The organism is Clostridium sp. UBA6640, assembly GCF_002455975.1.
In the GTDB taxonomy this organism is placed as follows: Bacteria; Bacillota; Clostridia; order Clostridiales; family Clostridiaceae; genus Clostridium_J.
In genome coordinates, this window is record NZ_DKLM01000080.1 from 53,865 (window position 1) to 98,385 (window position 44,521).

Annotated in this window: 35 protein-coding genes and 1 other annotated feature; of the genes, 5 read left to right on the forward strand and 30 right to left on the reverse strand. The window is 29.5% G+C overall.

Features of this window, described 5'->3' with window-relative positions:
• The first annotated feature begins 245 nt into the window (after positions 1 to 245).
• A complete protein-coding gene (locus B2W91_RS08885; RefSeq protein ID WP_291580138.1) occupies positions 246 to 725 on the forward strand; it encodes an AAA family ATPase in 480 nt (159 codons plus the stop codon).
• Positions 726 to 773: 48 nt separating this feature from the next.
• Here the strand turns inward: B2W91_RS08885 and B2W91_RS08890 are convergent, their stop codons facing one another.
• The 7 genes from B2W91_RS08890 to B2W91_RS08920 all read right to left on the reverse strand — a co-directional run bounded on the left by B2W91_RS08890 (position 774) and on the right by B2W91_RS08920 (position 9,671).
• Complete coding sequence (locus tag B2W91_RS08890) at positions 774 to 2,249, reverse strand: NAD(P)/FAD-dependent oxidoreductase (RefSeq protein WP_291580139.1); 1,476 nt, start codon at positions 2,247 to 2,249, stop codon at positions 774 to 776.
• 16 nt (positions 2,250 to 2,265) lie between these two features.
• On the reverse strand, positions 2,266 to 2,613 hold the full coding sequence (locus B2W91_RS08895; protein ID WP_291580140.1) for a DUF1667 domain-containing protein: 348 nt from the start codon (positions 2,611 to 2,613) through the stop codon (positions 2,266 to 2,268).
• Positions 2,614 to 2,615: 2 nt separating this feature from the next.
• The gene (locus B2W91_RS08900) at positions 2,616 to 3,875 is read right to left on the reverse strand and encodes an NAD(P)/FAD-dependent oxidoreductase (RefSeq protein ID WP_291580141.1); all 1,260 of its coding nucleotides are present in this window, start codon (positions 3,873 to 3,875) and stop codon (positions 2,616 to 2,618) included.
• 14 nt (positions 3,876 to 3,889) lie between these two features.
• Positions 3,890 to 5,329: an NAD(P)/FAD-dependent oxidoreductase gene (locus tag B2W91_RS08905; protein WP_291580143.1), complete on the reverse strand. Its 1,440-nt coding sequence runs from the start codon at positions 5,327 to 5,329 to the stop codon at positions 3,890 to 3,892.
• A 281-nt stretch (positions 5,330 to 5,610) separates the two neighbouring features.
• Complete coding sequence (glpK, locus tag B2W91_RS08910; RefSeq protein ID WP_291580145.1) at positions 5,611 to 7,113, reverse strand: glycerol kinase GlpK; 1,503 nt, start codon at positions 7,111 to 7,113, stop codon at positions 5,611 to 5,613.
• A gap of 296 nt (positions 7,114 to 7,409) precedes the next feature.
• Complete coding sequence (locus tag B2W91_RS08915) at positions 7,410 to 7,976, reverse strand: glycerol-3-phosphate responsive antiterminator (protein ID WP_291580146.1); 567 nt, start codon at positions 7,974 to 7,976, stop codon at positions 7,410 to 7,412.
• Between the two features lie 159 nt (positions 7,977 to 8,135).
• Positions 8,136 to 9,671, reverse strand: a complete 1,536-nt coding sequence (locus B2W91_RS08920) for an FAD-dependent oxidoreductase (RefSeq protein ID WP_291580147.1) — start codon at positions 9,669 to 9,671, stop codon at positions 8,136 to 8,138.
• Positions 9,672 to 9,854: 183 nt separating this feature from the next.
• Here B2W91_RS08920 and B2W91_RS08925 point away from each other — a divergent pair, with 183 nt between their 5' ends.
• Positions 9,855 to 11,660: a glycerophosphodiester phosphodiesterase gene (locus B2W91_RS08925; RefSeq protein ID WP_291580148.1), complete on the forward strand. Its 1,806-nt coding sequence runs from the start codon at positions 9,855 to 9,857 to the stop codon at positions 11,658 to 11,660.
• Between the two features lie 122 nt (positions 11,661 to 11,782).
• Here B2W91_RS08925 and B2W91_RS08930 read toward each other — a convergent pair whose 3' ends face one another.
• From B2W91_RS08930 to lysS, 5 genes are all read right to left on the reverse strand, one after another.
• Positions 11,783 to 12,886: a VanZ family protein gene (locus B2W91_RS08930; RefSeq protein WP_291580149.1), complete on the reverse strand. Its 1,104-nt coding sequence runs from the start codon at positions 12,884 to 12,886 to the stop codon at positions 11,783 to 11,785.
• Between the two features lie 223 nt (positions 12,887 to 13,109).
• Positions 13,110 to 13,931 carry a MerR family transcriptional regulator gene (locus tag B2W91_RS08935; RefSeq protein WP_291580151.1) on the reverse strand — a complete coding sequence of 274 codons (822 nt, stop codon included), beginning with the start codon at positions 13,929 to 13,931 and terminating at the stop codon, positions 13,110 to 13,112.
• Positions 13,932 to 14,151: 220 nt separating this feature from the next.
• Positions 14,152 to 14,670, reverse strand: a complete 519-nt coding sequence (locus B2W91_RS08940) for a S4 domain-containing protein (protein ID WP_291580153.1) — start codon at positions 14,668 to 14,670, stop codon at positions 14,152 to 14,154.
• Positions 14,633 to 14,776 (reverse strand): hypothetical protein, encoded by a 144-nt coding sequence (locus B2W91_RS08945; protein WP_291580154.1) that lies wholly within the window; start codon positions 14,774 to 14,776, stop codon positions 14,633 to 14,635. Before B2W91_RS08945 ends, B2W91_RS08940 begins: the two co-directional genes overlap by 38 nt.
• A gap of 803 nt (positions 14,777 to 15,579) precedes the next feature.
• Positions 15,580 to 17,100 (reverse strand): lysine--tRNA ligase, encoded by a 1,521-nt coding sequence (gene lysS, locus B2W91_RS08950; protein ID WP_291580156.1) that lies wholly within the window; start codon positions 17,098 to 17,100, stop codon positions 15,580 to 15,582.
• A 138-nt stretch (positions 17,101 to 17,238) separates the two neighbouring features.
• Positions 17,239 to 17,506: a binding site (T-box leader), on the reverse strand.
• Between the two features lie 293 nt (positions 17,507 to 17,799).
• Here lysS and B2W91_RS08955 point away from each other — a divergent pair.
• Positions 17,800 to 19,158: a YjiH family protein gene (locus B2W91_RS08955; RefSeq protein ID WP_291580157.1), complete on the forward strand. Its 1,359-nt coding sequence runs from the start codon at positions 17,800 to 17,802 to the stop codon at positions 19,156 to 19,158.
• 65 nt (positions 19,159 to 19,223) lie between these two features.
• Here the strand turns inward: B2W91_RS08955 and B2W91_RS08960 are convergent, their stop codons facing one another.
• The 5 genes from B2W91_RS08960 to B2W91_RS08980 all read right to left on the reverse strand — a co-directional run bounded on the left by B2W91_RS08960 (position 19,224) and on the right by B2W91_RS08980 (position 25,180).
• Positions 19,224 to 20,090: a tRNA 2-thiocytidine biosynthesis TtcA family protein gene (locus B2W91_RS08960; protein WP_039634776.1), complete on the reverse strand. Its 867-nt coding sequence runs from the start codon at positions 20,088 to 20,090 to the stop codon at positions 19,224 to 19,226.
• An 893-nt stretch (positions 20,091 to 20,983) separates the two neighbouring features.
• A complete protein-coding gene (locus B2W91_RS08965) occupies positions 20,984 to 22,123 on the reverse strand; it encodes a DHHW family protein (protein WP_291580158.1) in 1,140 nt (379 codons plus the stop codon).
• 37 nt (positions 22,124 to 22,160) lie between these two features.
• A complete protein-coding gene (locus B2W91_RS08970; protein WP_291580160.1) occupies positions 22,161 to 23,567 on the reverse strand; it encodes an MBOAT family O-acyltransferase in 1,407 nt (468 codons plus the stop codon).
• Positions 23,568 to 23,611: 44 nt separating this feature from the next.
• Positions 23,612 to 24,106 (reverse strand): DUF4358 domain-containing protein, encoded by a 495-nt coding sequence (locus B2W91_RS08975; RefSeq protein ID WP_291580161.1) that lies wholly within the window; start codon positions 24,104 to 24,106, stop codon positions 23,612 to 23,614.
• Between the two features lie 186 nt (positions 24,107 to 24,292).
• Positions 24,293 to 25,180: a GDSL-type esterase/lipase family protein gene (locus B2W91_RS08980; protein ID WP_291580163.1), complete on the reverse strand. Its 888-nt coding sequence runs from the start codon at positions 25,178 to 25,180 to the stop codon at positions 24,293 to 24,295.
• An 864-nt stretch (positions 25,181 to 26,044) separates the two neighbouring features.
• Here B2W91_RS08980 and brnQ point away from each other — a divergent pair.
• Entirely contained in the window at positions 26,045 to 27,370 is a 1,326-nt protein-coding gene (gene brnQ, locus B2W91_RS08985; protein ID WP_291580165.1) for a branched-chain amino acid transport system II carrier protein, read from the forward strand.
• A gap of 164 nt (positions 27,371 to 27,534) precedes the next feature.
• Here the strand turns inward: brnQ and B2W91_RS08990 are convergent, their stop codons facing one another.
• The 9 genes from B2W91_RS08990 to B2W91_RS09030 all read right to left on the reverse strand — a co-directional run bounded on the left by B2W91_RS08990 (position 27,535) and on the right by B2W91_RS09030 (position 37,550).
• Positions 27,535 to 27,996: an 8-oxo-dGTP diphosphatase gene (locus B2W91_RS08990; protein ID WP_291580166.1), complete on the reverse strand. Its 462-nt coding sequence runs from the start codon at positions 27,994 to 27,996 to the stop codon at positions 27,535 to 27,537.
• Between the two features lie 73 nt (positions 27,997 to 28,069).
• The gene (locus tag B2W91_RS08995) at positions 28,070 to 28,927 is read right to left on the reverse strand and encodes a DegV family protein (protein WP_291580168.1); all 858 of its coding nucleotides are present in this window, start codon (positions 28,925 to 28,927) and stop codon (positions 28,070 to 28,072) included.
• 418 nt (positions 28,928 to 29,345) lie between these two features.
• The gene (locus tag B2W91_RS09000) at positions 29,346 to 30,140 is read right to left on the reverse strand and encodes an ABC transporter ATP-binding protein (protein ID WP_291580171.1); all 795 of its coding nucleotides are present in this window, start codon (positions 30,138 to 30,140) and stop codon (positions 29,346 to 29,348) included.
• Positions 30,124 to 31,008 carry an ABC transporter permease gene (locus B2W91_RS09005; RefSeq protein WP_291580173.1) on the reverse strand — a complete coding sequence of 295 codons (885 nt, stop codon included), beginning with the start codon at positions 31,006 to 31,008 and terminating at the stop codon, positions 30,124 to 30,126. The genes B2W91_RS09000 and B2W91_RS09005 overlap by 17 nt, the downstream gene beginning before the upstream one ends.
• The gene (locus tag B2W91_RS09010) at positions 31,009 to 32,010 is read right to left on the reverse strand and encodes an ABC transporter substrate-binding protein (RefSeq protein ID WP_291580174.1); all 1,002 of its coding nucleotides are present in this window, start codon (positions 32,008 to 32,010) and stop codon (positions 31,009 to 31,011) included.
• Positions 32,011 to 32,619: 609 nt separating this feature from the next.
• A complete protein-coding gene (locus B2W91_RS09015) occupies positions 32,620 to 33,036 on the reverse strand; it encodes a HutP family protein (RefSeq protein ID WP_291580176.1) in 417 nt (138 codons plus the stop codon).
• 176 nt (positions 33,037 to 33,212) lie between these two features.
• Positions 33,213 to 33,518, reverse strand: coding sequence for a hypothetical protein (locus B2W91_RS09020; RefSeq protein WP_291580178.1), 306 nt, complete (start codon positions 33,516 to 33,518; stop codon positions 33,213 to 33,215).
• 85 nt (positions 33,519 to 33,603) lie between these two features.
• Complete coding sequence (locus B2W91_RS09025) at positions 33,604 to 34,971, reverse strand: alpha/beta hydrolase family protein (RefSeq protein ID WP_291580179.1); 1,368 nt, start codon at positions 34,969 to 34,971, stop codon at positions 33,604 to 33,606.
• A 203-nt stretch (positions 34,972 to 35,174) separates the two neighbouring features.
• Positions 35,175 to 37,550, reverse strand: coding sequence for an HAD-IC family P-type ATPase (locus B2W91_RS09030; RefSeq protein WP_291580181.1), 2,376 nt, complete (start codon positions 37,548 to 37,550; stop codon positions 35,175 to 35,177).
• 517 nt (positions 37,551 to 38,067) lie between these two features.
• Between B2W91_RS09030 and B2W91_RS09035 the strand changes: the two genes are divergently transcribed.
• The gene (locus B2W91_RS09035; protein ID WP_291580182.1) at positions 38,068 to 38,919 is read left to right on the forward strand and encodes a GNAT family N-acetyltransferase; all 852 of its coding nucleotides are present in this window, start codon (positions 38,068 to 38,070) and stop codon (positions 38,917 to 38,919) included.
• A 137-nt stretch (positions 38,920 to 39,056) separates the two neighbouring features.
• On the opposite strand, the gene B2W91_RS09040 is transcribed toward B2W91_RS09035, so the two are convergent.
• The 4 genes from B2W91_RS09040 to B2W91_RS09055 all read right to left on the reverse strand — a co-directional run bounded on the left by B2W91_RS09040 (position 39,057) and on the right by B2W91_RS09055 (position 44,360).
• Entirely contained in the window at positions 39,057 to 39,980 is a 924-nt protein-coding gene (locus B2W91_RS09040) for a helix-turn-helix transcriptional regulator (protein ID WP_291580183.1), read from the reverse strand.
• A gap of 187 nt (positions 39,981 to 40,167) precedes the next feature.
• Positions 40,168 to 42,060, reverse strand: coding sequence for an ABC transporter ATP-binding protein (locus B2W91_RS09045; protein WP_291580184.1), 1,893 nt, complete (start codon positions 42,058 to 42,060; stop codon positions 40,168 to 40,170).
• Positions 42,057 to 43,784 carry an ABC transporter ATP-binding protein gene (locus tag B2W91_RS09050; RefSeq protein WP_291580185.1) on the reverse strand — a complete coding sequence of 576 codons (1,728 nt, stop codon included), beginning with the start codon at positions 43,782 to 43,784 and terminating at the stop codon, positions 42,057 to 42,059. Before B2W91_RS09050 ends, B2W91_RS09045 begins: the two co-directional genes overlap by 4 nt.
• A 123-nt stretch (positions 43,785 to 43,907) precedes the next feature.
• A complete protein-coding gene (locus B2W91_RS09055) occupies positions 43,908 to 44,360 on the reverse strand; it encodes a MarR family winged helix-turn-helix transcriptional regulator (RefSeq protein ID WP_291580186.1) in 453 nt (150 codons plus the stop codon).
• Positions 44,361 to 44,521: the final 161 nt, after the last annotated feature.

Consider the following 44,521-nt stretch of genomic DNA (forward strand, 5'->3'; position numbering starts at 1 on the left):
AAAAGAATAACTTTTAACTGGAACAAAGTAAAAAATAAAAATGTGTATCCTTTTAATGTAAAATCGTTAATGAACACTGACTTTATAGATACAGAACATAATGTAGTTTTTTAGTAGGGGAAAATGGATCTGGTAAATCAACATTATTAGAGGCTCTTGCTCATAAAATTGGATTTTCCATAAAAAGTGGAAGCCAAAATTCTATACTTGATAGTTCTTTAGACGATTTATCTTTGAGTTCTATCATGACTTTGTCATGGCTGCCTAAAATTAATAATGGCTTCTTTTTAAGAGCAGAAACTCTATTTAATTATGCTGAATATCTTGAAGATTTGGCAAATGATCTTTATGTAGATAGAAATGAAGTATATGCTGCTTATGGAAATAAAGAGCTTTATGCTCAATCCCATGGTGAGTCTTTTTTAAGTGTAATAACAAATAGATTCTCTAGAAAAGGGATTTATCTTTTAGATGAGCCTGAAGCTGCATTGTCACCTGAAAAACAAATAGCTTTTTTAAAAATACTTCACGATACTATAGATGAAACAAAATCTCAATTTATAATTGCTACCCACTCACCAATAATAATGTCTTATCCAAATGCAATTATATACGATTTTAATGGTGATTTTATAAAAAAGATAGACTATGAAGATACTGAACATTTTAAACTTACTAAAGATTTTTTAGATAATAGAGAAAGATATTTTAAATATTTATTTTAATATACAACTTAATAAATAAAAAAGCCGCGATGCTTCACGGCTTTTGTTTTATAAATTATTGTCTTTATTATTTTCTATACCTAGCTTCTCTAATATCTCTGACTTGCCTACTCTATTTACTCCACTATATTCAACATCTTCTTTGTCATCAATTTTAATATTATATTCTCTTTCGATTATTTCTTTTATTCTAGGTCTGCAAAAGGTTCCTTGGCACCAACCCATAGATGCTCTAGTTCTTCTTTTTACTCCATCAATGGTTGTAACCTTAATGCCTCTATGAAGTGAATCTATAATTTCGCCTTCTGTTATCTGCTCACATCTACAAATAATCTTTTCTGGACAAGAATCTATATCTATCTTATCTTTTATTTCCTTAAAAGGCACAAGATCTTTTTTAGTAATTATAGGCTTTCTATAAGCTATAAAATTATCTTTCTTCTTAAGAACACATCCTGCATTTTCTAATATTTCTTTAACCATTAGTGCTATAGCAGGTGCTGAAGTAAGACCTGGTGACTGAATTCCTGCCACATTTATAAATCCCTTTGTAGATGTTTCTTCAATTATAAAATCATCTGTATTACTTCTAGCTCTTATGCCTGTAAAGCTTCTTATAAATTTATTAATATCAATTTTATCTGTAGTATCTTTAGCAAGTTCCAATATTTTATTCATTCTTTCTATATGAGTAGAAGTATCATCTTTTTCTGAATCATCGGAAGCATCTGGTCCTATTAATAAATTACCATGATAAGTGCTTGTCGCCAAAACACCTTTGCCATAAGTGGTAGGCATTTGAAATACTACTGTATTAAGAACTTTTCCTGTATCTCTAGCAAATAGTAGATACTCGCCACTTCTAGGAAGAATTTTAAAATAATCCTCCCCTACCATAGAAGAAATTTCATCACTATAAAGCCCTGCTCCATTTATTACAAACCGTGAAGAAAAATTTCCATTGTTGGTCTTTATATTAAAAATATTGTCCTCTTTTTCTATAGATAAAACCATATTATTTAAGAATAACTCTACACCATTTGTTATAGCATTTTCAGCAAGTGCAATTGCCATCTCATAAGGAGAACAAACTCCTGCTCCTTCGCAATAAAGAGCATGTTTTACATTAGGATTAATATCAGGTTCAATTTTTAATATCTCTTCTTTATTTATAATGCTTAAATCATGGCAGCCGTTCATAATTCCATTTGCCATAAGACCTACTAGTGGTTTTATATCTTCTTCAAAGCTGATTACTAATGAGCCTGTTTTTCTAAATCCAAAATTCAATTCTTTATCAAGCTCTTCATACATCATTCTTCCCTTATAACAAAGCTGCCCTTTTAAAGTACTGTGTTTTTCTGCATAGCCTCCATGAACTATAGCACTATTTGCCTTTGTAGCACCCATAGAGACATCAACGTCTTTTTCTATTAGTGCAATAGAAAGATCATATTTAGAAAGTTCTCTTGCAATTGCTGTGCCTACAATTCCTGCCCCTATAATTGCTACATCATAAATCATACCCTTCTCTCCTAAGCTACATATTTCTTGTTGCTATTAAGTCTATTCCTGTTCCTAGTACATTTTCAATTATTACATCTCCAACTTTAATTGGTGAAGATACTTCAATATTATCTAAAAGTTTCATACAATCAAAGTTTAAATCTTTAGGTATTGCACCATTAGTTTTTACAGGAAGTCTATTATGAATTCCTCCCTTTATCTTAACAGTTGAAGTTACAACTCTTGTTGGAGAAGTTAATTCTTTAACCCCATATTCTGCGCCTCTTGGACATAAATTACCACTAACTTTATAATCATTGTCTACATCTATCTCTAGATGACACCCTCTTGGGCATACTATACATATTAACTCTTTAGTCATAATTAACTCTCCTTCTCCACAGAAATTATTATTTCATCTTTATTAACGCTTTCGAGAATAGTCTTAGGAATCATTATTTTTTCCATTTCTCCTGGTGCCATATGCTTTCTCTTAAAGCTTAAAAGTTCTTTATCATCAGCTTTTACCTTTATAGCCACATCTTGATAAACATTATTTACTCTCATAAATACATCTATTCCCTTATCAAGATTTTCTACTCTTACTTTTTGTGGTACTGTGTAATTTATAGCATTACCATTTTTAATATAAATATAGTCTTCGCTATTTTTAATTTCACCTTTTATATATTTTGCTGCATTACGTCCTGCCCTTTGGCTTTCAGCAGTAACAAAGTCAACTAAATCGTGTACGTGAACTACATTTCCACAAGCAAAAATACCTTCAACACTAGTTTCCATACTTTCATTTACTACAGGTCCACTAGTTCTTCTATCTATTTCAACGCTTGCCTTTTTAGATAATTCATTTTCTGGTATCAATCCTACTGATAAAAGAAGAGTATCGCATTTAAATTCTATTTCCGTTCCTTTAATAGGTACTCTATTTTCATCAACTTTTGAAATTACAACAGATTCAACTCTTCCATCACCTTTTATATTAGTTACAGTATGTGAAAGATATAATGGAATATTATAATCATTTAAGCATTGAACAATATTTCTATTTAACCCATTTGAGTAAGGCATTAATTCAACTACAGCATGAACCTTAGCTCCTTCAAGAGTCATTCTTCTCGCCATTATAAGTCCTATATCACCAGAACCTAATATAACAACATCTTTTCCTACCATATAGCCTTCCATATTAACGTATCTTTGAGCTGCTCCTGCTGTAAATACTCCCGCAGGTCTGTCTCCTGGAATTGCTATAGCTCCTCTTGTTCTTTCTCTGCATCCCATTGCAAAAATTATAGCCTTAGTATTAATTATCATATATCCATCTTCTGAATTTATAGCATGAATTTCTTTATTTGGTCTTACATCTAAAACCATTGTATCTAACTTAACATCAACAGTAGTTTTATTTAATAAATCTATAAATCTTTGAGCATATTCTGGACCTGTAAGTTCTTCTTTAAAAGTGTGAAGTCCAAAACCGTTATGAATACATTGTTCTAGTATTCCTCCAAGTTCTTTATCTCTTTCAATTATTAATATATTTTCTACTCCATTATTATGTGCTTCTAATGCTGCTGCAAGTCCAGCTGGACCTCCACCAATAACTACTAAATCGTAATTCATTTTTACGCCTCCTGCTATTTCTTTTTAGTTTCACCTGTTAAAATATAAGAATTATTTTTGTCTAGAACTATTTCTTCAAGATTTTTTCCAAGTTCTCTTGATAGAATTTCTTGAACTCTTGGGCCGCAGAATCCACCTTGACATCTTCCCATTCCAGGTCTGCATCTCTTCTTAACTCCATCTAGAGTAGTTGCCCCTACTGGTCTTCTTATACTATCTAATATTTCTCCTTCTGTTATGTTTTCACATCTACAAATGATTCTTCCATAGCTCGGATTTTCCTTGATTACTTCAGCTTTTCTCTCTGGTGAAAGCTCCATAAATACTACTTGCTTACGTTCTCTTATAAAGTTTTTATTTTCTTTAAGCTCTAATCCGCTATTTTTCAAAAGTTCAATAGCCTCTAAAGCTATTGCTGGTGCTGAAGATAATGCAGGAGACTTCATACCTGCTAAATCTATAAATCCTTTTGCATCTTCTGCTTCTTCAACAATAAAATCTGGTCTTTCAGAATAAGCTCTAAGCCCAGCAAAGGTTCTTATACTATCTCTAAAAGCAATGTTTTTAACAGATAGTGAAGCTTTTTCTTTAACGAAATTTAATTGCTCAGTTGTTGTTGAGAAATCTTCCCTGCTTATTGTACTTTCTGAATCTGGTCCTACAAGAAGATTTCCATGAACTGTAGGTGTAACAAGTACCCCCTTACCACGTTCATTTGGACATTGGAAGATTGTTTTATTTACTAATTCTCCTTGTGTTTTATCCATTACAAAATATTGTCCTTTTTTAGGGCTTATAGTATATGCAGGTTTAGCCACCATATTATGAACTTTATCTGCATAAATTCCTGCTGCATTTACTATATACTTTGTATAAATAGGCATATCTGAATCATTAACAACTATTTTATATCCATCTTCTGATTTTTCTATTGAGGTAACTTCAGCATCTAATTGAAGTTTTACACCGTTAACTACTGCATTTTCCATAAGAGCAATTGTGTATTCCCATGGTCCTACTATTCCACCTGTAGGTGCATGTAATGCCCCTGCTACTTCTGTGCTTAAATTTGGTTCAAGTTCTAAAACTTCTTCTTTAGTTAATATTTGAAGATTTGGTACTCCATTTTTTATACCATTTTCATAAAGTGCATTTATTGTTTTTAAATCATCCTCATCAAAAGCTAGTACTAATGAACCTATTCTTTCAAAAGGAACATCTAAATCGTTGCATATTCCTTCAAACATTTCATTTCCTTTAACATTTACCTTAGCCATCATAGTACCATTTTTAGGGTCATAACCCGCATGAACAATAGCACTATTTGCTTTTGTTGTCCCATTTGAAACATCATTTTCTTTTTCTAATACCTTCACATTTAAATCATACTTTGCAAGTTCTCTTGCTACAGAAGCTCCTATTATTCCTGCTCCTATTACTACTACATCATACATAAACAATTCCTCCCAAAGTCATACTTCAATTTGCAATTCACAGTGCACAATGCACAATTTATGGACATTTCTCAGCTATGCTGAGAAATTAAAAATATTTAATTTGGTAAGTAAAAAATAAAGCACTAATAATGATTAATTTATTAAAAGCTTTTTTCAGTTTAACCATGTACTTCTTATAAGGATTACTTACTAGAATCTAAAATAACTATTTTTCAAATTCTCAGTTCACTGAGAATTATCCTTAATTGTGAATCGTGAATTGTGCACTGTGCATTATATTAAGCATCATGTTCTTCCCACTCTTGGGCTCTTACAACTGCTTTTCTCCAGTTTTTGTAAAGCTTTTGTCTTGTTTCATCATCAAGATTTGGTGTGTATTCGTTATCTACATTCCATTTATCCATAATCTCTTCTTTATCTTTCCAAAAGCCTACAGCAAGCCCTGCTAAATAAGCTGCACCTAGTGCAGTGGTTTCTCTTATAAGTGGTCTTCTTACTATCTTACCTAAAATATCTGATTGGAATTGAAGTAAAAATCCATTTGAACTTGCTCCTCCATCAACTTTTAGATCTTCAAGCTCAAGTCCTGTATCCTCTATCATTGCATCAATTACATCCTTAGTTTGATAAGCTATAGATTCAAGAGCTGCTCTAATTATGTGATTCCTATTTGCTCCTCTTGTTAACCCAAAAATAGCTCCTCTAGCGTACATATCCCAATAAGGTGCTCCAAGTCCAGTAAAGGCAGGTACTATGTAAACTCCTCCATTATCTTTAGCCTTTTGAGCAAAGTATTCTGTATCATTTGCATCATTTACTATTCTAAGCTCATCTCTAAGCCACTGAATAACTGCACCTCCAACAAATACACTTCCTTCAAGAGCATAATGCACTTTATTGTCAATTCCAATTGCAATTGTTGTTATAAGGCCATTTTTACTTTGTATTATTTCATCACCAGTGTTCATTAGTAAGAAACATCCTGTGCCATATGTATTTTTTGCAGATCCCTTTTCAAAACAAGCCTGGCCAAATAGTGCTGCTTGCTGATCTCCTGCCATTCCTGATATAGGTACTCTTGTTCCGCCTTTTCCACCAAGGTTAGCTCTTCCATAAATTTCACTGCTATTTTTAACCTGTGGAAGCATACTTTTAGGTATATCCAAAGCCTCTAATATTTTTTTGTCCCATTCTAGTGTTCTAATATTAAAAAGCATTGTTCTAGATGCATTTGTATAATCTGTAACGTGAACTTTTCCATTAGTTAGCTTCCAAACAAGCCAAGTGTCTACTGTTCCAAATAATATTTCTCCCTTTTCAGCTTTTTCTCTAACTCCTTCAACATTATCTAAAATCCATTTGATTTTCGTAGCAGAGAAGTATGCATCCACAACAAGACCTGTATTTTCTCTAATATATGATTCCCAGCCATCTGCCTTTAGTTTGTCACATATTTCTGCTGTTCTTCTACACTGCCAACCTATAGCATTATAAACTGGTCTTCCTGTCTCTTTGTCCCATAAAATTGTAGTTTCTCTTTGATTTGTAATTCCTATAGCAGCTATATTTTCTGCTAGTAATCCTGTCTTTGCTAAAACCTCTGTTAAAACCCCATATTGAGATGCATAAATCTCCATAGGATCTTGCTCAACCCATCCCTTTTGAGGATACATAGGTGTAATTTCCTTTTGAGCAATCTCGAGAATATTTTGCTCCTTATCAAAAATTATTGCTCTTGAACTTGTAGTACCTTGATCTAATGCTACAATATACTTTTCCATGTGGTATTCCTCCAATCATATGTTTAATCTAGAAAGTTAATATATAGCTTAATACAACTTCGGATATATGTTTAAAACAATTGGCAATTCAGGAACTTAGATTAATTTATTTTTGAACGAGTCTGCTAATTTTCATGAATGAATATTAAATATTTCATTAGTAAATTTAATAATTACATAGCATAAAATTATCCCTTTATTTTTACCAATTATTTAATAAATAGAAAACAAAAAACTACAAAAACAACACACCTAAAAAGGCGTTTTGTTTTTGTAGTTTATCTCTTAATCTCTTACTACATAAACCATATTTCATTTTTTGTTGAAGATACTGCTGTAGCTCCTGCTTGAAGTGCTAACATTATATCCTCTTTATCTTCAATTAATCCTCCAGCAATAACTGGCAGATTAGAAAAACTAACTATTCTCTTTATAATCTTTGGCATAACACCAGGTAAAATCTCAATAGCATCTGCATATCCAGAATTCATATGTTTTTTACTACCCTCAAGGGACAATGAATCTAGTATGAAACACCGTTGTACTGTTATAAGCCCTTGCTCCTTAGCATTTTTTATCATACTAGCTTTAGTGCTTATAATTCCATCAGCTTCCGTATTTTCTTTTAGAAAATTTATTATAATATCTCGATTTGAAAGTCCGTCAATTAAATCAATGTGAACAATGGCTATTTTATCACTATCTTTAACTTTTTTAACTATGTTTCTAATGCTGCATATATCACCAAATAGAATAAACACAATCTTCGAATCAGCTTTTAATGCTCTTTCAAGCCCTTCCATATCCTTAACAGCGGATACTACAGGTATATCCTCTAAAGCTTCATAAAACAACTTTCTCATCTTAGTACCTTCTTACTATTTATTATAATATAATTGTTACATAAAATAAAGTAAATGAAAAGGTTTTTCCTCATATTTTTAAAAAATTGCATAAATCATTGTGAATTTATGCAACTTTTCTCAATAGCACTGTTAATTTTTGCTTATGTATTTATGTTATTAGCCATTATTTTTAATTTTCTCTTTATCTATGTCTACTAATCTTAAAGGTTTTACTGATGGTCCTTCTATTATTTCACCTTTTATAGTAAATCTTGAAGCATGGCAAGGACAATCCCAGCTTTTTTCACTATTATTCCATTGAAGCTCACATTGCATATGAGGACATATTATCTCCACACCATAATAGTTATCTTCCTCATCTCTATATACTCCTATTTTTCTCCCCTTATATTCAACTACCCTCCCTTCGCCTTTATCTACTTCCTTAATAGATTTCTCAGGATAATCCAACTTTCCTTTAGTATATCTTTGCGTAAACTTGGAAGCATTCCCTCCTAGCTCCTTAATTGATGATGCTACATTAAGTCTTGAAGGGGTATAAACATCTATCCAAGGGCTTTTACCATTACTTATTAAATCAGTAATAATCATTGCTGCAACAGTTGAGCTAGTCATTCCCCACTTTTGAAATCCTGTAGCTACATATAAATTTTCTGTATTAGCAGAATACTGTCCTATATAAGGTACTCCATCTAATGGTGTCATGTCCTGTGCTGACCATTTATATATAATTTCCATATTCTCATAGAGTTTTTCTCCGTATTTCTTTAATGCCTCATAGCATTTCTCAGTATTATAAAATTCCCCAGTTCTATGGGATTCTCCACCTAATAACAATATATCTCTATCACCTAGTTTTTGTGTTCTAAAAGATCTTTTAGGATTCTCTGCACTTATATACATTCCATCTATATTTATATTTTTAGTATCTAATCCTAATACGTAGGAACGCTCTCCATGCATTCTTATAAAATAAAGACCATGACTATTTAAAATAGGAAAATGGGTTGCAACTATAACCTTATTTGCAGTTATCTTTTCATCTTTAGTTGAAAGAATTAATTTTTTATCCTCTTTATCCACATCTAAAATTCTAGTATGTTCAAATATGTATGATCCATCGCCATTTACCTTTTCTGCTAAAGCTAAAAGATATTTTCTAGGGTGAAACTGTGCTTGATTATGAAAAACCACTCCTGCCTTTATATCAAAAGGAAGAGCTACTTTCTTAGCAAACTCAGCAGATATTCCTAAACTTCTAGCTGCTTTTACTTCCCTTTCTATTTTATCTATGTATTCCTCGGATTCTGTGTAAACACAAGATATTTTTTCTTCAAAGTCACAATCAATATTATTTTCTTCAATAATCTCCTTTATCTTTTTAATTGCTGATTGGTTTGCCTCTGCATATTGCCTAGCGTTTTCCTTTCTAAAATCGTTAATGAGCTTATCGTAAATTAAATCATGTTGAGAAGTTATTTTTGCAGTAGTATTTCCTGTACCATTTTCACCAATTCTATTTCCTTCAAATACGGCAACATTAAATCCACTCTTCTTTAGCATATAAGCAGTGCTAATCCCTACAAGCCCACCACCTATTATTGCAATATCAATTTCAAAATTACCATTTAGTTTTTCATAATTTGTAGTTTTTGTAGTATCTAACCATAAGGATTTATTTATATTTATCATAATATCCCCTCCTATATATTAATTTTTACAAATAAGAGGATTATTATTTACAAAATGCTAATTTTGCAATTATTATATGTTTATAATTATAATATGATGATATTAACTTTGAAGTTGATGGATATCTCAAAATAATTTACATTTTTAAAATTAACTAAGAATATTTATATGGTGAGGTATTGAATGAAAAACGAGAAAAATATAAGAGAAACTTCTGCATTTAAACTATTTTTGCATTCTTACAATAGATTGATGTTTACCTATTGGGAAAATCTTATTTTTGAAACAATATATAAACTTTTAGCTATGATAGTATTTATTCCTATGATTTCTATGATATTTAACGGGCTATTATCTATTGCAGGTTTTAAAGCAATCACTAATAATGAACTTTTAAGATTTGGTTTTAGTAGGTATGGCTTTTTAACTGTTTTAATACTGCTTCCTATAGCTATAATTCTTATTTTCTTAGAATTTTCTATGCTTATTATAATTTCTTATTATAGTAACAAAGGAGAAAGAGTTCTCATAGGAGATGCTTTTATAAAATCTCTTGGATATTTACCTTATGTATTTAAATATGGAATTTTAGGAATAGCAACATACCTTCTTCTTTTAGTTCCACTATTAAATATAGGCGTAGGCTCTACTCTTTTACCTTCTATAGAAATACCTAACTTTATATCAGGAGAGTTATTTAAAACTACAACCGGCATAATATTTTATACGATAACTTTTGCTATTATTATATATTTAAATATTAGATGGATTTATTCTCTTCATATTATAGTACTTGAAGGAAATAAAAATTTTAAAGCTGCTGCTAAAAAAAGCAGTAAAATGGTTAAAGGGAATTACTTTAAAATTGCACTAAGAGTGTTAGTAAGTATATTTATATATGTATTATTTATGCTTTTATTAATATCTCTATTAGCCTTTATATTAATATTAATTTACCTTTTACTAAGCAATATAATTGCAGAAGAAAGTATTATTTCTTCCGTAATAACATCCATTTTCTTTACTTTAGTGGTTATTGCTTTTTATATCTCCACATCAATAATTACACCTTTTTATATAAATCTTATAACTAAGTTGTATTTAGATAGATGTGGTAAAAATGAAATCAATATTGAAAAGAAGAATATAAAAACTGCTAATGACAATGCGAAAAGCTTTTTAGTTAAACATAAAAAATCCTTTGTTGTTTTTCTTTTATTGCCATTTGTAATTATTTCTTTTGTCCTACCTATAGTTGTAGACCCATTTGAAGGTGGGTATACAGATTTAGTAATTATGTCACATAGGGGAAGTTCATTACATGGTGTGGAAAATACTCTAGAGGCAATAGAAGGTGCTATAAATGAAAAAGCTGATTATGCTGAAATAGATGTGATTCAAACTAAGGATAATGAGCTTGTAGTAATACATGATTTTAACTTAAAAAGGCTTGGGAAGGTTAATGCTAATATCTCTGAACTTACTTTAGATGAAGTAAGAGAAATAACATTAAGGCAAGGTGGTTTTACAGGCAAAATTAGCACCTTAGATGAAGTTATTAAACTTTCTAAGGGAAAAATAAAGCTAAATATAGAAGTAAAGCTGCATGGAAAAGAAGAAGACTTTATCAATAAATTTATACAAGTTATTAAAGATAATAATTTCATAGACCAATGTGTAGTTCAATCTACAAACTTTCCTATTTTAAAAGAAATAAAAAAAGCTGAACCTAAACTTAAAGTAGGCTATATAATATATGCTGGAATTCCTAAAGTTGAATTTATTGAAGTTGACTTTTTAACAATAGAAGAATCCTTAGTAACAGATAAAATTATACATGCTTCTAGATTACTAAATAAACCTATATATGTGTGGACTGTAAATAGCAAGAGTTCTATGGAAGACTTTTATCTACTAGGTGTAGATGGAATAATCACAGATGATGTTCCTACTGCTAAAAAAGTAATAGCTGAAATGAAAGAAAAATGATTTCTTGCCGCATACGAAGATATAAACTAGGTTTTCATTAAAATCATTATAGGATAGTAATCCTCTAGTAAAGGACATCCAATGAGAACATTAATATATTTTTCTCATTGGATACTTTTATGCTAACTAATCACTTTACCTTTTGAAATAAGTACATTCTTAGTGTTACTTACTTTCTCATAGAACAGTATATCTTTTCTTATCATTTGAAGAATTAGATGTATTCCAAGTACAGGTAAAGCTAGTATTAATAATATTACAAATCCTACTTGTATGTATGGATTTGTATTTATTAAATAAGATTGTGTAGCAAAATTCATGTAGCCAAAGACACCATAATATAAGATTGAATATCTTATTAAAACTTCTTTAAATTTCAGTTTTTCCTCTGTGCCTTTTATTTTTATTCTAACTAAGGATTTTCCTAGTGTTTTACCGTTAGTTGCATAAGGTAGCACTATGAAATATAAGAATACCACTATTGCATTAGCAAGTATATTCTCTTTATCTCCAAAATAAGATAATACGATATCAAGTATAAACCAATCTACACTAAGAGCTAATGTTCTTCTTATATATCCTACTCTTATAATATCTTCATTTATTTCTTTATCTAAAAGTTTTTGTCTTGGCATTAAATATGAGAATACAGGTGTTATTAAGTATCCTAAATATCCACCTAAAGTATTTAACATTAAGTCGTCAACATCAAATAGTCTATATGGACAATTATATATTCCATATATTCCTGTTAATTGAGTTACTTCAAAAAATAAAGATGTTAAAAAGCATATCACTACTGTTTGTTTTAAACTTCTTTTAAAGTAATATCTTAAATATACCCCCATTGGTAAAAGTAATATAGCATTAAAAAATGCTTGTAAAAATGCAGGCTCTTTAAGAATTCTTAAGTACGTTGCAGGATTTGATAATACTACTGATGTTTCTTTTATAATATCTTTTATAAAGTTAAAAGGTACTAATTGATAGAACTGTCTACCAGCCGGTATCCAACTACAAGTATCACGAGTAGGCGGTAATGGTAAAATTATTAGATAAAATGCCACTAAACAATAATATAAAAAAGAATATAATATTAATGCTCTAAATTTATTTATGTAGTTATATTTTCTATATTGATAGATAAGAAAAGGAACAGTTAGCGCAAAAGCAAGTAGTAAAAATGTTGCAAATGCTACAAAAATGGATTGAGAATATACACTCATTTAAATCATCTCCTTTTCATCTTAAGTTATTAAAAATATCCAATATCAACTTAGTGTAACTCTATTTATTATAAAATATTTATACTATAATTATCACTAACTATAATTCTCATCTGAATATATTTTAATCTATATTTATCATAATAGTAAGTTACATTAATGTCACATAGAAAAATAGTTCATATAATAAATTAAAGCGTGGAATTTTATCCACGCTTTTAATCTATTTCTTTTTAATTACAGGTATTTGGATTTCTGTTATATAATCATCTTCATTATTAGAATTGCCCATTCCTACAAGATATACCTCTCTTATATTATCCGCTATTTCATAGTCATTAGCTTCAATCCACTTTAATGCAAATTCATAAGATTTGCCAATCATTTTAAAAGAGCCTTTATGAATATAACAAACCATATTTTCTACAGGTTCGAAATATTTTACTTTAACTTTGTCACTTTCAGGTATATCAAATTCTATAGGTTCTACTACTTCCGTATCTACATTCTTTTCTTTATATCCGTATTCATGATATATGCTAAAGCATGGTCCGCTTATTTTACCTTTACTCGCAAATACATGTTGATTAAGTTCACTCCATAAATTACCTTGCTCTCCATAGCTTTCTACTACATCTCTAACAGAAGCTGCCTTAAATCCTTCTACTTTTTTAATAACTATATCATAATTATCCATCATACAGTCCTCCTTATTTAAGTATTCAACTAAAAAATTTATTTCTTTTAATGTATCATTAGACTTTGAAATTTCTTCTTTTATCTCTTTTTCTTTTTCTCTTAATTCTTTGATTAATTCTTCATTAGTTAAATTTTCATTAAAAAGCTTTTTAATATCCTTTAAAGAAAATCCCGCATTCTTTAATAGTAGTATTTTATTTAAAGTTGATAGCTGATCCACATCATAATATCTATATAATGTAAAATCATCTATCTTTACAGGTTTTAAAAGTCCCCTATCATCATAATGTCTTAAAGTTTTAACAGAAACTCTTCCTATCTTAGAGAATTCTCCTATTTTAATCATATATTTACCTCCTTGTGCACATTGAGGATAAGAGAAAAATTATAACTTAAACTATGATTTTCTAAATATAAAGTTTTTATTGCACGTTGCACATCTAGATATATTTCCTAGTAAATTCAACTTTATAATTAATTAAAAATTCTCTTAGTTATTTGTAATTTCCCTCTAAATAAATAATAAACCCTCCTATTATAGGAGGGTCAATAGAGTTTTTAATTTTTTATTCTACTGATTTAAGTTTATTTAATTCCAAAGAAATTGTCTCTTTTTCTCTAACTACAGTTTTAGGTTTAACTAATTTTTCATTTATTAAAATGAATCCACTTTTAATCCCTTCTTCTATCTTAGAACGACTTAAATCTAAAATTTGATTTGATAACAATTTATCTAACCTTACTTTTTCATTAATAACGTCAATAGTTATTTCAACATAATCAAATCCTTTAGCAATTAAGTCTTCTATAAATATCATATCGATTTTAGATTCTCTTTTGTAAACTTCACCATCTAAATTATTTAATCTTGGAATTGCTTTAAAAGTATTTAGCATCTTATTCCATGTATGATTATTAGGGCATTTGTATATAGCATAGTGAAATATATTTTTTCCATTTGCATTTTGTCTTCTTTTTAATGAATCTATAAATATAACTTTTTTTCCACAGTTATGACAATATCTTTCTTCGCTGTCTAAATTATTATTATGAATTTCCCAATTTAAATATAATACTTTCTCCATATTCCTCTCTCCTTAAAACTTCAAGAGGAATATTTATTTTAAGGGACGGTTCATTAAAATTTGCAAAAATAATAAACTCTATCCTGGTTAGTAATGCATTAATCATAAACTTTATACTCCTCTTGTTTATTGATTTGAATACACTACTTTGTAATAAGGAGTCATACGATTTCACCTACTTTCATAAGGCATATGAAAGAAAATAAGAAGTTAAAGATGTTAGTATACTTTGTATCAGACAAGGCATCAGGTTCCGCTCATAGTGGTATCTATGTGCAGGCTCTGACAACGCAGTATGATACAAATTAAGTTAACATACTAGCTTATTATTTTTTGAATATGCCTAAAAAGGCTATAAGAAGATAATCCCTCTTATAGCCTAAATTTTTTAAATTCTTAATTTTAAACTAAGTAAAGCAAAGCTAACTCATAAATTATGAGCAAAAATTAAGATTAAGGCATTTGAAAGAAAATAATAGATCAAAGATGTTAGTATATTTTTTATCAGACAAGGAGTTAGAATTTAGTCATAGTGGCGCTATGGGTAGATTCTAATGACGCAGTATGATACAAAATAGGCTAAGATATTCCTCTATTATTTTTTTGAAGATGCCCAATTTGGCTCTATAAGTTTTCTACCTTCTAATTACTAATTTTTAAGAAGCATAACAAATAAACCTAATTACTTAGGTATTTTAAAACTTCTTTATTAATTAAATAAAAATTTAATTAGTAATTAGATGGTTTCATAACTACAAGCCCTCCAAAACTTAATCTTTATAATTTATAATATATGATACCAATCTAAAATTGTCAATAAAATATAGAATATTCAAACAACAATCTATTAACTCAATATACAATAAAAAACACTATCCTAAAACTCAGGATAGCATTTTTGTTGTAACTTTATCTTTTTATTAATGGAAAGGCAATAATATCTTTTATTGAATTTGCTCCTGTTAAGAACATTATCATTCTATCAATTCCTATTCCGAGTCCTCCTGCTGGTGGCATACCTACGTCTATTGCTACAGCAAACTCTTCATCCATAGGACTTGCAGTTTCAAGACCTGCTCTTAATTTATCAGCTTGATCATGAAGCAGCACTCTCTGTCTTAATGCATCATTTAGCTCTGAATAAGCATTTCCAAGCTCCACCCCATAAGCATAAGGTTCAAATCTTTCTATTAACTCAGAATTCTTTCTATGAACTTTGCAAAGAGGTGAAGTTTCTACAGGAAAATCTATTACAAAGGTAGGCTCTACTAGCTTTGAAGCTGAATACTCATCAAAAATAGTCATTATTAGATCACCTTTTGTCATATCTTTAATATCTAATCCTTCTAAAGCTTCATCACTTAACAATTCTCTTTCCTCGACTATTTTTACAATTTCTTTCCTTGATAAAAACTCTACATCAATCCCCGTATCTTCTTTTACCAAATCACACATTCTAGCTCTTCTCCATGGCGCTTTAAAATCTATTTCTACGCCGTCATAAACACTCTTTGTTGTTCCATTTACTTTAGTAAATACATACTCATATAAATTCTCCATAAGCCTCATCATATCTGTGTAGTCCGCATATGCCATATAACATTCAAAAAGAGTAAATTCAGGATAATGAGTTCTGTCAATGCCTTCATTTCTAAATGACCTTCCTATAGTGTAAACCCTGTCTACGCCCCCTACCATAAGTCTTTTTAAGTAAAGCTCAGGAGATACATTCATATAAACGTCAGAACTTAGTGCATTTACATAGGTGACAAAAGGTTTTGCTTCCCCTCCACCATATTTAGTATCCAGAATAGGAGTTTCCATTTCAAAAAATCCCATGCCGTTCATAAATTCTCTTATATAGCTTAAAGCTCTTGAACGTTTGATAAATCTTTCCTTAACCTCTGAATTCATAATCATATCTAATGAACGATGTCTTTGTCTTAAATCCATATCTTGAATTCCATGGTATTTTTCAGGTAATGGTCTTATGGATTTAGAAAGTATAGTAACCTCACTAGTCTTAATTGTTATTTCTCCTGTTTTAGTCTTAAATACTGTACCTTCTACCCCAATAATATCTCCTGTATCTATAAGTTTTAATAAATTATACTTTTCATTACCTAATGCACCTTTATTTAGGTATACCTGTATATCTCCCTCTTGATCTCTTAAGTTTAAAAATGTTACATTTCCCATTCTTCTAAGAAGCATTATTCTTCCTGATAGCGTATAAACTTCTTCTTCTTTTATATGATCAAAATTATCTATTATATAATTTGAATAAACGCATTCTTTAAAACCATATGGGTATGGGTTTACTCCTCTTTCTATTAACTCATTTAATTTTTTAACTCTTTCCACCACAAATTCATTTGCGTCATTCATTATTTCTCTTAATTCTTCAATATTTTCATAATTTCTAAACATCAATGATACCACCTTTCATTTTTAAAAGTTAGACATCTTCTTAAAGTGACCAGTAAATATGCTGGTATATTTTATATTAGATATCTTATTAAAATTAAAAAAAGTCAAAAATAAAACTCTCACCTCCAAGACAATAGTCTTGGGGACGAGAGTAACTAACTTCGCGGTACCACCCCAGTTTGTTAATATGTCACCATATTAACCTCTTCAAGTACGTCACAATTTCTGTGATTATACCCTAGCTCTATAACAGGAGCCACTGTCAAAGTATACTTTTAACTAATAAGCTAAAATCCACTTGAAACTCAGAGTCTTTTTTCAATAAATAATTTATTCGCTCCCTCTCACCTACTGGAGCTCTCTGTGCAACAATTAATTTATCTACTCTTCTCTTCATCGTCTTTATATTTTAAATATTATTTTAATTCGAACAAATCCAAAAGTCAATAAGAAAATTAACTTTTTTTATAAAATTCCTAAAATTATATGATTTTCTTCTAAACTTTGTTTATACCAGCTTTAAACAAAGCTATAATTATGAATATTTTGCATGGTTATACAATTTTTTAGTTATATTCTATATTTTTATTCCTAATAATTTAAAATTAATTGCAAATAAGGGTTGGCGAATTAAAAATAATGTATTATTATAAATATTGTTTGTATAATTATTAACTTTATAAGAAAGGAACTTAATTAATGGAGAATTTAAATCAAAGAAAATATTCCTCAGCTGATTTGTTACGTTTTATTATTCCATCATTAATAGGGGTACTATTTTTTATGACACCTATTTTATTCAATGGAGATATTACTATACCTGTAGCTGTATTATCTAAATTTGTACTTAATTATTTTATAGAAATACTACCAATTGTTATGACTGCCATTATATGCGTAACTGTAACAGGAACTATTTTAACTAAGATATTTAAACCTAAATTTATCTTAAAAAATAGCTTTTTAAATACATTATTTAATATATCACCTATTTGGTTGATTGCAAGAATTGCTGGTATGATCTTTGCAGTTTGTACTGCATTTAAAATAGGGCCTGAAATGATTTGGTCAGAAAATACTGGAGGATTGCTTTTATATAGCTTGTTACCTATTCTATTTTCTGTATTCTTATTTGCAGGTATGTTCTTACCATTGCTTTTAAATTTTGGGCTACTAGAATTTTTCGGTACGTTGTTAACTAAGATAATGCGTCCTATCTTTAAATTACCTGGACGTTCCTCAATAGATTGCATTGCTTCATGGCTTGGAGATGGTACCATTGGAGTGCTTTTAACTAGCAAACAATACGAAGATGGATTTTATACCACTCGTGAAGCAGCGGTAATAGGTACAACTTTTTCTGCTGTATCTATCACTTTTAGTCTTGTTGTAATTTCTCAGGTAAATCTTGGTCATTTATTTGTGCCATTTTACCTAACAGTTACCTTTGCAGGGATTGTGGCAGCAATCATAACACCACGTATTCCACCGTTATCTAGAAAGCCAGATACCTATTATGGAGATAATAAGCAAAATGTTAAAGAAGAAATTCCTGAAGGTTTTACTTCTTTTCAATGGGGATTAAAACAAGCTGTTGAGAAAGCTAGTAAAAGTAGTGGCGTAACAGGAGTCTTAGCAGAAGGTGTTACAAATGTTTTAGATATGTGGATGGGTGTTATACCTATAGTTATGTCAATAGGTACTTTAGCATTAATAATAGCGGAATATACCCCTATATTTAGGTTTTTAGGAATGCCATTTATTCCTTTACTTGAATTATTAAGAGTGCCTGAAGCAAAAGAAGCTTCTCAAACTTTAATTGTAGGATTTGCAGATATGTTTCTACCTACTGTTATAGGAAGTACTATTAAAAGTGATTTAACTCGTTTTGTTATAGCTTGTACTTCAGTAACGCAACTTATATATATGTCTGAAGTAGGTGGATTGCTAATAGGCTCTAAAATTCCTGTTTCCATAAAAGATTTAATAATAATCTTTATTGAAAGAACTATAGTAACTCTACCAATTATAGTACTGATTGCACATATATTGTTTTAAATATAATATATTTAAATAAATCCTAGGAAGCTTTTTTCCTAGGATTTTATTATTTATTAGATAACTTATTCTTCATCATAAAAATCTAAATAAGAATGTTTTTCTCCATCTTTTTGCCATCCTAAAATAGCATCCATATTTACATTTTGCGCTGATCTAAATATAGATTTATCTACGTCATTAAAGTTTTTCTTTAATTCTGCAATTAGATCCTTAATTTCAAAACGTTTATTTCCAATTTTCTTAGCTGCAACCATACATGCGCAGTTTAATGGCCATATACCGCTGCTTTGAGTGAATTTTTGAATATAACATTCCTCTACATAATAAAGAGGACGAATTAGTTCTAATCCTTCAAAGTTGGCAGCTTTTAACTTAGGAAGCATAGTTTTATAGTTTCCTGCATAAAGAACATTTAATAGTGTAGTTTCTATAACATCATTAAAGTGATGCCCTAATGCAAGCTTATTACAACCTAATTCTTGTGCTTTTGAATATAATGCTCCACGACGCATTCTTGCACACATGTAACAAGGATAATCCTTAGCAATATCATCTACAATTTTAAAAATACCAGATTCAAAAATATGAACTGGAATATTTAAATAGTTACAATTATCAATTAGTAACTCTTTAATATTTTTATGATAACCAGGGTCCATAGCAATAAACTCTAGCTCAAAATTCATCTGTCCATGACGTTTAAGCTCTTGAAATAACTTAGCCATAACTAAGCTATCCTTACCACCAGATATAGCTACGGCGATTTTATCCCCTTCTTCAACTAAATTATAATCTTTTATTGCTTTAATAAATTTAGACCATATGGTTTTTCTATATTTTTTAATAAGACTACGCTCAATTTCTTCAAGTGGCTTTCTTTCATTAAAAGGAATTAAAACCTCGCAACCACTTCCTGCAATTTCGCTCATGCTATCACCTCTCTTTTCACGAAAACATTATACCATCAATAACGGTTTTTGTCTTTCGAAAGTGTTTAAATTATATTGGTATTATGCATATTCTATGTTAATATTTATATATAAATACAATTATCCCAAAATAAGGAGTGTATGTAATGTTTTCCAAAAAAATTAAAGCAAGGATTTCTATTATATTATGTTCATTAATGATTTTAAGTATTATTGGGACAGTGAATTTATTTTCAAAAATAGAAGATGGATACAAAAAACAGTTAATTAAAGAAATAGAATCCCTTATCACTGAAGCAACTAGTATTGGTGCAGAATTTGACTCTAGCCAACTAGATTTAGAAGCTCAATCAACAAAGGATTTAACTGATATAGGATTTCTCTTGAAGTTTGGTATAGAATGTCAAAAGAAATCAAATGCTCAAAAACTGGAGATGAAGCAGCTTGCTCATAAATCAGTGCCTTCCGAGAAATATATTGCTGAAGAAGCTTATAAAACCTATGAAGGCAATACTATTTTAAATATTGATGAATCCAATGTATCTTTTCCTTATGGAATTGATATAAATATTCACTATTCCTTTGTACAAAATATAGATGAATATGGATTATATACTCAAAGAATGTATAAAGTGTTAGATGTCAATTCAAATATTAATAATGATAATATCAATGAAGAAAATTTTACTATAAAAAATTTTGAACAAAAAAACTGGTATATATCTAAAATGACAGATTCTTATGCTCAAATCTGTGGCTCAGCTAAATATACATTAGAAATTCCCGGACAAGGCCTTATAACTTGTGCAGTTCCTTTTTCCGCAAANNAATAGCTAATTAAATTTAATATATAAAAAAGTCATCTAACATAATTATGATAGATGACTTTTAATCTATTCAGATAAATTCCTTATAGATGGATCTTCAAAGAAAGTATTTGCATTATAAAGTATTAACATATCATTTATTTGATTTTCCTGTATTAGTGTATTTAGTCCCTCATTATAATATCTAAGGTCTACCATATAAATTTCACTAAAATGAGATGTTAAAAAAGGTATAAAGCTGTTTGCATAAGAATCTTTAACTACTAATAGCTTTTTTCCTTCACCCTTATTAGTTGTTATTTTAATTAATGGATGATTTCCATTGAAAAACACTGTATATTTATCTTTTTTATTGATATTATTCATATCATAAAGAGATTCATAGCTTTTATCTTCACCTAAATACTCTACTTTATATTTTTCATCATCCTTTGGTAAATATAATTCAATAATGTCAGGGTTTAAATGCCTAAAGCCACTTTTTGAATATAGTGATCCATAAAATTCATCTGTAACCTTTTGTATATCAAAGTATTCTTCTCCCTTTGGAGTAATCCCCATCTTCTTACTTAGTTCCTCATATGCATAATATGCGCCTCTTGTTGTCCAATGGTGATCTGTTTTATAAAATATGTACTCATCTTTTTTTGAACTTAAAGTATCATATAAATCAACAAAATTTATATCATTATTTATAGATTTTTTAACTATATCAATGTATGTAAGCTCATCACTATCAGAAACATAGCTAGGAAGCTTATCTTCTAATATCTTAGCAGCAGTAGGCACTAGCATAAAATATTTATTAACATTAGGTGTTACCTTGTCAAAGGAATTTATTGTTTCTACCTTATTCTTCAAATCCTTATCTTCTGGTTTATTAAATTTTTGAATTAAGAAACCATCTTTGCCTAAATAAACATCATTATTTTCCTTTTTTCCTATACCTCTATCTGCATCAGATTTAACTCCTATCCAAAAATCTCTTAGTGCAAATTGATCAGAAATATACTTTTCATAATTTGAAGTAAACTTTCCACCCATAAGATTTTTAAATGAAAACTTTGGTAGTTGCTCTAAGTTTCTATTTTCTGAATCTGAAAATTTCCTATTAGGAGTTAATATGTTTAAAGTCACCATAAAGCCTATAAATAATAAAAGCAATATTGCCATAATGTATTTATATATTTTGTCATATATATTCAAGAAAAACACCTCTTTCAAAGTGAACATATTAATACTATTAAAATCTAAAGTATAAGAAAGGATTATATGTTTCATTTACTAAATAAGCAGTTGAAAGAACTATTAATATTAAATATATAGGTGGAACAACTATGGCACCTACCATCTTCAATCTTTCTCTTATACTTATAATAACCTTTCTTGGAAGTGGAGTTGAGCAAATTGCTAATACTATAAACAATACTATATTAGTTGATATGTAATATAATGTCTTACTGTCCATTAATAAATGCTTCCCAAAACCAAACATAGTTCCTATGAATCCCATCGCTAAAGATAGGCTTTCAAACTCAAAAAACACCCATCCAACAATAACTACAATAAGAGTATAGATATGTCCTATAAATTTAGGCCTATTCTTAAGCCACTTTAAAAAGAACAGCTTTTCTATAGTTACAAAGAATCCAAAATACAATCCCCACAAAATAAAGTTCCAGTTTGCTCCGTGCCATAATCCTGTTAAAAACCATACCACAAGCAGATTTCTAAACTGCTTTAGCTGTGTTGTTCTGTTTCCACCAAGAGGAATGTATACATATTCTCTAAACCATGAACCTAATGAAATATGCCATCTACGCCAAAACTCGGTTACACTTTTTGATATATATGGATAATTGAAGTTTTCCATAAGATCAAAACCAAACATTTTTCCAAGACCTAGTGCCATATCAGAGTATCCGCTAAAATCAAAATAAATTTGGAAGGTAAAGGCAATTATCCCTAACCATGCAGAAATTACTGTAAGCTCTGCCATAGGGGTTGCTTTCACACTGGTCCAAAGAAGTCCTATATTATTTGCAAGAAATACTTTTTTAGAAAGTCCTCTTATAAATAATTCTGCTCCTTCACCAAACTTATCTAAAGTTTCTTTTCTTTCATCTAATTGCTTAGCAATATCTCCATATTTTACTATAGGACCTGCAACAAGTTGTGGGAACATAGTAACATACGCCCCAAAAGATATAATGTTTTTTTGCACAGGCACTTTGTCTAAATATACATCAATAGCATATGACATAGTTTGAAATGTATAAAAAGATATTCCCACAGGAAGTGGAAGAGTTGAAGCATTTATACTTAAGTTAAAAATATTATTGATATTATCCACTACAAATCCATAGTATTTAAAGAAACAAAGTATCCCTAAATTTACTACAATGGAGTTTATAAATACCGCTCTAGTAATTCCCTTACGTTCTCTATACTTATCTATAAGTAAACCGTTAACGTAGTCAAATACTGTTGAAAATATCATTATTAATATGTACATTGGCTCTCCCCATGCATAAAACACAAGGCTTACTAAAAGTAATATTAAATTCCTAAGAGACTTAGGAGATATATAATAAATAAGAATAGTTAGTGGTAAAAATAAGAAAATAAAAATTAAACTACTAAATACCAAAGTTTGTCCACCTCCTAAGCAACAACCTAACTCTAGAACTATTGTTACTTAAGAGCTTCATCAAATGCACTTTCTATTTTATCAGCATCTTTAGATATTGCTAAAAGAACATAGTTATCTTTAGTTTTTAATACATGTTTTTCTATTAAGAAATATTCATCTGGAAGATAATCTTTAAAACTTTTACCTTGCTCTTCTACTCTTTTTGATAATCTTTCTTTAACGCTTTCTACATCATTAGCATCCTTAACTTTAATTACTGCTAATTCATCAGCTTTAAGATTTGTAGGGGCTACATAAAGAACAAAGTTCTCGATTTCATCAGCGTTTATATCATATAGCTTTTGAAGTTTGTCATTATCTCCTTCTTTCATTTCATCTTGGTTAGCAGCTTGTTTGATTTTTTCACCTATTTCTGCTGCTGAAATATTCTTAGCTTCTTCTTTACCAGAACATCCAGTTAAAGCTCCTAGTACAACAGTACCTACAACTGCAGTGATAAGAAATTTTTTGTTGATTTTTTTTAATAGTTTTAACATCTGCTTTAAATCTCCTTTTTCTATATTAAATTTTTAAGCATTTAAAATAATTAGCCAAAGATTTTCAAAATATCTTACGTCTTATTGAATCACTAATTTCTCTAGATAAGATTCTATCTAGAGATCCCATTTAATACAATATGACATAAAATAGTGACTGCCTATTTTTTTGAAAATACCTAATAATTATTTTACATTATTTTTTATATAATCAAGCCATAACTCATAAAAGTGATATTTAGCGTGTTTTCCGTCAGGCTCATATAAGTCTTTATTTTCTTTTAATAATGGTGCTATATTAAAATAATTCACTTCTTCTTTTTGTGCCATATTTATTAATGCGTTATTAAATTCATCAACACGAGTACTCGCAAGCAATGGATCCTCTTTCTGTGCTTCTTCATTAATAGGAAGAATAGAATGAATATAAATATTTGCCTCAGGCAATTTTTCCTTAAGCATATGTATAAGATCCGCATAATTCTTTGCAAATTGCTCGCCATCTATTCCTGACTCCAAATCATTCATTCCAAAAAGTATAAATATATTTTCCGGTGATAAACTAGCTACCTTGTCCACATCTGTTTGGGCATCAATAACAGTATGTCCTTTAGCAGCTATAACATGAGGCTCATCTACAAGCTCATAAAAATCTAAGCTTTCTGTTATAGAATCTCCCATAAACGCAGCATTTTTAAAAAATTCTTTATTATCCACTTCTACTTTTTTAACTTGATCACTATTATCTAAAGAAGAATTAGTATTATTATTTTTTTCTTGATTAACTTTATCTATATTTAAGACATCTTTATCTTTCTTTTCAGAAGCTCCACTTTCGCTAAAATTTTCAATTTTATTATCATTATTTTTATCTATATTATCATCATTTTTATCTATATTAACGTTACTTTTTGCAGATGCAGTATTCTTAGCAAAAACACTTTTAAATACATAATTTTTTATAGGTATTGATACAGCAACTACAACTAAAGTAGCAACAGTTATTGATGCAAAAAATCTTTTTGGATTAACAATTCTTAAATTTCTTCTTTTTCTTCTTCTATATCCCTTCATAATACACCTCTAGTAATCTTTTTCGTAGTTAATATATACATCCAAATGTTTAATCATAACATTTATCGACAAATAGTACATAAGAAAATTATATCCCTATTTTTTCTTAAAAGGTTAAGAAAAGGTTAAGAAAAGTTAACAATTTAACTTTATTTATATTTAGTTTAAATTAATATAAAATTCTATGCAACAAAAATGCTACATAAGGTCTTATGTAGTATTTTCCAATATAATTTAAAATTCAAAATTTCCTAATTACAGGGTTCCTTAATGAAAATTTAACTTACGCATGATTTTAATTCCATAACAAATTTTTTTTCTACGAATGAAAAATTAAGAATGAAAGATNNTTTTATAGAAAACTTATTTTCCAGAGTATATATTAAGTTTTCGCATTATACCCCTTTAGTATATTACGGTTTTATATTTTAATCTTTTATTTACATTTAATTAATAATAGATTTATGGTACTTAAGGTACGTTTTAAGATATACTTAAACAATGCACTTTCTTATTATTGATGATAATCTACATGCTGTAGTAAATTTTGTCTAAATTGTATATTAATCATCGCAATACTAAAATGTTATCATTGATTTTACATCTATTTTAAATTAAAATGAAAGGACTTATAACTAATTCTACTACTTAAAACAACAATCTTTAATTTCCACTACAAGTCTCAATGCAAATATACGAATATTCATATTTTCATATCTAATACACAAATTAAGAGGAATTTTGAAATCTTATATAAATTTTAACTTTATAATATTTCTCTAAAAATATGTTAAAAAACAATCTATTAGTGCAAAAGATAAAAGAGGTATACTCTTATCTTCAAAATAACGAAGGAGGTTATCTATGAAAGATTCATTAAAATTCAGCGAAATATTATCTATAGGACTATTATTATTTGCTATTTTTTTTGGTGCAGGAAATATGATTTTTCCACCTGCATTAGGGCAAGCTGCTGGTACTAATACACCAATTGCAATCTTAGGCTTTATTGCGGCAGACGTCGGCCTTTCACTATTAGCTATAATAGCTGTTGCCCTTGCTGATGGTAACTTTAATAAACTAGCTAGTCGTGTTCATCCTAAATTTGCTAAGTTTTTTATCATTGTTGTTTATATGGCAATGGGACCATTATGTATTGTTCCAAGGACAGGTGCAGTATCTTATGAAATGAGTGTACTACCTTTACTACCGCAGGGTTTTCAAGGTGAGTGGGTTGCACGACTTTTATTTACATTTGCATTTTTTACAATTACTTATTTCTTAGCATTAAATCCATCTAAATTAGTAGATCGTGTAGGTAAGATATTAACGCCTGCTTTACTACTTATGATAGGTATTGTAACTATAACTTCTATAATTTCACCAATAGGCAGTTTTTCAGCTCCAATTGAAGAATATGCCCATACACCTTTTTTAAAAGGATTTTTAGATGGATATCTAACCTTAGATGCTGTTGGTGCATTAATTGTTGCTATAATTGTCATAAACGCTATTAAAGAACGTGGCATAAAAGAACCAAAGCTAATTGCAAAAAATACAATTTATAGCGGTATAGTTGCTTCACTAAGCTTATTAATTGTTTATTTTTCATTAGCATATTTAGGTGCTTCAAGTAGTTCTCTAGGTCGAGCAAAAGATGGTGTAACTATACTTACAAATGTTATGAGTCATCTATTTGGCACGAGCGGTATATTATTGTTAGGATTAATTATAATCTTTGCATGTCTAACAACTTCAATAGGTCTTGTTTCAGCTTTTGGAAATTACTTTGCTGAATTGTCTTCAAAGTTTTCTTATAAGAAAATTACAGGACTAGTTTGTTTATTTAGTTTTATAGTATCTAATTTAGGTTTAAGTGTTATTCTTGAGGTGACTGTACCACTTCTCCTTATGATATATCCATTAACTATTATTTTAATTTTAGTATCATTTATAGATAAATATATTAATTCAAACTCTAAGGTCTATATTGGAGCTATGATATGTGCATTTGTTATAAGTTTCATTCAAGTAATCGAAGGCTTAGGATTTACTTTTTCTCCTCTATATGAAATTGCACATATGATTCCACTTTATGATGTGGGCATTGGTTGGCTAATACCTAGTATTATTGGTGGTCTTATTGGATTGTTTGTCCCTTATAAAAATGCTAACGAATTAAAGACTTAAACTTTTAATACAAATAAAAGTAACTTTATATACATAAATTACTTATATAAAGTTACTTTTATAAAAATTTTAATATATTTTTTCAGAAATCCATGTAAAAAAACTACATAACTAAAATCTTTTAATTATATCTTAATGTGTATACAATTAGTGTTTTTTCAACTTTATTTTACTATATGATTCCAATCAGATTTATCTTTATTTTCTGCAATAAAATATTCATTAAGTCTAATATCTAACATTACTTTAATCATATTATCAAATCCATGAGCAAAATCTGCCAAGTGAAGCTCATCGATATTCTGCCAAAAAACATCGCCTTCCTCACCATGTTCTATTAGTTTCCCCTTATATGAATATGTTTTGAAAAGAAAAACTATATACCTTTTATTATCTTTTGATATATACCAATCTTTAATACCACAAATCTCTAAATCATTTATTATTAGCCCAGTCTCTTCCTTAATTTCTCTAATTGCTGAATCTACTATAGACTCACCTTTTTCTATATGACCTCCAGGAAAAGCTATTCCAGTCCAATTTCCCTTAATTCTATTTTGAACAAGGACTTTATTATTCTCTTTGTCAATTACCATGGTCATATTAGTTAACTCTATATTCTCCATGTAATCCACCCCTTAAAAATAAATTATTATTTTACATAAATATAGCCGTAGAGTAAGCTCTACGACTGCTTGATTACCTAATGTCCTGCTTTGCATAATAAACTATTCCAATTGCTCCTGGGCCAACATGAACTCCTATTACTGGTCCTATGTCGCATATTTTAACCTCTAAACCAAAGATGTCTTTTATCCTATTACTTAATTCAATTGCCTCATTAAAGCAATTTATATGATGAATAACCACTTCCCCTAATCCATATTTATTAGTATCTTCTAACATTTTCTCTAACATTGTTGTTATAGCTTTCTTTTTGGTTCTAACTTTTGTATATATTGTTGTTTTTCCTTCTTCAACCGTCAAAATAGGGATTATTTTAAGTAAATTTCCGATTAGGGCGCTTGCTCCTCCAATTCTCCCACCTTTTTTTAAATATTCAAGATTATCTGGTATAAATAAAAACCTACTTCTCTTTAGGTTTTCTTCAGCAATTCTCTTAACTTCTTTTAATTCCTTCCCTTCCTTTGCTGCTCTTGCAGCTAAAATAGCTGCAAATCCAAGTTGCATACAATTAGAACGGGAATCTAATATTTCTATTTTTGCATTTTTATATTCTTCTAAAATCATATTTTTTACTATATGAGCTGTTGAGTATGTCCCACTCATCTCTGAAGATAGAAATATACACAGAATGTTATCACCATTCTCCACAATATATTTCATAACATCATATAACTCTTCAATGGAAGGCTGAGAAGAAGTAGGTATTCCTTCCTTCTCCATCTTTTTATAAAAATTTTCATTACTTATATCGGATTCTTTAAAATTATCATCTCCAAATATAACATTTAAAGATATAGCTTTTATATCTAATTCTTCTTTAATATTTTTATTAATATAGCTTGTGCTATCAGTTAAAATTTTTACTGCCATAACTTTCTCCTCAATCATAAAATCACTTATTTACCACCAATTTATATAGCTAATATTTAAAAGCATCTAAAAAATTAACTAACCAAAGATTAAAAAGATGCCTTATTATAGATTTATATTTACAATTAAATTTTAGCCACTTTGTAATTAAGTATATATGCTTATCTGAGGGATTGAAACCCTATAAACAAATAAATTAGAATTTCCACTTATAAAATCCTTATATATTTCTATATTCAATAAGTTTTTCACCTTACACCTTAATTTATTCAAATTTAAAACCTTTAACTCTATATTAACAAAAATACTAGTTTCACCTCTCACTATAAGATACTTTTTTATAATAATATTCTTATTATGAAAATACTCTGCATTAAAATAAGGAGTAGAAAATATATCTTCTACTCCTTATTTTACCTTAGCCAAATAAAACTCTGTCACTTAATGATTCTTCACTTTGAAGATTATCAAAATGAGAAAGCAATTTATTTACCGTTAATTCTCTTTTCTCATCTTTACATACATCTAAAACTATATTCCCTTGATGCATCATTATTAATCTATTTCCCATACTTATAGCATGATTTAAATTATGAGTTACCATTAAAGTTGTAATTTGATGTTCTTTTATAATTTCATCAGTAATTTCATTAATTCTTTCTGATGTCTTAGGATCTAATGCCGCTGTATGCTCATCTAAAAGCAATATTTGAGGCTTGCTCATTACAGCCATAAGTAGCGAAAGGGCTTGTCGTTGTCCACCAGATAATAAGCCAACCTTAATATTTATTTTATTTTCAAGACCTAAATCTAATTTACATAACATTTCCTGAAAAAAACCTATATTTTTTTTAGATATACCATTAGTTAAATTAAATGCATTTCCTTTATTTTGTGCCATAGACATATTTTCTAAAATCGTCATATTAGGTGCTACCCCTGACGATGGATTTTGAAATACTCTTCCTATAACTTTTGAACGCTTATATTCAGGCATAGTGGATATATCTTTACCGTCTAGAACAATAGTACCATCATCGAGCGTTATTGCTCCTGATATTATATTCATAAGAGTAGATTTTCCTGCTCCATTACTTCCTACTATAGTTATAAAATCGCCTTTTTCCACATTAAGACTAAATTTATCAAATATAACTTTTTCATTTACTGTATTGCTATTAAAAACTTTATATAAACTATTTATCTGTAACAAGAACCTCACCTCCTGTTGTTGCTTTTTTTCTAGTTTTAAAACTAAAATTTCTATTATTTAATGATAGTGCTATAACTACTATAATTACGGTCACAAGTTTTAAATCCGTAGGCTGAAAGCCTAGCTCTAAGGCAATAGCTATTATAGCCTTATATATTACTGAGCCTAGTATCGCCATAGTAGTTCCTTTCACTATATTAGCTTTTTTAAGTATAGATTCTCCAATTATAACAGCAGCAAGTCCCATTACTACAATACCAGTTCCCATACCCACATCTGCAAATCCCTGATATTGAGCCATTATAGCTCCAGCTAATGCAACTAGTCCATTAGAAAGCATAAGTCCTACTATCTTGATCATGTTCTTATTAACTCCTAGAGAAGTTACTAATTGCTCATTATCTCCTGTAGCTTTAAGAATAAAACCTAGCTTAGTTTTCAAAAATAAATCTAATATAAATTTTGAAGCTAGTGCAAAAATAGCAATTATGATTATAGGATTAGAAACTGATGTGAAAATAGTGTCTTTCCCAAATAGAGGAATATTAGATTTTCCCATTATTCTTAAATTTATTGAATATAACGCTATCATCACAAGAATTCCTGACATAAGGTTAGTTATCTTCAGTTTTACATGAAGCAATCCTGTTATGAGTCCTCCTATGCTTCCTGATATGAAAGCTACTAAGCATGCTATAAATGGATTTATACCATTCATAATACAAACTGCTGCAGTGGCTGCACCTAATGGAAATGTTCCTTCTACTGAAAGGTCAGGAAAATCTAGTATTTTATAAGTTATGTAGACACCAATAGCCATTATAGAAAATATTAATCCTTGCTCTAATATATTTATTAATAGCCCCATCTAATTAACACCTCCTGTAACCTTCTCAGCCTCATTATTTAAATCATCAGGAATAGTGATATTTAACTTTTTAGCTGCATCGGTATTAATTATTAGCTGCATTTCATCTAAAGTTACTACAGGAATATCTTTAGGTTCTTTTCCATTGATTATGTCAACAGCCATAAGTCCTGTTTGAAACCCAAGTTTATAGTAGTCAATACCAGTAGTTGCTAATGCACCAGACTCAACATGTGCTCTTTCTGCACCTATTATTGGAATATTATTTTTAAAACATTGAGCAGAAATTAATGGCATTGATGATGCTACTATATTATCTGTAGGAGTGTATAACACATCCACTTTCCCAAATAGAGAATTTAATGCTTGTGGTACATCATTAACATTAGTTATCCCTGCTGCTACAATTTCTAATCCGAATTGAGGTGCTGCATTTTTAGCATTATTTACTTGAATTTCTGAATTATTTTCACTAGTATTATATAAAATACCTACTTTTTTAGCTTCCGGTAAAATTTTCTTTAGAAGTTCAAACTGTTTATCAATTGAAACATAATCTGAGGTACCTGTAACATTTGTTTCAGGCTCTTTCATAGACTTAACAAGGCCAGCTTCTACTGGTTCTGTAACTGCTGTTACTAAAATTGGTATATCTTTTGTCGTATTGTAGGCTGCTTGAGCTGCAGGTGTTGCTATAGCCATTATCATATCCATTTTTTTAGATACAAATTTTTTCGCTATAGTTTGAGTTGTAGGAATATCTCCTTGGGCATTTTGAAAATCAAATGTTATATTTTTACCTTCTTCAAAGCCCCTTGATTTTAAACCATCAATAAATCCATTTCTTGTAGCATCTAATCCTGGATGCTCGATTAGTTGTGAAATACCGATTTTAATTTCTTTATCATCGCTGGAATGTGTATTATTAGAATTTGCACATCCTCCTAAAATAGCTGCAGTTAATAACACTGCAAAAACACTTTTTAATCTTTTTACTACCATACTACCATCCTCCAAAATATTTATAGTTATAAGGCATCTGAAAGAAAATAATGGCCAAAGATGTTAGAATATTTTAAGCATATGAACTAAAATAGCTAGTTAAAGATGCGAAATATATTTTGTATCAGACAAGAAGACAGGTTTTCATGATAGTTTAACTATCATGAAGTTCTGACGACGCAGTATGATATAAAATAGATAAGCATACTGACTAGTTATTTTTTGAATATGCTTCAATCAGACAAGGCGTCAGGTTCTGGCCATAGTGGAGCTATGAGCAGGTTCTGACAACGCAGTATGATGGAAAATAGGCTAACATACTGGTCTGTTATTTTTTTGAAGATGCCTAAATAAAAAAACTCCCCTATAGGAGAGTTATATGACAAAAAAACATAGACTCATTTTAATATCTCCTACAAAACTACCATTTTACCTAATTAAAATCTACTACATATAATAATATTTAATTTTACTTAACCTTCTAAATACTACTTTAAAACTACAAAATGCTACTTTAAAACTACAAAACTACTATCCTACTACATAAGTCAGAAAATTGACTTGTTAATATTCTATGTTTATTTTTTAAGATTGTCAATATTATATTTTTTACATATTAGGAATTGAACGGTGTCCTATTCCTATTACAACCTCATTTAAATGAAGTAGCCCTATGCTCATAAATATACATACACTTAAATGTTCTCCATATCTTGCTATTCCAATTTTCCCGCCAACATTAAGCCCATTTGCCTTTGCTGCAACTTGCATAATTGCTTCTCTTGTTGCACCTACTACTGCACCATCATGAACATGGCAATCTTCTATTATTCCACTTCTCTTTGATGCAACTAATGCTCTTTCTATTATTTTAGGAATAGAACTATTGATATTTCCACCAACGTCTACTGCTACTGACAAAATTCCTTTTTGCTTTAGCTCAGCTTCTAATACTTTTTCTTCTTCTCTAGAAGATATGGCAAGTTTCAAAGCAATTTTTGCTACATCTATACTATCTATAGCCATAATATTTCACCTCAATTTTATTATTATATAAGACATTATAAACTAATTCATCAAGTAATTGAATAAAATTCTCACTATGAATTAATACTTGTCTTTACTAGAATTAAAATAAAAACAAAAGTAACTTTATACAGAAGTAATTAATTGCATTCATTTAAAGTTACTTTTATAAAGAATTATATTTTTATTTTTTTTACTATACCTTCATATAGATAATCTAAATACTCTGTGTCTACATAATTATCTTTTAATGTATTTATTCTATTTTTAGCTTTGTCTGATACTTCTTTTGCTTCGGTAAAATCCTTTTGTTTTATACATCTACTTGCATATTCTAATAAATAATCAACCTTTAAAACTAACTCTGCTAAATCTTCTCTTTCATCATTAACTAATTTAACTAATAAATGATATATCTTTGGAGAAGAATTTGCCTTAGAATTGCTTAAAAGTTCATTATTGTTGCTACTTTTTTTAGACACTTTCTTACACCTCTTTGTATTTTATTAGTTATATATTTCCCATTTATAAATAATTAATTGATGTTATAAAAAGTATTTTATTCAACTAATGTTTTAAAAACTTTATTTCTGGATATCGCTCTGCTATCTTCTCCAGCCTCACAGATTCATCACCTTTAACATATTTATTAAAAAATGAAAGGCTTACATCATTAATCACATGATGAACATATTTTAAATCTTCGCCTTTCGTTTTAAATACTGATGTAAACTGATTAAGATCAGTGTAACTCATGTGATCTGTATTAGGAATAGTAAGAGTGTATACACCACCAGCCATAGCAACTTGTCTTCGCCTGGTTAATTCGCCCCATAGGTTGTTATACATATCACTGTTTAAGCTAGGCTGTTCTTTTGCAGCATTCATATAATCTTCGCTTTCCTCTGCATCCATTATCATAAATGGTTTGCCAATGCCCTTTTTAGGTATTGACTTTCCAAACAGACCACCATCCATATTAACGCCAGCCTTAACTCTATGATCTTCAAGTAGCATATGCATGGTATTTGCTCCTCCATAAGAATGACCAAACATACCTACACGGTTCATATCAATAAGTCCACCAAACCCATTATCTGAATTATCTTTATTTAATTCTTCTAATTTATCTAAGACGAATGTTGCATCTTCAGTCCATAATTGCATATGTTCATCTAATGAAGGTAATCCATCTTCTAACTGGGTTTTAACAGGAGCAACGCGTCCATCAGGAAACACAGTAGCTGCTGCATCATAGGTATGATCAATAGCAGCAACAATATAACCATGACTTGCTAGCTCTTCTACCTGAAAAGTATTTTGGTTACGATACTGATTCATACCATGAGAAAATATTAATAATGGCCATGCTTTCTCTTCTTTTGATATCAACGCATCCTGATGAGAATTAGTCTTAATTTGTCCTAAATGATCCAAAGCAAATACAGGATAAGATAAACCAGGGGCTAACTCCTTGGGATTTTTAATATACGGCGCTAAAGACTCATTGCTTCCAGCCTTTGCAGGATACCAAATCTGTACCATTAACTCTCGATGATCATTTGGATCTTCTGTATAATTTTCAGGTCGTTTATAATCAATGAAATGAAAAGTCTTTGTTCCTAATTCATACGGTCCTGTAGGCTTAGCAAATGAAAACATTGGCATAATAAGTGGTAGCCCAACTGCAACTATAAAATATATTCCTATAAGGAATCCCTTAAATATACGGGCACACTTTGAAGCTGACACTGTATATTTACGGGGAAATATAAAAATTTGTAATAGCAATACAACTAGCACTAAGTATGCAGGAATCATTTGCCATCGATATCCTTCTATTATTAATTGTAAAGCTGTAACCACAGCAGAGACCCCTAGCAAAATTACATTATTACGAGTAGCACCTCTTTCAAACATTAAAACGCCACCCAAGACTAAGAAATTTAATAAAATAACAAGTAATTCTATAACTCTCATAACGTTTCCCTCCGACCCTTTATCTCATTTTCAAAATTTTCACACATTTTTTCAATTAATCCTTTTTAAGTCCTTTATTTTTAAATAATATAAAATTATAAATTAAAATAGCACAAGAATGTACTTTTAATGCAATTTCTAGTGCTATTTTAATTGTTCTATTTAAATATTTTTTTAGTAATATTAGTGATCATATGGATGAATGGTACTGATAATATTATTAACAAAATAGATATAAAAGTATATATTTTATCTGTATTATAAAACATAAATAACTCTCTTGCTTGAGGTATTACAAATGCTGCTGAAAACAATATAGCCATTACCATTACAAGTAAAGCCTTAAAGGCATTTAATGGTTTTGCTACTTTTAATAAAACAACCAAACTAATTCCACCTAATACTAGTATGGACAATGTTCTACATTGTTCTATTGTTAGATTATTAAAATAACCTAACAAAAATATTACAAGAGTACTTAATCCTGTTACTATACCATTAGGTATTGCCACTTGGAGAACTCTTTTTAAAAACCCTCTATTAACACGTTCCTTATTAGGTGCTAGAGCAAGAAAAAAAGATGGAATACCTATGGCAACAGATCCTATTAAACTAAATTGTATTGGCATGAATGGAAAAGGTAGCAATATCAATCCAAATATAAAAGAAAGTATTATAGAGCATACTGTCTTTGATAAAAATAATTCTGATACTTTCTCTAAGTTATTTATAAGCCTTCTACCTTCTACTACAACTTTAGGAAGAGCACTAAAATCTGAATTTAATAAGACAAGCTGTGCTACTGCCTTTGTAGCGTCAGAACCATTAGCCATTGCAATGCCACAATCTGCTTCCTTTAATGCTAAAACATCGTTTACACCATCACCAGTCATAGCCACAATATGTCCCTTTAATTGAAGAGATTTTACTATTTCTTTCTTTTGATGAGGAGTTACCCTACCAAAAATAGTATTATTCTCAATAATTTCTGCTAATTGTTCACTATCTTCTGGTAAAGTTCTAGCATCTACATATTTATCTGCACTTTTAATACCTGCTTTCTTTGCAACAGCAGATACTGTTACAGGATTATCTCCTGATATTATTTTTAGTTCAACACCTTCTTCTTCAAAGTATTGGAAACTCTTAGTTGCCTCTTCTCTTATAATATCTTCAATAAGAATTAAGGCTGTTTTCTCTACATCATTTAACGTCTGATTTTTAAATTCATCCTCTGAGGTCTTTGCTAAAAGAAGTACTCTTCTTCCTTTTATAGCTTCCCCTTCAACCATTGATTTTATTTCTTCATATTCGTCATTTAAAATCATTTCTGGAGCACCAAGAACCCATGCTCCCTTTTCTTCAAATTCAACCCCACTCCATTTTTTCTCGGAAGAAAACGGTATTTTATTTTTTATTTTTAATTCTGGCTTATCTTTATATTTTTCCAATATAGCCTGTTGTGTTGGATTTATACTAGGTGATCCATGAACTATTCCTGCAAGGATTTCTTCAATATCATTAATATTACTATTTTCTAAAGGCATTATATCAGCTACCTTTAGCCTGCCTTCTGTTATAGTTCCTGTTTTATCAAGACATAACACGTCTACTCTAGCTAAAACCTCAGTAGCTGGAAGTTCCTGTACAAGAGTATCCCACTTTGAGAGCCTTATAACTGCCACTATAAAAGTAGCACTAGTTAAAAGTACAAATCCTTCCGGTACCATACCTATAATACCTGAAGATGCTCCTATAACTGCATCTTGCCAACTCCTATCAGCGAAAAAAAGCTGTGTAGCAACAAGTAATATTCCTATGGGAATTACAATCCAAATTATTACTTTAAATATTTTATTTACTGCTATTTGGAGTTCTGAATTAATAAGCTTATATCGTTTTGCTTCTTCCGCAAGTTTAGCTGAATATGTATCAGCACCAACACTTGTCACCTTAGCATAGCCATTTCCTGCTACTACAAAACTTCCTGATAAAATCTTTGAAGAATACTTTTTTAATACAGGATCTGATTCTCCAGTAAGTAAAGACTCATCTACTTCAATTTCGCTTCCGTATAATATTTCTGCATCGGCTGCTATTTTTGCTCCTGGATTTAAAACCATAATATCGTCAATAACTAAATCTTCCATAGAAATTTCTTTCTCTACTCCATCTCTCATAACCTTAACATTAGTCATATTTAAAAGAGAAAGCTTTTCTATTATGGCCTTAGCACGAACTTCTTGAATAACACCAATCATGGTGTTACTTATTATAACTCCTGCAAAAAGAGCATTTTTAGGTGATCCTGCTGCAATAACAATTATAGCTAAAACTGCATTTAAGGCATTAAAACTAGTAAATAAATTGGCTCTAATTATCTGCCAGATTGTACGGGATGGTGTTTTAGGAATAATATTTACTTTACCCTTTTTAACCCTGTCCTTTACTTCTTTATCTGTAAGCCCATAATTCACATCATTACTTTTTAAAGCTTTATAGGATTTATTCTCATATATAAACTCTGACCTCATATAGCCACCTCTTTTTAGTTCCACTTAAATTACTTATACTTATTATTTTTCTTATATAATTTAATGCTTAGTTCTAATCTTCCTTCTTTATATATTCTAATTATCTTTTATTAGAATACACTTAGAAAATACCAACTAATTTATTAGATTTCCATTTGAAATATTATACTTTTAATTAATAATAAAGTTTATCCTAATTTCTTAACAATAATCATTTTTGCATATACGTCTTTCATTACATAGATGTAATGTTATTGATTGGGAAACAATTGATGGTGAAGAAAAGACTATATGATTATTAGGATTTAATAAAAATTCTGAACATGAAATGATTAACTTCGATGCAGAATTAGCACAATTAATAAAATTTGAATAAAGCCCAAAATAATTTAATTATAGATGTTTTTATATTCTTTTATTATAATGATGATAAAATATGTAAAATATAGCTTTATTTTTCATATTTATTGTAAGTCTTATTTTAAATTTTAAAAAATATAAAAGGGGGCTATGGTAAATGGTAAATTATAAAAGATGTTCAGAGGTAGATATAAATTTGGTCTACGAAGCTTTTCAAGTTGGTTTTTCTGACTATATTATAAAAATTAATATGTCTAAAGATGACTTTGTAGCTAGATTTTTAGGCCCAGAAGGAAACTGTTTAGAGCATTCATTTGTAGCACTTGATGCAGACAAAGCTGTTGGTCTTATACTTGGGGGAATTAAAGCATATGAAGGAATAAAGACAATAAGATGCGGTACCTTAGCCGTTCATCCTGATTATAGAGGTAAGGGAATTAGTAATAAACTTTTTGAGCTCCATAAAGAAGAAGGAATAAAAAATCAATGTAAACAACTATTTCTTGAAGTTATAGTTGGTAATGACAGAGCTATTAATTTTTACAGAAAACTTGGATATGAAAAAATTTATGACCTTTCCTATTATTCATTTGATGATACATCAAAGCTAAAAAAATATGATATTACAAATGTTTATATTAGAAAAATTGATTTATCTGAATTTGAAAAGGTCATAGATAAAACAAAAGACATTCATACTAACTGGCAAAATGATATAGACTATATAAAAAAATGTGACAATACATTCTATTATGGCTCATACTATGGTGATGAATTAATTGGCTCTCTTTGCATTAGTTCTAATGGAAAACTTAGCTTTTTATGGACTAAAAATGAGTTTAGAGGAAAGGGAATTGCTTTATCTCTTTTAACCAAAGCTTGTGAAGAATTAACTATATCAAAAGTTGCTATTGCATTTCCTAATAACAACCTTTTACAAGGATTTTTAAAACATATGGATTTTAAAAAAGATAGTATTAACCAATATGAAATGTATTTAACTTTATGATCAAGGAACCCATCATAATAAAAAATGCATACGTTCATATAATCATCTTCTATTTGCTTTGTAATATTTGAAATCTTTAAGTCACTATTTTCTTTTACCTACTTTAATTATAAAATATAATGGCTGACACCTATATGTCAGTCATCATATTTTTCTAATAATTCTTTTAAATATTCTCTAGTTTCCTCTTTTAAATACTTAGGCTCTATAACTTCACATTCTTTGCCAAAGCCTAAAATAAATTTTATTAACCCTTCTTCATATGGAAAAAAATCTTCAACAATAAACTCTCCATCTTCTAAAATTCTAATTTTGTCTTTAGAAAAATATTCTTTCAATTGTTCTCCAATTTTACAAGTAAATTTCAACTTAACTTTAATACTTCTATTGCTATATCCTTCATCAAATATTTTTTCTATTTCTTCTTTAGAAATATCTTTTTTTATAAAATTACTACCTAATTTAAGATTTCTTACTCTAACTAATTTAAACATTCTATAAGAATTTTTTATTCTACAGAAAGCTATTAAATACCATGAACCTTGATTAAACTTTATTTGAATAGGTTCAGCTATTCTTTCATAATATTCCATCCTTCTATTTATATAATAAAACTCTACTAATCTGCTCTCTTCAATTGCTTTATTAATTAGAAATAAATATTCCTTAAGTTCATCCTCCATACTAAAGTGAGACATATTTATACTCAATTTATCATACTCAAATATTTCTTTTTTATATACATTTTCAAATTTCAAAATAATATTATTAAATTGCTCGTTATTCCCAAACAAAAATTTTAAATTATTCATTACTGATATTAATGGTTGAACTTCTTTCTTATTTAAAAAGAGATTATCTAAATTATAGTTTTCCATTATATAAAAGCCGCCATTTTTTCCCCCAATAGAAGCTATGGGAACACCTGCTTCACTTATTTTTTCTATATCTCTATATATAGTTCTTATAGATACTTCAAAGTGCTCTGCAAGTTCCTTTCCCGTAACCATACCCTTATTAGAAATTATTAATAAAATTGATAATAATCTATCTACCCTCATGTTTACACTCCACGTTTTTAACGCTTTTACCCTTTCTTAAAATTCCCTTTCTTTCTTATAATTTAATCTCTAAAGATGCATATAGGTCAAGATTTTAATAAAATTTTATAGTTAAAAAGCTGTGAACATTTTATCTTTGTTCACAGCTTTTTTATTAAGTTTCATATATATTAAATTTATATTTTATTTACATAGCTTGCTCTTCTAAATTTCCACTGGTAAATTGACTATTATAAAGATCTGCATAGAACCCATCTTCTAATAAAAGTTCATTATGATTACCTTTTTCAATTACACTACCATTGTTCATAACAAGTATTAAGTCTGCATCACGGATTGTTGATAATCTATGCGCTATAACAAAGCTTGTTCTTCCCTTCATAAGTTCTGTCATTGCTTTTTGTATATAAGACTCTGTTCTTGTATCTACACTACTTGTTGCCTCATCTAAAATTAGTATTGCAGGGTCAGCAAGTATGGCACGAGCAATTGTAAGTAATTGTTTTTGTCCTTGAGAAATATTAGAAGCCTCTTCATTTAATATTGTATCATATCCATCTGGAAGAGTTCGAATAAAGTGGTCAGCATGAGCTGCCTTTGCTGCCTTAATAATCTCTTCATCAGTAGCACCACTACGTCCATAACCTATGTTTTCTCTTATAGTGCCATTATATAGCCATGTATCTTGAAGTACCATTCCAAACATGCTACGTAAATCTCCACGATTTAAATCTTGAATATTAACACCATCTACGGTAATCTTACCATCGTTTATCTCATAAAAACGCATTAATAAGTTAACAAGTGTAGTTTTTCCTGCACCAGTTGGACCTACAATAGCAATAGTTTGACCTTGCTTAACATCAATATTCATATCTTCAATAAGAGTAACATCCTCTTTATATCCAAATTTAACGTGTTCAAATTTAACTTCACCTTTAGGAGATGCTATAACATTATTGTATTCACTATCCTCAATCTCTTCAACTTCATCAAGAAGTTCAAAAACACGTTCAGCAGATGCAACAGTTGATTGAAGGATGTTTGCTATATTTGCTGTTTGAACTATTGGTTGAGTAAATTGTTTTGAATATTGAATAAAAGCTTGTATATCACCAATTTTAATTCTTTCCTTAGTAACAAAAATACCACCTACAACACATATAAGTACATATCCTAGATTACTAATGAAAGTCATTAATGGCATGATAATACCAGAAATAAATTGAGCTTTCCAACCTGCATTATATAATTTTTCATTAATTTCATTAAATTCATTTATTGACTTTTCTTCATGTCCAAATGCCTTAATAATTTTATGACCAGTATACATCTCCTCAACATGACCATTTAACTCACCAAGTGATTTTTGCTGCTGAGCAAAATGCTTTTGTGATTTTGATGCTATAACTTTTGTTACAAATATATATAATGGCAAAGTCACAATGCAAATAAGTGTTAATACTGGACTTATAGTAAGCATCATAACAATAATACCTATAAGTGTAAGCATAGATGTTATAAGTTGTGTAATACTCTGCTGTAATGTACTACTAATATTGTCAACATCGTTAGTTACACGGCTTAATATTTCCCCATGAGTATGAGAATCAAAAAATTTAAGTGGTAGATGTGAAAGTTTATTATTAATATCATTACGCATATTATAAACTGTCTTCTGTGCAACACCAGCCATAATTAATTGCTGAACATAGTTAAAAGCTGCACTAATTATATAAAATGCTATTAAAATAAGAATTATACGTCCTATATAATCAAAATCAACACTAGGCACAGGTTGATTCATCTTTATAGCCGTAAACTTAGCCATAATGCCTTCAAATAGAGCCGTTGTAGCTTTTCCCATTATTTTAGGTGTTACAATACTAAAAACCGTACTTAGAATAGCCATTAAAAATACTGCACAAATTTGAAGTTTATGAGGTGCTAAATACCCTATTAATCTTTTTAGTGTTCCTTTAAAATCTTTTGCTTTTTCTACAGCCATTCCCATACGAGGTCCACCATGACCTAATTTTGCTCCATTGTCTGGTTTACGTTCTATACCTTTTTCGCTCATGCTAATTCCTCCTCTGACAGCTGTGAAGATACAATTTCACGATATACATCACAATTATTTAAAAGTTCTTTATGATTTCCTATTCCTGCAATTTGTCCATCATCTAAAACTATAATTCTATCTGCGTCCATAACTGTACTTACTCTTTGTGCAACTATAATCACTGTTGATTTCCCTGTCTCCTTTTTAAGTGCTGTACGCAATTTTGCATCTGTCTTAAAATCCAAAGCAGAAAAACTATCATCAAAAACATATATCTCTGGTCTTCTCACCAATGCACGAGCTATGGAAAGACGTTGTTTTTGCCCTCCTGAAACATTAGTTCCGCCTTGAGATATAACAGATTCAAATCCATCTTTCATGTTAGAAATAAAATCTGAAGCTTGAGCAATTTCTGCTGCATGTTTAACTTCACTATCAGAAGCATCTTCCTTACCATATCTTATATTATCAGCTATGGTACCAGTAAATAACACTGCCTTTTGAGGTACAAAACCTACCTTCAATCTAAGATCTTCCTGGGTCATTTCCCTGATATCTATATCATTAACTAAAATGCTTCCGCTACTAACATCATAGAAACGTGGTATAAGACTTATAAGTGTAGACTTACCAGAACCTGTTCCCCCTATAATCGCAGTGGTTTCACCAGGCTTTGCACTAAAAGAAATATTACTTAAAACTGACGTCTCTGCACCAGGATAGTTAAAAGTAACATCTTTAAACTCAATATAGCCTTTTTTACTATTAGAACTTTTAGTATTGTCTCCATCATTTATTTCTGAAACAGTATCAAGTACTTCATTAATTCTTACCGCTGAAGCTGATGCACGAGGAATTAATATAAACATCATAGAAACCATAATTAATGAAAACATTATTTGCATTACATATTGAATAAATGCCATTAAATCTCCAACTTGCATACCTCCATTATCAATACGGATACCTCCAAACCAAACAACTGCAATTGTTGTAAAGTTAAGTACTACCATCATTATTGGCATTAATGCAGCCATTATTTTATTAACCTTTATAGCTGTATTAGTAAGATCTAAATTCGCTTTATCAAAACGCTTTTTTTCATGGTCAATTCTATTAAATGCACGTATTACTCTAATTCCTGTAAGATTTTCACGTAATACAAGGTTTAATTTATCAATCTTTAATTGCATCATCTTAAATAATGGCATACCTTTTTTCCCAATAATACCTATTGCTATAGCAAGTATAGGCATTACAACAATAATGACTAGTGATAACTTTGCATCTTTCGATACTGCCATTATAATACCACCAATACACATCATTGGAGCACTAATCATCATACGAAGCATCATTACTAATACTTGTTGAATTTGTGTAATATCATTCGTAGTTCTTGTAATAAGAGAAGATGCTCCTATTTTATCGAATTCTTGCAATGAATAACTTTCAACCCTTGAAAAAACTTTTCCACGAAGATCTTTGCTAAATCCTGTTGCAACTTTTGAGGATAAAAAGCTAGCTAAAATTGTACAAATAGTACCGCCTGCTGCTACAAGAAGCATGAATCCACCAATTTTAAAAATATAGTTTGTATCTCCATTCACTATCCCCGTATTAACTATATTTGACATTAAAGTTGGTAAATACAGTTCAGAAAGGGATTGAAAAAATACAAGTATTAAAATAACAGCTATAGAAGCTGCATATGGTTTTAAAAACTTAAACAACTTAATCATTAATAATCATCTCCAGTCAGTTAAAGCTATTAAACTTTTCATGTAAAATTAAGTTAATAAATATCTTTAATAAAAAACTTATTGGCTTTAGGCATCTAAAATTAAATTTTATTTAATTTGATATTATATATCTACCTTTTTGTCACATACCTTTAAAAGATTATCGCGCATTTGCATGAATAACCTACGAAGTAAAACTTGTTCTTCCATTGTAAAATTACTAAAACATTCCGATTCTATACTTTTTACAATCTCATTCATATCTTGGCAAATTTCTCTACCATACTCAGTGAGATATACTCTTGATATCCGTTGATCTTCAGGATCTTGACGCCTCTCCACAAGTTTTGATTTTTCCATTCTATTTAACATTACCGTAATTGTAGCAGGCTTTATTTCAAGCTTACTAGCTAATTCTTTTTGGCTTTGCCCATCTTTCATATATAGAACATGTAACATAGGTGGCTGTCCAGGATACAGGCCTATTTTATCAAGTTGTGTGTGAGTGCGGTAGTAATGTAATCTTATCACTTGATAAAAAACATGATATAGTGAATCAGATTCATAACAATTCATTTATTTCCTCCTAACTATTTAGCTGGCTAAGTATTTTTTAATATTATCATTAAGTTATTTTCTAGTCAATAATTTTATAGAAATTTATATAAAAAATTTTAACTTTCTTATTTGTCAATTTTGTTTCAGATGACTTGTTGCCAAGCATTTATTATAGGGCC

Coding starts and splice junctions, on each gene's coding strand:
- B2W91_RS08915 (WP_291580146.1), bottom strand. CDS start 7,976: ATGAGAAAGTTGTTTTATGAAGCTTTAGAGGATATACCTGTAGTATCC.
- B2W91_RS08920 (WP_291580147.1), bottom strand. CDS start 9,671: ATGATAAATATAAATAAATCCTTATGGTTAGATACTACAAAAACTACA.
- B2W91_RS08960 (WP_039634776.1), bottom strand. CDS start 20,090: ATGAGCGAAATTGCAGGAAGTGGTTGCGAGGTTTTAATTCCTTTTAAT.
- B2W91_RS09050 (WP_291580185.1), bottom strand. CDS start 43,784: ATGATTAAGTTGTTTAAGTTTTTAAAACCATATGCAGCTTCTATAGCT.
- B2W91_RS08945 (WP_291580154.1), bottom strand. CDS start 14,776: ATGATTAATGCATTACTAACCAGGATAGAGTTTATTATTTTTGCAAAT.
- B2W91_RS08990 (WP_291580166.1), bottom strand. CDS start 27,996: ATGGAGAATATAGAGTTAACTAATATGACCATGGTAATTGACAAAGAG.
- B2W91_RS09005 (WP_291580173.1), bottom strand. CDS start 31,008: ATGGGGCTATTAATAAATATATTAGAGCAAGGATTAATATTTTCTATA.
- B2W91_RS08995 (WP_291580168.1), bottom strand. CDS start 28,927: ATGGCAGTAAAAATTTTAACTGATAGCACAAGCTATATTAATAAAAAT.
- B2W91_RS08955 (WP_291580157.1), top strand. CDS start 17,800: ATGGAGAATTTAAATCAAAGAAAATATTCCTCAGCTGATTTGTTACGT.
- brnQ (WP_291580165.1), top strand. CDS start 26,045: ATGAAAGATTCATTAAAATTCAGCGAAATATTATCTATAGGACTATTA.
- B2W91_RS08940 (WP_291580153.1), bottom strand. CDS start 14,670: ATGGAGAAAGTATTATATTTAAATTGGGAAATTCATAATAATAATTTA.
- B2W91_RS08885 (WP_291580138.1), top strand. CDS start 246: ATGACTTTGTCATGGCTGCCTAAAATTAATAATGGCTTCTTTTTAAGA.
- B2W91_RS09010 (WP_291580174.1), bottom strand. CDS start 32,010: ATGGTAGTAAAAAGATTAAAAAGTGTTTTTGCAGTGTTATTAACTGCA.
- B2W91_RS08975 (WP_291580161.1), bottom strand. CDS start 24,106: ATGTTAAAACTATTAAAAAAAATCAACAAAAAATTTCTTATCACTGCA.
- B2W91_RS09055 (WP_291580186.1), bottom strand. CDS start 44,360: ATGAATTGTTATGAATCTGATTCACTATATCATGTTTTTTATCAAGTG.
- B2W91_RS09045 (WP_291580184.1), bottom strand. CDS start 42,060: ATGAGCGAAAAAGGTATAGAACGTAAACCAGACAATGGAGCAAAATTA.
- B2W91_RS08900 (WP_291580141.1), bottom strand. CDS start 3,875: ATGAATTACGATTTAGTAGTTATTGGTGGAGGTCCAGCTGGACTTGCA.
- B2W91_RS08980 (WP_291580163.1), bottom strand. CDS start 25,180: ATGAAGGGATATAGAAGAAGAAAAAGAAGAAATTTAAGAATTGTTAAT.
- B2W91_RS08895 (WP_291580140.1), bottom strand. CDS start 2,613: ATGACTAAAGAGTTAATATGTATAGTATGCCCAAGAGGGTGTCATCTA.
- B2W91_RS09035 (WP_291580182.1), top strand. CDS start 38,068: ATGGTAAATTATAAAAGATGTTCAGAGGTAGATATAAATTTGGTCTAC.
- B2W91_RS08930 (WP_291580149.1), bottom strand. CDS start 12,886: ATGAGTGTATATTCTCAATCCATTTTTGTAGCATTTGCAACATTTTTA.
- B2W91_RS09015 (WP_291580176.1), bottom strand. CDS start 33,036: ATGGCTATAGATAGTATAGATGTAGCAAAAATTGCTTTGAAACTTGCC.
- lysS (WP_291580156.1), bottom strand. CDS start 17,100: ATGTTTAGAAATTATGAAAATATTGAAGAATTAAGAGAAATAATGAAT.
- glpK (WP_291580145.1), bottom strand. CDS start 7,113: ATGGAAAAGTATATTGTAGCATTAGATCAAGGTACTACAAGTTCAAGA.
- B2W91_RS09040 (WP_291580183.1), bottom strand. CDS start 39,980: ATGAGGGTAGATAGATTATTATCAATTTTATTAATAATTTCTAATAAG.
- B2W91_RS08925 (WP_291580148.1), top strand. CDS start 9,855: ATGAAAAACGAGAAAAATATAAGAGAAACTTCTGCATTTAAACTATTT.
- B2W91_RS08890 (WP_291580139.1), bottom strand. CDS start 2,249: ATGATTTATGATGTAGCAATTATAGGGGCAGGAATTGTAGGCACAGCA.
- B2W91_RS08905 (WP_291580143.1), bottom strand. CDS start 5,329: ATGTATGATGTAGTAGTAATAGGAGCAGGAATAATAGGAGCTTCTGTA.
- B2W91_RS09030 (WP_291580181.1), bottom strand. CDS start 37,550: ATGAGGTCAGAGTTTATATATGAGAATAAATCCTATAAAGCTTTAAAA.
- B2W91_RS08935 (WP_291580151.1), bottom strand. CDS start 13,931: ATGATTAAAATAGGAGAATTCTCTAAGATAGGAAGAGTTTCTGTTAAA.